This is a genomic window from Mucilaginibacter puniceus (assembly GCF_054783175.1).
Genome location: NZ_BAAGRB010000002.1, coordinates 230,558 through 288,228, shown reverse-complemented (window position 1 = coordinate 288,228; position 57,671 = coordinate 230,558). Strand labels below are relative to the sequence as shown.

General features: G+C 39.8%; 52 protein-coding genes, 1 tRNA gene, 1 other RNA gene and 1 riboswitch (2 of these 55 running past the window's edge). Of the genes, 33 read left to right on the top strand and 21 right to left on the bottom strand.

Annotated elements, in window-relative coordinates:
• The 3 genes from ACYVJ6_RS08145 to mqnE form a co-directional block, all read right to left on the bottom strand.
• Positions 1-424: the 5' portion of a menaquinone biosynthetic enzyme MqnA/MqnD family protein gene (locus tag ACYVJ6_RS08145; protein ID WP_460693556.1), read on the bottom strand. Its footprint begins 320 nt before the window's first position; the window shows 424 of its 744 coding nt (coding positions 1-424); the start codon lies at positions 422-424; the stop codon falls past the left edge of the window.
• Positions 421-1,065, bottom strand: a complete 645-nt coding sequence (locus tag ACYVJ6_RS08140) for a histidine phosphatase family protein (RefSeq protein WP_460693555.1) — start codon at positions 1,063-1,065, stop codon at positions 421-423. Before ACYVJ6_RS08140 ends, ACYVJ6_RS08145 begins: the two co-directional genes overlap by 4 nt.
• Before the next feature lie 64 nt (positions 1,066-1,129).
• On the bottom strand, positions 1,130-2,323 hold the full coding sequence (gene mqnE / locus ACYVJ6_RS08135) for an aminofutalosine synthase MqnE (protein ID WP_460693554.1): 1,194 nt from the start codon (positions 2,321-2,323) through the stop codon (positions 1,130-1,132).
• Between the two features lie 133 nt (positions 2,324-2,456).
• Here mqnE and ACYVJ6_RS08130 point away from each other — a divergent pair, with 133 nt between their 5' ends.
• A complete protein-coding gene (locus ACYVJ6_RS08130) occupies positions 2,457-3,572 on the top strand; it encodes a trans-sulfuration enzyme family protein (RefSeq protein ID WP_460693553.1) in 1,116 nt (371 codons plus the stop codon).
• Between the two features lie 189 nt (positions 3,573-3,761).
• The gene (locus ACYVJ6_RS08125) at positions 3,762-4,433 is read left to right on the top strand and encodes a MarC family protein (RefSeq protein WP_460693552.1); all 672 of its coding nucleotides are present in this window, start codon (positions 3,762-3,764) and stop codon (positions 4,431-4,433) included.
• Between the two features lie 127 nt (positions 4,434-4,560).
• Here the strand turns inward: ACYVJ6_RS08125 and ACYVJ6_RS08120 are convergent, their stop codons facing one another.
• Both ACYVJ6_RS08120 and ACYVJ6_RS08115 read right to left on the bottom strand, forming a co-directional pair.
• A complete protein-coding gene (locus ACYVJ6_RS08120) occupies positions 4,561-5,247 on the bottom strand; it encodes an SIR2 family NAD-dependent protein deacylase (protein WP_460693551.1) in 687 nt (228 codons plus the stop codon).
• Positions 5,248-5,729: 482 nt separating this feature from the next.
• On the bottom strand, positions 5,730-6,635 hold the full coding sequence (locus tag ACYVJ6_RS08115) for a S1 family peptidase (RefSeq protein WP_460693550.1): 906 nt from the start codon (positions 6,633-6,635) through the stop codon (positions 5,730-5,732).
• Positions 6,636-6,820: 185 nt separating this feature from the next.
• Positions 6,821-6,932: riboswitch (SAM riboswitch) on the top strand.
• Positions 6,933-7,095: 163 nt separating this feature from the next.
• Between ACYVJ6_RS08115 and ACYVJ6_RS08110 the strand changes: the two genes are divergently transcribed.
• The 5 genes from ACYVJ6_RS08110 (at position 7,096) to ACYVJ6_RS08090 (ending at position 12,340) form a co-directional block, all read left to right on the top strand.
• Positions 7,096-8,151 carry a homoserine O-acetyltransferase family protein gene (locus tag ACYVJ6_RS08110; protein ID WP_460693549.1) on the top strand — a complete coding sequence of 352 codons (1,056 nt, stop codon included), beginning with the start codon at positions 7,096-7,098 and terminating at the stop codon, positions 8,149-8,151.
• Positions 8,151-9,356 (top strand): homoserine dehydrogenase, encoded by a 1,206-nt coding sequence (locus ACYVJ6_RS08105; RefSeq protein WP_460693548.1) that lies wholly within the window; start codon positions 8,151-8,153, stop codon positions 9,354-9,356. Before ACYVJ6_RS08110 ends, ACYVJ6_RS08105 begins: the two co-directional genes overlap by 1 nt.
• Before the next feature lie 68 nt (positions 9,357-9,424).
• Positions 9,425-10,621 (top strand): glycosyltransferase family 87 protein, encoded by a 1,197-nt coding sequence (locus ACYVJ6_RS08100; protein WP_460693547.1) that lies wholly within the window; start codon positions 9,425-9,427, stop codon positions 10,619-10,621.
• Complete coding sequence (locus ACYVJ6_RS08095; protein ID WP_460693546.1) at positions 10,618-11,577, top strand: glycosyltransferase family 2 protein; 960 nt, start codon at positions 10,618-10,620, stop codon at positions 11,575-11,577. Before ACYVJ6_RS08100 ends, ACYVJ6_RS08095 begins: the two co-directional genes overlap by 4 nt.
• Positions 11,558-12,340, top strand: a complete 783-nt coding sequence (locus ACYVJ6_RS08090) for a polysaccharide deacetylase family protein (RefSeq protein ID WP_460693545.1) — start codon at positions 11,558-11,560, stop codon at positions 12,338-12,340. The genes ACYVJ6_RS08095 and ACYVJ6_RS08090 overlap by 20 nt, the downstream gene beginning before the upstream one ends.
• 49 nt (positions 12,341-12,389) lie before the next feature.
• Here the strand turns inward: ACYVJ6_RS08090 and clpB are convergent, their stop codons facing one another.
• From clpB to ACYVJ6_RS08075, 3 genes are all read right to left on the bottom strand, one after another.
• Positions 12,390-15,002: an ATP-dependent chaperone ClpB gene (clpB, locus tag ACYVJ6_RS08085; protein ID WP_460693544.1), complete on the bottom strand. Its 2,613-nt coding sequence runs from the start codon at positions 15,000-15,002 to the stop codon at positions 12,390-12,392.
• A 97-nt stretch (positions 15,003-15,099) separates the two neighbouring features.
• Positions 15,100-15,597 carry a DUF4304 domain-containing protein gene (locus ACYVJ6_RS08080; protein WP_460693543.1) on the bottom strand — a complete coding sequence of 166 codons (498 nt, stop codon included), beginning with the start codon at positions 15,595-15,597 and terminating at the stop codon, positions 15,100-15,102.
• A gap of 21 nt (positions 15,598-15,618) precedes the next feature.
• Positions 15,619-17,046: an ATP-dependent DNA helicase gene (locus ACYVJ6_RS08075; protein WP_460694620.1), complete on the bottom strand. Its 1,428-nt coding sequence runs from the start codon at positions 17,044-17,046 to the stop codon at positions 15,619-15,621.
• A 62-nt stretch (positions 17,047-17,108) separates the two neighbouring features.
• On the opposite strand from ACYVJ6_RS08075, the gene ACYVJ6_RS08070 reads away from it, so the two are divergent.
• From ACYVJ6_RS08070 to coaD, 3 genes are all read left to right on the top strand, one after another.
• Complete coding sequence (locus ACYVJ6_RS08070; RefSeq protein ID WP_460693542.1) at positions 17,109-17,909, top strand: DUF3822 family protein; 801 nt, start codon at positions 17,109-17,111, stop codon at positions 17,907-17,909.
• Positions 17,897-18,433 (top strand): 16S rRNA (guanine(966)-N(2))-methyltransferase RsmD, encoded by a 537-nt coding sequence (gene rsmD / locus ACYVJ6_RS08065; RefSeq protein WP_460693541.1) that lies wholly within the window; start codon positions 17,897-17,899, stop codon positions 18,431-18,433. The genes ACYVJ6_RS08070 and rsmD overlap by 13 nt, the downstream gene beginning before the upstream one ends.
• Positions 18,434-18,589: 156 nt before the next feature.
• Positions 18,590-19,051: a pantetheine-phosphate adenylyltransferase gene (coaD, locus tag ACYVJ6_RS08060; RefSeq protein ID WP_460693540.1), complete on the top strand. Its 462-nt coding sequence runs from the start codon at positions 18,590-18,592 to the stop codon at positions 19,049-19,051.
• Here the strand turns inward: coaD and ACYVJ6_RS08055 are convergent.
• A complete protein-coding gene (locus ACYVJ6_RS08055) occupies positions 19,020-19,658 on the bottom strand; it encodes an NUDIX hydrolase (RefSeq protein ID WP_460693539.1) in 639 nt (212 codons plus the stop codon). The genes coaD and ACYVJ6_RS08055 overlap by 32 nt on opposite strands.
• Between ACYVJ6_RS08055 and pyrE the strand changes: the two genes are divergently transcribed.
• The 4 genes from pyrE (at position 19,657) to ACYVJ6_RS08035 (ending at position 22,782) form a co-directional block, all read left to right on the top strand.
• Positions 19,657-20,298 (top strand): orotate phosphoribosyltransferase, encoded by a 642-nt coding sequence (gene pyrE, locus ACYVJ6_RS08050; protein WP_460693538.1) that lies wholly within the window; start codon positions 19,657-19,659, stop codon positions 20,296-20,298. The two genes, ACYVJ6_RS08055 and pyrE, sit on opposite strands and share 2 nt — an antisense overlap.
• Positions 20,299-20,396: 98 nt before the next feature.
• On the top strand, positions 20,397-20,792 hold the full coding sequence (locus ACYVJ6_RS08045) for an SRPBCC family protein (RefSeq protein WP_460693537.1): 396 nt from the start codon (positions 20,397-20,399) through the stop codon (positions 20,790-20,792).
• A 116-nt stretch (positions 20,793-20,908) separates the two neighbouring features.
• A complete protein-coding gene (locus tag ACYVJ6_RS08040; RefSeq protein WP_460693536.1) occupies positions 20,909-22,531 on the top strand; it encodes an ABC-F family ATP-binding cassette domain-containing protein in 1,623 nt (540 codons plus the stop codon).
• A 178-nt stretch (positions 22,532-22,709) separates the two neighbouring features.
• Positions 22,710-22,782: transfer RNA gene (locus tag ACYVJ6_RS08035), tRNA-Lys, on the top strand.
• A gap of 159 nt (positions 22,783-22,941) precedes the next feature.
• Here ACYVJ6_RS08035 and ACYVJ6_RS08030 read toward each other — a convergent pair.
• Positions 22,942-23,280: a hypothetical protein gene (locus tag ACYVJ6_RS08030; RefSeq protein ID WP_460693535.1), complete on the bottom strand. Its 339-nt coding sequence runs from the start codon at positions 23,278-23,280 to the stop codon at positions 22,942-22,944.
• 178 nt (positions 23,281-23,458) lie between these two features.
• Complete coding sequence (locus tag ACYVJ6_RS08025) at positions 23,459-24,310, bottom strand: hypothetical protein (protein ID WP_460693534.1); 852 nt, start codon at positions 24,308-24,310, stop codon at positions 23,459-23,461.
• Positions 24,311-24,369: 59 nt separating this feature from the next.
• Between ACYVJ6_RS08025 and ACYVJ6_RS08020 the strand changes: the two genes are divergently transcribed.
• On the top strand, positions 24,370-24,717 hold the full coding sequence (locus ACYVJ6_RS08020) for a DUF2200 domain-containing protein (protein ID WP_460693533.1): 348 nt from the start codon (positions 24,370-24,372) through the stop codon (positions 24,715-24,717).
• Between the two features lie 56 nt (positions 24,718-24,773).
• Positions 24,774-25,370: a hypothetical protein gene (locus ACYVJ6_RS08015; protein ID WP_460693532.1), complete on the top strand. Its 597-nt coding sequence runs from the start codon at positions 24,774-24,776 to the stop codon at positions 25,368-25,370.
• 33 nt (positions 25,371-25,403) lie between these two features.
• On the opposite strand, the gene ACYVJ6_RS08010 is transcribed toward ACYVJ6_RS08015, so the two are convergent.
• A complete protein-coding gene (locus ACYVJ6_RS08010) occupies positions 25,404-26,300 on the bottom strand; it encodes a metallophosphoesterase family protein (protein WP_460693531.1) in 897 nt (298 codons plus the stop codon).
• A gap of 105 nt (positions 26,301-26,405) precedes the next feature.
• A complete protein-coding gene (locus ACYVJ6_RS08005; RefSeq protein WP_460693530.1) occupies positions 26,406-27,824 on the bottom strand; it encodes a sialate O-acetylesterase in 1,419 nt (472 codons plus the stop codon).
• A 145-nt stretch (positions 27,825-27,969) separates the two neighbouring features.
• Between ACYVJ6_RS08005 and ACYVJ6_RS08000 the strand changes: the two genes are divergently transcribed.
• Both ACYVJ6_RS08000 and ACYVJ6_RS07995 read left to right on the top strand, forming a co-directional pair.
• Entirely contained in the window at positions 27,970-28,668 is a 699-nt protein-coding gene (locus ACYVJ6_RS08000; RefSeq protein ID WP_460693529.1) for a DUF4397 domain-containing protein, read from the top strand.
• Positions 28,669-28,869: 201 nt separating this feature from the next.
• Positions 28,870-30,357 (top strand): TonB-dependent receptor, encoded by a 1,488-nt coding sequence (locus tag ACYVJ6_RS07995; protein ID WP_460693528.1) that lies wholly within the window; start codon positions 28,870-28,872, stop codon positions 30,355-30,357.
• Here the strand turns inward: ACYVJ6_RS07995 and ACYVJ6_RS07990 are convergent.
• Together ACYVJ6_RS07990 and ACYVJ6_RS07985 are read right to left on the bottom strand one after the other, a co-directional pair.
• Entirely contained in the window at positions 30,343-31,272 is a 930-nt protein-coding gene (locus ACYVJ6_RS07990) for a 2-hydroxyacid dehydrogenase (protein WP_460693527.1), read from the bottom strand. The two genes, ACYVJ6_RS07995 and ACYVJ6_RS07990, sit on opposite strands and share 15 nt — an antisense overlap.
• Positions 31,273-31,278: 6 nt before the next feature.
• Positions 31,279-32,217, bottom strand: coding sequence for a beta-1,6-N-acetylglucosaminyltransferase (locus ACYVJ6_RS07985; RefSeq protein WP_460693526.1), 939 nt, complete (start codon positions 32,215-32,217; stop codon positions 31,279-31,281).
• An 87-nt stretch (positions 32,218-32,304) separates the two neighbouring features.
• On the opposite strand from ACYVJ6_RS07985, the gene ACYVJ6_RS07980 reads away from it, so the two are divergent.
• A complete protein-coding gene (locus ACYVJ6_RS07980; RefSeq protein ID WP_460693525.1) occupies positions 32,305-33,555 on the top strand; it encodes an alpha/beta hydrolase in 1,251 nt (416 codons plus the stop codon).
• A 112-nt stretch (positions 33,556-33,667) separates the two neighbouring features.
• On the opposite strand, the gene ACYVJ6_RS07975 is transcribed toward ACYVJ6_RS07980, so the two are convergent.
• The 5 genes from ACYVJ6_RS07975 to ACYVJ6_RS07955 all read right to left on the bottom strand — a co-directional run bounded on the left by ACYVJ6_RS07975 (position 33,668) and on the right by ACYVJ6_RS07955 (position 41,482).
• Complete coding sequence (locus ACYVJ6_RS07975; RefSeq protein WP_460693524.1) at positions 33,668-35,116, bottom strand: TolC family protein; 1,449 nt, start codon at positions 35,114-35,116, stop codon at positions 33,668-33,670.
• A 7-nt stretch (positions 35,117-35,123) separates the two neighbouring features.
• Positions 35,124-38,282, bottom strand: coding sequence for an efflux RND transporter permease subunit (locus ACYVJ6_RS07970; protein WP_460693523.1), 3,159 nt, complete (start codon positions 38,280-38,282; stop codon positions 35,124-35,126).
• Positions 38,283-38,352: 70 nt separating this feature from the next.
• Positions 38,353-39,495, bottom strand: coding sequence for an efflux RND transporter periplasmic adaptor subunit (locus tag ACYVJ6_RS07965; protein WP_460693522.1), 1,143 nt, complete (start codon positions 39,493-39,495; stop codon positions 38,353-38,355).
• A 100-nt stretch (positions 39,496-39,595) separates the two neighbouring features.
• Positions 39,596-39,994 carry a hypothetical protein gene (locus tag ACYVJ6_RS07960; protein ID WP_460693521.1) on the bottom strand — a complete coding sequence of 133 codons (399 nt, stop codon included), beginning with the start codon at positions 39,992-39,994 and terminating at the stop codon, positions 39,596-39,598.
• 195 nt (positions 39,995-40,189) lie between these two features.
• Positions 40,190-41,482 carry a voltage-gated chloride channel family protein gene (locus tag ACYVJ6_RS07955; protein ID WP_460693520.1) on the bottom strand — a complete coding sequence of 431 codons (1,293 nt, stop codon included), beginning with the start codon at positions 41,480-41,482 and terminating at the stop codon, positions 40,190-40,192.
• Positions 41,483-41,567: 85 nt separating this feature from the next.
• Between ACYVJ6_RS07955 and ACYVJ6_RS07950 the strand changes: the two genes are divergently transcribed.
• The 8 genes from ACYVJ6_RS07950 to ACYVJ6_RS07915 all read left to right on the top strand — a co-directional run bounded on the left by ACYVJ6_RS07950 (position 41,568) and on the right by ACYVJ6_RS07915 (position 49,940).
• Positions 41,568-42,395, top strand: coding sequence for an MOSC domain-containing protein (locus ACYVJ6_RS07950; RefSeq protein WP_460693519.1), 828 nt, complete (start codon positions 41,568-41,570; stop codon positions 42,393-42,395).
• Between the two features lie 10 nt (positions 42,396-42,405).
• Complete coding sequence (locus ACYVJ6_RS07945; protein WP_460693518.1) at positions 42,406-42,684, top strand: Rdx family protein; 279 nt, start codon at positions 42,406-42,408, stop codon at positions 42,682-42,684.
• Positions 42,685-42,749: 65 nt separating this feature from the next.
• A complete protein-coding gene (locus ACYVJ6_RS07940; RefSeq protein WP_460693517.1) occupies positions 42,750-43,190 on the top strand; it encodes an RrF2 family transcriptional regulator in 441 nt (146 codons plus the stop codon).
• Between the two features lie 195 nt (positions 43,191-43,385).
• Complete coding sequence (locus ACYVJ6_RS07935) at positions 43,386-45,479, top strand: HEPN domain-containing protein (RefSeq protein WP_460693516.1); 2,094 nt, start codon at positions 43,386-43,388, stop codon at positions 45,477-45,479.
• A 6-nt stretch (positions 45,480-45,485) separates the two neighbouring features.
• On the top strand, positions 45,486-46,994 hold the full coding sequence (locus tag ACYVJ6_RS07930) for a TSUP family transporter (RefSeq protein WP_460693515.1): 1,509 nt from the start codon (positions 45,486-45,488) through the stop codon (positions 46,992-46,994).
• Positions 46,995-46,996: 2 nt separating this feature from the next.
• On the top strand, positions 46,997-47,710 hold the full coding sequence (locus ACYVJ6_RS07925) for a phosphoadenylyl-sulfate reductase (protein ID WP_460693514.1): 714 nt from the start codon (positions 46,997-46,999) through the stop codon (positions 47,708-47,710).
• A gap of 68 nt (positions 47,711-47,778) precedes the next feature.
• On the top strand, positions 47,779-48,687 hold the full coding sequence (gene cysD / locus ACYVJ6_RS07920; protein WP_460693513.1) for a sulfate adenylyltransferase subunit CysD: 909 nt from the start codon (positions 47,779-47,781) through the stop codon (positions 48,685-48,687).
• On the top strand, positions 48,687-49,940 hold the full coding sequence (locus ACYVJ6_RS07915) for a sulfate adenylyltransferase subunit 1 (RefSeq protein ID WP_460693512.1): 1,254 nt from the start codon (positions 48,687-48,689) through the stop codon (positions 49,938-49,940). Before cysD ends, ACYVJ6_RS07915 begins: the two co-directional genes overlap by 1 nt.
• 235 nt (positions 49,941-50,175) lie before the next feature.
• On the opposite strand, the gene ACYVJ6_RS07910 is transcribed toward ACYVJ6_RS07915, so the two are convergent.
• Positions 50,176-52,737: a TonB-dependent receptor gene (locus tag ACYVJ6_RS07910; RefSeq protein ID WP_460693511.1), complete on the bottom strand. Its 2,562-nt coding sequence runs from the start codon at positions 52,735-52,737 to the stop codon at positions 50,176-50,178.
• A gap of 343 nt (positions 52,738-53,080) precedes the next feature.
• Between ACYVJ6_RS07910 and ffs the strand changes: the two genes are divergently transcribed.
• The 6 genes from ffs to argC form a co-directional block, all read left to right on the top strand.
• Positions 53,081-53,179, top strand: an RNA gene (gene ffs, locus ACYVJ6_RS07905) — signal recognition particle sRNA small type.
• Between the two features lie 121 nt (positions 53,180-53,300).
• Entirely contained in the window at positions 53,301-54,260 is a 960-nt protein-coding gene (locus ACYVJ6_RS07900) for a YpdA family putative bacillithiol disulfide reductase (protein ID WP_460693510.1), read from the top strand.
• 392 nt (positions 54,261-54,652) lie between these two features.
• A complete protein-coding gene (locus tag ACYVJ6_RS07895) occupies positions 54,653-55,318 on the top strand; it encodes a GNAT family N-acetyltransferase (protein ID WP_460693509.1) in 666 nt (221 codons plus the stop codon).
• Between the two features lie 76 nt (positions 55,319-55,394).
• On the top strand, positions 55,395-56,591 hold the full coding sequence (argG, locus tag ACYVJ6_RS07890) for an argininosuccinate synthase (RefSeq protein ID WP_460693508.1): 1,197 nt from the start codon (positions 55,395-55,397) through the stop codon (positions 56,589-56,591).
• Positions 56,592-56,593: 2 nt separating this feature from the next.
• Positions 56,594-56,944, top strand: coding sequence for a cupin domain-containing protein (locus tag ACYVJ6_RS07885; protein WP_460693507.1), 351 nt, complete (start codon positions 56,594-56,596; stop codon positions 56,942-56,944).
• On the top strand, positions 56,922-57,671 hold the 5' portion of the coding sequence (gene argC / locus ACYVJ6_RS07880; RefSeq protein WP_460693506.1) for an N-acetyl-gamma-glutamyl-phosphate reductase. 249 nt of this gene lie beyond the right edge of the window; only the first 750 of its 999 coding nucleotides appear in the window; it begins with the start codon at positions 56,922-56,924; the stop codon falls past the right edge of the window. The genes ACYVJ6_RS07885 and argC overlap by 23 nt, the downstream gene beginning before the upstream one ends.

The following is a 57,671-nucleotide window of genomic DNA, read 5'->3' as shown; positions in this document are numbered from 1 at the left end:
GTACAAAGGCGGTGTATTTATCTGCAGATGTGGAATAATCGGCAGCGTTGGTGACTGATTTAGGTGACACCTGCCAATGGTTTTTTAATAACACCCTCGCCAAGTTATTCGATGATCGTGATTCAGGATCCAACTGCAGATACTTAATATCATGAATTTCGCAATTACTAAATATAAATACGGAGTTTACTGCGCCGCTGGCACCTATACAATAATCAGATACGATTTGCCATTCGGGTATATTTAACGTCGCTGCTACAGGTATTAAACCAATATCTACTTTGTTATCTATCAGCTTTTGCGCGCAATCGGCAGGTATATCCAAACTTAAATCAATTTTATTGATGATATCCGTGTGCCGCAGGCCGTATAAAAAGGGTTTGGTATTAGTATAGCTAACCGCTGATATCTTTATTTTGCTCACAGACCTGTTTCTAATGATTTTAAATGCAAAGCGTTATTAAAATCTGCTATCTCAAATTTTTCGCCATCAAAGGTTACCTTGTATAATACCAGATTTTGGTGCGGATAGTTATCCATTTCAGTGAGTGGTTTTCCTAACAATATACACAGAAACAAGCGCATAGCCCGTCCATGCATACATATCAGTACGTTTTTTTCTTCCGGATGCGACATGATAACATCCAGAGCCGCTTGTTGACGCACAGCAACCTCGTTAGGACTTTCGCCATTTTCAAACTTGCTATCCAGCTTACCTTCCATCCAATCGCGCAACAATTGTAAAAACGCGGCTTTGGTGGCAGGTGTACTGGGTTGGCCCTCATATATACCCCATGCCAATTCATCTAAACCCGATAATTTTTCATAGGGAATATCAAGGTCAATAAAAGGCTGTATGCTTTGTTGTGTGCGCCTTAATGCAGATATGTATATTTTATCAAAAGGCACATTTTTATAATCGTTATAAAAAAGATAAGCTTGTTGTTTTCCTTCGTCGTTCAGGTCGGTATCCCTTCCCCTGCCCTGTACAATCCCCAAACGGTTAAGTTCTGTTTGTCCGTGGCGGACAATGTATAGTGTTTTTAATATCATTCTTTTAGTCATTCATTGAGTCATTGAGTCATTTGGTCATTGATAGTAATGACTAAATGAAATAATGACCTAATGATCAATTAATAACCGGCAATTTATAAAACTGCGGCTTTACTTCTTCCGGAAACTGGTGATCGTTATAATCCGTTACTATATTATATAGAGTGTCGCGCTCTATTGGGTAACGGCCTACCTGTTTAATTAACTCTACCAGTTCCTTGGTGCTCATAGCCGGTGTTTGCTCCTCTGCCCCAGCCATTGAATATATTTTAGTAGTATCATCCAGGGTACCGTCAATATCATCTACGCCAAAATTTAAAGATAGCTGCGCTGTGGTACGACTTATCATGGCCCAGTAGGCTTTAATGTGATCGAAATTATCCAGATATATACGTGAAATAGCGTAATTACGCAGATCCTCTATCACCGATACTTCCGGCACGTTTGACATTTGATTATCCTGGTTACGGAACTTTAACGGTATAAACGTTTGGAAACCAACTGTTTTATCCTGCAACTGTCGCAATTGCTCCATGTGGTCAACACGGTGCCAGTATTGTTCAATATGGCCATATAACATGGTAGCGTTTGATCTTCCGCCCAGTTTATGCCATTCTTCGTGTATGGCCAGCCATTGCTCGCCGGTACATTTATCTTTGGCTATCTGTTCGCGTATTTCGGGATGGAAAATTTCAGCTCCACCGCCCGGAATAGAACCTAAACCGGCATCCATCATCAGACGCATTCCTGTAGCATAATCAATCTTAGCTTTTTTAAATATATAATGGTATTCAACCGGGGTTAACGCTTTAACATGCAACTCAGGGCGGTGTTCTCTGATCTTGCTGAACAATTCCGAATAAAAGGCTACATCATATTGCGGTAATACGCCACCTACAATGTGCACCTCGGTAACCGGTTCGTTATCGTATTTTTTTACCATGTCCAGCATTTCATCCATGGTGTATTCCCAGCCTTCTGATTTTTGCTTGATCAAACGCGAATACGAGCAAAATTTACAATCGTACACACAAAGATTGGTAGGCTCGATATGAAAATTGCGGTTAAAATAAGTTTTGTCGCCGTGCTTTTGCTCGCGAATGTAATTGGCCAAAATACCCAGGTAACTTAATTCTGCCTGCTCATATAATAATACCCCTTCATCAAAACTGATACGCTCATTATTCAGCACTTTCTGAGCAATGTTCTTTAAATCAGCTGTTAAGTGCTGATCCTGTAATAATACCTGTAAATTATTTTCAGCCTGCATTAAAATTCTTTCGACAAAAATAAGAAATGTTAATGTAATGGTGGTGTAACATTTATTAAAGAACCCTTATCATTAAATAATGTTCAATTTTATAGTAAGACATTATTTTTAAGTTTGTATAAATTCAACACCTATGAAAACTGAAACCATTGCCATACACGCCGGTAACCATACAGATACTGCTACCAATGCTGTAGTGCAGCCATTGGTTATGTCTACTACGTTTGAGCGCAGCGAGGATGGTAGTTACCCTAAAGGACATATTTATAGCCGCGCATCAAACCCTAACCGGGTAGCTTTAGAGAATGTTTTAGCCAAACTGGAGCAAGGTGTGGCGGCTGCCGCTTTCTCGTCAGGTAATGCAGCTGGGATGGCCGTATTTCAATCGCTGGAGCCGGGTACGCATATTATTGCACCTGATGATATGTATCATGGTCTACGTAACCAGTTAAAAACATTATTTGCCGGGATATTAGAGTTTGATTTTATCGACCTGAATAATGAGTCCCTTTTAAATAGTTTAATAAAACCCAACACAGGTTTAATATGGATAGAAACGCCGTCAAACCCATTGTTGAAAATTACGGACATAAAAAAGGTAATTGCTACTGCCCGTCAGCACCGTATTAAGGTAGTGTGTGATAATACCTTTGCCACCCCAATTTGCCAGTTGCCGTTAACTTTAGGTGCTGACGTAGTAATGCACTCCTCCACCAAATATTTTGGCGGACATAGTGATTTAATGGGTGGCGTACTAATTACTAATGATGACAATGACTGGTGGAAACGCATTCGCCAGGTACAGGAAATGGGCGGTGCCATCCCCTCGCCTTTTGATTGCTATATGCTGGTGCGCAGTATAAAAACCCTGCCTTACCGTATGCGCGGCCATGTGCAAAACGCTCAGTTGCTAACCGAATATTTATCCGTTCACCCCAAGGTAGAGTCGGTGATGTACCCGGGACTACCATCACATCCGCTGCATGAAGTAGCTAAAGGTCAAATGCTGGCTTTTGGTGGTATGTTCTCCTTTTGTGTAAATGGCGGCGAAGCCGAAGCCAAACGGGTGGTAAACGCGGTTAAATTATTTACCCAGGCAACCAGTTTAGGTGGTGTGGAAAGCTTAATAGAGCACCGAGCATCTGTTGAAGGACCCGATACCAAAACACCTTTTAACTTATTAAGGGTATCTGCCGGGTTAGAGCATATTGATGATTTAATAGCCGATTTAAAGCAGGCATTGGGTTAGTGTAAACATGGTTTACACAAGTTAACACATTTTGATTATTTTTAAATTTATATATTTGTAAATCAATAGCTTACGTTTTTTATGGTCGAAAATATGTTAACCTTAACAGTAAGTAGAAATAAAATTCGTAATTATTTTATATTCAATTAGATATGATAAATTATCTGAATTGAACTTATATAACATACCATGCCCCAACTATACGAAACCTTCATTCACCTCACCTTTATAGGCATTATCGCCTTATTCCCGGTGGTAAACCCTATCGGGTCGGCGTTTATGGTGAGCCCTTATTTTGAAAACCTAACCAATGGCGAAAAGCGCATGGCGGTAGGACAAATTACTTTTTATGCGTTTTTGGTTTGTATTGTTGCGTTATTTGCCGGGCAGTGGATATTACAGCTTTTTGGTATATCCATACCCATTGTGCAACTGGCAGGTGGTATTATGATCTGTAAAATGGGCTGGGAGTTTTTGTCGTCTGATCAAAAAAAGCCCTCGTCAGAGGACCTGGACAATGAACCCAATATATCAGGCTATAAACATATTGCCAGTAAACTTTTTTATCCTATTACCTTCCCTGCCACAACGGGCGCGGGCACTATATCGGTTATATTTACACTAAGCGCGCATGGCGCAACATTTGGTACCGGCGAGTACTATATCAATACAGGGGCTATATTAGTGGCTATTTTGGCATTATGTATAATGATCTATTTCTTTTACCTCAATACTAAAACCATTATTCAGTACTTAGGCGCCAATGGCGAAAATATTGTAAACCGTATATCTGCTTTTTTAATATTTTGTGTGGGATTGCAAATTGGGATAAGCGGGTTGAAGGCGATATTTAAGTTTTAACCAAACCCTATTGTCATTTCCAACGAGGTACGAGGAGAACAATCTCTTGAGCGTAGCGAAAAAATCTTATACGCTTGATATGTCGCACGTATAAGATTTCTTACTGCGTTTCGAAATGACAGGGTGATTAATCATTCAATAACTCATCCACCAACTCCGGCACTCCAACCGTCGCCTTTGCTTCTATCTTAATAAACTGGTTGCTACCTCTTAATTCAGGAATATTAGGATCCACAATATATTTGGGGGCATTTGCCGGAACATAATGAACTAATCCCGCTGCCGGGTATACGGCTAATGATGAGCCAATCAATATAAACAACTCTGCCTGACTGCAGATTTCGATTGCGGTAGCTATCATAGGCACATCCTCACCAAACCAAACTACATGTGCGCGTAGTTGTGAACCTAATTCGCATAGATCGCCCATTTTAAGCTCCCAACCATCTATGGGGTAAGTTAATGTGGGGTCAATACTGGATTGTGAACGGGTGATGATGCCATGCAGGTGTACTACTTTAGCCGATCCTGCGCGTTCATGCAGGTCGTCAATATTTTGGGTGATAATGGTAACATCGTATTTATCTTCCAATCGTGCCAAAGCATAATGCGCCTCGTTGGGTTGGGCGGCAAGGATATCTTTACGGCGCATATTATAAAAATCCTGAACCAGTTTGGGATTCCAGTCCCAGGCTTGCGGGGTGGCTACTTCCTGTACATTATAACCTTCCCATAAACCGTCGCTATCCCTAAAGGTGCGCAAACCACTTTCGGCACTAATGCCCGCGCCGGTTAGGATGACGAGTTTTTTCATGGATACTTTATCAATTTTGAAAGTATTCCGCCTTGATCAGTTTCGGATTGTGATAAAGACCCTTATATACAATTAAATAACCTCCAGCCCCTATCAATGTGGTCTCTATAGCTTCATACTCTGTACCTTTATTCTTAATTATATGAAGATTAGAACTTAATAATAAATCTGGTCGTAATAGTACAGGAATGAGTCTGCTTATGCCAACCTTGATATATCTATTGCTGTTTTTAATAAGAGGAACTAACTTCGATATTCCCGCGTAACTACTTACCAATATAGAGGTTGTATCATTTTGATTTTGTAGTATTATATAAGTTCCCTCGTCCGATTTTATTGTTTTTAGATAGTTATCTATCTCTACATTTACAATTTCAGGTATTATATATGAAATACTGTTTTTTTGTTGCGCAAAGCTTTTTCCAAGAGAGAAAACACAAAGCAAACAACAAAATAATATCAGTTTTCGTCCCCGATACATCTTATTTACCCTCTTTCGCCTGCAAGTCTCTCAATATCGATAAAATAACAGCCGATTTAATAACCTTTGCAGATGATGCTTTAGCATAAGGTTTTTTGCTTACATCAACGTTTGAGGTTACGCCATCAGGGTAGCTTACTATGCCCACCAATTTATTGCCTTTAAATACTGGCGCACCGCTGTAGCCTGGTGTAACCGAGGCGTTAAGCGTATAAGTTGTAGCGGTTTGATTATTGGTACGTGCCCTGCCGGTGCTGGTGGCTACGCTTCTATCTGTAAATGACGGAGCAGGGTAACCAACTGTTAGCAGGTCCTCGCCGTTATTAACAAAATCAGTTCCCACAATGTCTTGTACAGGGATAGTCACGCAGCCAATACCTTTTAAGTAATCAGCATAGTTCACATAATCCTTTTGAGCGAAAGATATTACCGCCACATCATCAGCGTCAGACGAGAAAGCAAATGGCGGCAATGCAGCCACATAGGCTGTTAATCCCATAAAGTTAATATCGTTTGATATACGGCCGTTTACATTAACCTTGCCCACTATCAGCTCATTTAAATTTTCTTTACCGTGTACCTTGTCTTTAGCTATAACCAAATGCTTGGCAGTAACCATGTACATTTTATTGCCATCGGCAATTAATACCGCCGTGCCATGTATGGTGTCTTTAGCAGACGCGTATTCTTCTCGTATATCCGCGGTTTCTCGCTGGGTAATATTGGCTATGCCTTCAATGCGTCTTAATAAATTGGATGATATTTCATCAAACGAGTAACGCATTTGAATGCCTTCCAGCTTCACTATCGATTTTTTGAATTCTTCAGTTTGTGCCGGGGTTTGCGCAAAGCAGGTGCCGGTTATCAATATAAATGCTGTAAGCAAGCTGTAAAAGTATAATTTCATTGTAGGTATATTAATAGGTTAATTGGTTATTGCAAATGTATAAGTTGTTTTATGTTATTAACCATAAACAGGTGCAATATAACCACCAAAAAATTATTTTTTGTGTTTTTAATTATTACGGCCTATATTTGCTGCATAAATGGTAGCAATACCATGGTCAAAACTTCCGCACTACAGCGTATTTTGATTTATAAAGAAGCGGCGAGAGATCAGGCTCAAATACCCGCTGGCAACCCTTCAGTTAAATGAAGAAGGTGCCAATTCCTGGCCCGGTAAATATCCCGGGAAATATAGATTTATAAAATATGGAAAATTTAAAAAACACCAGTCTGCAAAACTATGCTTTCGCCTCAAAAGGCTTAACTAACCTATTCAACAATTTTAATATTTGTTGCTGTTTTTGATGTGTATTTGGTTCGTTCCACTACACTTACAAGCATAGTTATCCAACTTTAACACCATGAGTACACAACTATATAAATATTCACAACCTTTTGAACTGGAATCGGGCGCTATTCTTCCTGAACTGGAAATTGGTTATCATACCTACGGCACTTTAAACAAAAACCGCGACAATGTAGTTTGGGTATGCCATGCGCTTACAGCCAACTCGGATGTATTGGATTGGTGGAAAGGTTTATTTGGTACCGGCGAATATTTTAATCCCGAAGAGCATTTTATTGTATGTGCCAATGTATTAGGTTCGGCTTATGGCACAACCAGTCCCCTAAGCATTAACCCAACTACCGGGCAGCCCTATTATTTAACTTTTCCTAATATATCTATCAGGGATATGGTCAAAGCTCATCAGTTATTGGCTAAGCACCTGCAAATTGATAGTATAGAAGTAATGATAGGTGGATCATTAGGTGGTGCGCAGGCTGTTGAATGGAGTATTATGGATGCCGATTTGATTAAAAATGTTATCCTGATAGCTACTAACGCTTATAACTCGCCCTGGGGAATTGCCTTTAATGAATCGCAGCGTTTGGCCATAAGTGCCGATGAAACTTATTATAATGGCACACCTGAAGGTGGCTCCAAAGGCTTAAAAGCGGCACGCAGCATGGCACTTCTATCCTATCGCGGTTATAAAACTTATGGTATCAGTCAGAAAGAAGACGATATTAATACGGTTGATAACTTCCGTGCTTCCAGCTATCAAAGTTACCAGGGCGATAAGTTAGTTAACCGCTTTAACGCTTACAGTTATTGGCATTTGACTAAAAGTATGGATTCGCACAACGTGGGGCGCAACCGTGGCAGTGTAGAGGAAGCTTTAGGACAGATAAAAGCAAATACTTTGATTATAGGTATTAAGTCAGATCTGTTGTTCCCGGTTGAAGAGCAGCAATACCTGCACCAACATATTCCAAACTCAAGTTATGCCGAATTTGATTCCTATTACGGGCATGATGGTTTTTTAATTGAAACCAGTGCATTAACCCAAATTATAACTTCATTTTTTAATTCGGATGTTAAAGGAAAAACCATCCGGTTACAGGAAATAGCCTAATGAGTAAGAAACTAAATATTGGCCTGTTCGGCTTTGGTGTGGTTGGACAAGGTTTATATGATATTATTAAAACCAAACACCTTAACCTCGAGATAGTAAAGATCGCCATAAAAGATAATACTAAAGAGCGCACTCTCCCCGCGCAATTGTTTACTACAGATCGTGACGAGTTATTAAACAACCCCGAAATAAATACCATTGTTGAGTTGATCAATGATACAGAAGCCGCGTTTGATATTGTATCACGTGCTTTAAAGTCGGGCAAAAATGTGGTATCGGCCAGTAAAAAAATGATTGCCCTGCATTTGGAAGAGTTAATTCAAATTCAGCACGAATACGGTACATCTTTGTTGTATGAAGGCGCGGTTTGCGGTAGTATCCCTATCATCCGTAACCTGGAGGAGTATTATGATAACGAATTACTGCACTCCATAAGCGGGATATTCAATGGGTCATCCAATTACATCCTATCTAAAGGATATATAGAGAATATGACCTATGATGACGCCCTTAAACTGGCTCAGGACCTGGGTTTTGCCGAAACAGACCCAATTAGTGATGTTGGCGGCTTTGATTCAAAATATAAACTGATCATAGCCTGTGCACATGCTTACGGGGTGATTGTTAATCCGGATGAAGTATTAAACATAGGTATACAAAATCTTGGGGCTTTTGACCTTCAATACACCAAAGAGAAAAATCTAAAGGTAAAACTGGTACCGGTAGCTAAAGAACTGGATGCCGGACACGTTGCCTTGTTTGTATTGCCGAAATTTGTTAACGAAACCGAGTTTTTATATAACGTAGAGTACGAATATAACGGCGTAATTGTGCAAGCCGCCTTTGCCGATCAGCAATTCTTTTTTGGTAAGGGAGCCGGTGGGCATCCTACCGGTTCGGCGGTATTGTCTGATATTGCTGCATTGCGTTATGATTACCAGTACGAATACAAAAAAGCTAAAGAAAGTAAAGGGTTGAACTTTACTAACAATATTGAGCTGAATGTTTATTTGCGTTATGATGACGAAAGCCTGGTAGAAGCTTTGAACTTCATTCAAATACACGAGCGCTATTATTCAGGCACCTCAAAATTTGTTATTGGCCGCATTAACCTGCAAAGTTTAATTGATAACCAGCAACAGATAAATGATCAGAAGGCATTTATTGCTTTTTCGGATCAATTATCTACAATTAACTTAGCTTAATTTGCTATTGACGGCTTGCGCAAACTTTTAGTAGTTTTATAACAACAAAAAGTACATACTCCTGATTAATGTATAAACTTGCCAATCTGATAAAGTACAAGTACTTAATTACTGCTATTTGGTTTGGTTTAAGCCTGTTTGCAGTAGTTAAAAGCGTTGTGTTGGGCCATAGCCATATACATAATAACTACTTTGTATATAAGTTCAATTTTCTGCATGTAATTAATCAGCAAAATTTATATATCCATTACCCTGATAATTATTATGACCTTAACCATTATGGTCCCATATTCGCATTAATTATTGCTCCTTTTGCTTTATTACCTGATGAGGCCGGTGTTATTTTATGGGTGGCATTTAATTGCTGGATATTGATGAAGGCTATCCAATTACTCCCTGTTAAACAAGAGCAATACTTATTAATATTACTGCTTTGCGCGCACGAGTTAATGACCTCTGCCGCCAATGTACAAAGCAACCCGCTGGTAGCCGCGTTAATTATATTAAGTTATGTTTTTATAAAAGACGAAAAAGATTTTTGGGCAGCTTTAATGATTGCCCTTGGTGTGTTTATTAAGCTGTATGGTGTGGTTGGGTTGGCTTTCTTTTTCTTTTCAAACCATAAACTTAAACTGATAGCCGGTCTGATATTTTGGTCGGCGGTGTTGTTTGTTTTACCAATGCTGTTATCCTCGCCGGCATTTATCATACAAACCTATAAAGATTGGTATGCCGATCTGGTGCATAAAAATGGCGACAATATTGTAACCACGCGTGAGGATGTATCTGTTATGGGTATGATACGCCGTATATGGCTGCCACAATTAAGCAACCTGGTGGTTTTATTACCAGGCGTAATTTTGTTTGGTTTAACCTACATCCGCTTTAAATGCTTTAAAAATTTAAATTACCAGTTGTTGATCGTAGCTTCCACCTTAATATTCCCGGTTATATTTAGTACCGGTTCCGAGTCGCCTACCTATATAATTGCTTTTACAGGTGTGGCTATTTGGTATATCAATACCATAAAACCGGTGAGTTATTTAGACATTGGCTTATTGGTTTTCGCGATGATATTAACCAGCTTATCACCATCTGATCTTTTCCCGCGGTATTTAAAAGTAAATTATGTTGACCCCTATTCGTTAAAAGCATTACCGTGTTTATTAATATGGATCAAAATAATTTATGAGACATGGTTTAGGAAATTTTCAAAAAATGAATTAACTATGTTTCCTGAAAAGGAAACACCATCAGCGGCATGAAAAAGAAACTGTCCATTATAATTCCTGCGCTTAACGAAGAAAATAATATCGATTTTCTGATTGCCGAGGTTTTTAAATCTATGCAATCAACCGGTTATGATTTTGAGTTGATCTTCGTGGATGATGGCAGCAGGGATAAAACGCTTGACCAAATAAAAATGCAGGCGGGCATTCATGCTAATATCTTTTTCATTGAACTATCTAAAAATTTCGGTAAGGATTACGCGCTAAAGGCTGGTATTGACCGCGCCCATGGCGATGCCATCATCACCATGGATGCCGACTTACAGCACCCCCCTCACCTGCTGCCGCAAATGCTGCAGTATTGGGAAGAAGGCTATGATATTATTTATACCTATCGTGCCGAAGCTAATCCACATGTAAAGGGTTTCCAAAAAAGAGCCTCTAAAACTTTCTATAGATTAATTAATGCACTATCAGATATTACTTTAGAGAACGGTATATCTGATTTTCGCCTGTTGGACCGCAAGGTTGTAGATGAACTGAAGCAAATTGACGAATACGAGATATTCTTCAGGGGAATGGTTAAATGGGTAGGCTTTACACAAATGGGTATCCCCTACACTCCTGCTCAACGCTATACCGGCGAGGCCAGCTATTCGTTTTTTAAATTGGCTAAGCTGGCTGTTGGCAGTATTATGGCATTTAGTGTGCGGCCATTATATATTGCTACCGGTTTAGGGCTGTTTTTTTCGGTATCGTCATTACTATATATCCCCTACGTAGTTATAAGTTATTTTGCCGGGTATGATATGGTTTCGGGCTGGGCATCATTAATTGCTACCGTAGCTTTTTTTGGCGGATTGCAGTTATTGGTATTAGGTATTATAGGTATGTACCTGGGTAAAATATTTATGCAAACCAAACATCGCCCTAATTATATTGTTAGATCAACAAATCTGTTAAAAGCTAAAAATGATTCTGTTAGGGTTTGATGTAGAAGAGTTTGACCTGCCATTTGAATATAATAGCAGTATTGATTTTCCTGAACAGTTATTAGTATCAACCAAAGGCACATTGGCCATACTTAAGCTACTTAAAATTAACAGGATAAAAGCTACTTTCTTTTGTACCGCCCACTATGCGGTTAATAAGCCGGATGTTATCCAACTCATTGTTGATGATGGCCACGAGATTGCTTCACACGGCTATTATCATTCAGATTTTGAGACGGAACATTTACTATCATCCCGTTTAAAGCTGGAACAGATATCAGGCACTAAAGTAACCGGGTTCCGCATGGCCCGTATGATGCCTGTGGATGAACTGGAAATACAAAAGGCCGGATATAAGTACAACACCTCCATGAACCCTACCTGGATACCGGGACGGTATAATAACTTAAAAAAGCCACGCAAATGGTTTTTTAAGCATGATGTTTTACAAATACCCGCCTCCGTATCGCCGTTGGTGCGTTTTCCGTTGTTTTGGCTAAGCTTTCACAATTTGCCCTTGAGTATGGTAAAATGGATGAGTGCAGCAGCGCACCGTAAGGATGGATATTTAAACCTTTATTTTCATCCCTGGGAGTTTACGGATATCAAAAATCCCATATACCGTTTGCCGGGCCACATCACTAAAAACTCAGGCGAAACTTTTATTAAGCGAATTGATGATTACATCAAGTGGGCCAAAGCCAAAGGCTTCGAGTTTGCAAGGACTGGCGATTTTGCAGAGGATATAATTACCAATAAATAAAAAGAGCCACCCATTCGGGCGGCTCTTTTTGTTAATATGATAGCGTTAATTATTTTCTATTTGCATCCTCACCGGTATTCAAAAACACAAAGTTATTATCAAACATATCCAGTTTGATCTTGCTGTCTTTATCTACTTTTCCGGCCAATATCTGTTTAGATAGCTCGTTTAGTATACGTTTTTGAATAACCCTTTTCAAAGGCCTTGCACCAAATTGTGGGTCATAACCTAATTGTGCCAGCCAATCTAATGCCTCGTCAGATGCTTCAATGGTCACACCCATTTCGGCTAATGTTTGCTGTACATGCCTGAATTGCAGTTTCACAATGTCGGCTAACTCGTTACGGCTAAGCGGGGTAAACATAATGATCTCGTCTATCCTGTTCAAAAACTCCGGACGAATGGTTTGGCGCAATAAGTTAAACAGCTCGTTTTTGGTTTTTGCCATCACCTCATCTCTGTTATCTTCGTTCAGCGACTCAAAATTCTCCTGTATAACGTTCGATCCGATGTTGGAGGTCATGATGATGATGGTGTTCTTAAAGTTCACTACACGGCCCTTATTATCGGTTAAATGGCCATCATCCAATACCTGTAGCAATATGTTAAATACATCAGGATGCGCTTTCTCGATCTCATCCAATAAAACCACGCTATATTGTTTACGACGCACGGCCTCGGTTAACTGCCCGCCTTCATCATAACCCACATATCCCGGAGGCGCACCAATCAATCTCGATACCGAATGGCGTTCCTGGTATTCAGACATATCAATACGTACTAACGCGCCTTCATCGTTAAACAGGTACTCGGCTAAGGCTTTGGCTAATTCGGTTTTACCAACGCCGGTAGTTCCTAAAAATATGAATGAGCCTATTGGTTTACGTTTATCATGCAAACCTGCCCTGCTGCGGCGTATAGCATCGCTAATAGCCTCGATAGCCTCTTCCTGCCCTGCTACCCGTTTATGCAACTCATCTTCCAAATTAAGCAGCTTTTCGCGCTCGCTTTGTATCATCTTGGTAACCGGTATGCCTGTCCAGCGCGAAACCACGCCTGCAATATCATCAGCAGTAACCTCCTCTTTCAGCATACGGCTGTCTGATTGGTTCTCCAACAATGCGGCTTTTAATTTTTCTACTTCTTCCTGTGCTTCGCGGATGGTTCCATAACGCAATTCAGCTACTTTACCATAGTCGCCTGCCCGTTCGGCTTGTTCGGCTTCCAGTTTAAGGTTCTCTATTTGCTCAACTTTTAGGTTGATGCCATCAACCACATCCTTTTCGCCCTGCCATTTGGCACGCAACGAATCACGCTCGGCAGAAAGATTGGCTATTTCTTCACTTAATTGTTTTACTTTTTTATCGTCTTTTTCACGTTTGATGGCCTCACGCTCAATTTCCAGTTGCATAATGCGGCGCTCCATTTCATCCACGGCTTCAGGTACCGAATCCATTTCGATACGCAATTTAGAAGCAGCTTCGTCCATCAGATCAATAGCCTTATCCGGTAAAAAACGGTCGGATATATAGCGCTGCGACATCTCAACCGCGGCTATAATAGCTTCGTCTTTAATACGTACCTTATGGTGCGATTCGTAGCGCTCTTTTAATCCACGTAAAATAGAAATCGCGTCGGCAGTATCCGGCTCATCTACCAATACCATCTGGAAACGGCGCTCTAAAGCTTTATCCTTTTCTACATATTTCTGGTATTCGTTTAAGGTAGTTGCACCAATAGCCCTTAGTTCGCCACGGGCTAATGCTGGTTTTAATATGTTGGCCGCGTCCATAGCGCCTTCGCCGCCGCCTGCACCAACTAAAGTGTGTATCTCGTCAATAAATAATATGATCTCGCCATCGGCCTGGGTAACTTCTTTAATAACTGCTTTCAGGCGTTCCTCAAACTCGCCTTTATACTTGGCACCGGCTATCAGCGCACCCATATCCAACGAGTAAACCGTTTTAGTTTTTAAACTCTCCGGCACATCACCTTTGATAATACGGAACGCAATACCTTCGGCAATAGCTGTTTTACCCACGCCGGGTTCACCAACTAATATCGGGTTGTTTTTGGTACGGCGGGATAGTATTTGTATAACCCGACGTATCTCTTCATCACGCCCTATAACCGGGTCCAGTTTGCCCGATTCGGCATACTCGTTCAGGTTACGGGCATATTTGTTTAAAGCGTTATAAGTAGCCTCGGCATTTTGGTCGGTAACCTTACTATCGCCGCGTAGGCTTACAATGGCTTTTTTAAGGTCCTTTTCGTTTACGCCAAAGTCTTTTAAAGCAGAACTGGTTTTATCATTAACTGATAGGATGCCCAGTAGTATATGCTCAACAGAGACAAACTCGTCTTTAAATTCTTTTAAATAAGCAGTAGCCTTTTGCAAAACAGAATTAGAAGATGATGACAAATAAACATCGCTGCCGCTAACTTTAGGAAAGCTGCTTATCTGGCTGTCTAACTGTTCGTTAAGGCGGTTAAGATTAACGTTTAATTTTTTTAGTAAATAGGATATAACATTCTCATCCACCAGCAATAAGCCTTTCAGTATATGTGCCGGCTCAATAGCCTGCTGCTGATTACCGGTGGTAATTTCTGAAGCCTTTTGGATGGCTTCCTGTGCTTTTATGGTAAAATTGTTAAAGTTCATAAGTAATAATGTTTATATCACTATGTACTCAAATTACTTGCCACCGTTAATTAGCTGAAAAAATGGCGGTTAATATTAAAATGGAGTGACTTTTTGTCTATAAGATGATGTTATTTTTACTAATCGCTTTCTTTAAATTATCTCCCCAAAAAGTAACATTACCGTATTTATCTAAACAATCTTTAATGGTTTGTAGACTTTCAAGATATGGAAGGATATATTGCTCGAAATCGATTTTTAATTCGTGAATAAAATTATTTTCATCTATATCATCCACTAAAATATATCCGGTACTATTTCGATAAAGATTCTCTTCTCTCTCATTTGGCAGATAGAACCCTTCTCGTAAATAAACATCTAAATTATAAGCTGTTGGGCTTTTAACAATAGAGGCTGCTTTTACACCAACTCCTATATTGAAACAAAAGTCAACACTATTCTTACTGTTCCAAGAAAAGTTTTGTAGTTTGATAATAATATAAAACTCTCCTTTATCTTTCCACCAGGTTTGTCCCGTTGTTTTATATCCCCAAAGTTTTAAGGTAGGTTTTAGGTAGTTTTTAATAAAATGTAATTGTATTTCTTTGGCTAACATGGTAATCTAAGATAGTGATTATTAAATTTCCTCCCTCGCCTCTTTATAAAACTTATCACTAAAATTCACCAAAAACAATTCGTCAGTAGCGCGGGTACAGGCGGTATAAAACCAGCGGAGGAAGTCGAGGTTTACCATATCATCTGTTAAATATCCCTGGTCAACAAACACGGCACCCCATTGCCCTCCTTGTGCCTTATGGCAGGTAATGGCGTAGGCAAATTTTATCTGTAAGGCATTATAATAAGGGTTCAGTTTCAGTTCCTGGTGCTTGGCGCGTTTGTTGGGTATGTGGTCGTAATCCTTCATTACTTCCAGGTAAAACCGCTTTTGGTCTGTTGGGCTTAAGGCGGGCGATTCGGAGTATAATGTATCCAGCAATATCTTACAATCCAACACCGGGTCCTCGGCATAATCAATAAACTCTATCTGCACATCCGCGAAGCGGAAACCATAAATTTCCTCGATCTTCCGCACCTTGCGTATTTTAGCAATATCGCCGTTGGCAATAAAAGAGGTACTGCTCTCCTCCTGCTGTTGCAACCAAAAATAGTTGTTCTTCACGATCATGATCTGGTCGCCGCCGGTTAGTTCTTCCTCGCGCCATAAAAGGCGGGCACGTATTTGTTTGTTATATAGGTTGGCGTTCTTGTTTGACCGGCATATAATTAGTGTATTCTCATTGCCGTATTTATTGTAGGCATACTCCAACCCTTCCTCCAACCGCTCGCCCGTCATCCTAAAAACGTCCTTATAGCCTTTGGTGATGATCTGCGGCATGGTTTCCTTGCCCCTGCGTATCATATCGCGTATGCGGGTAACATTAAACAATATGCCCGAATCCTTTTGCTGGCGCAATACATCCGTCATTTCATAGGTGAACACATCTAAAAGGAATTCCGACTTCATCAACTGTGCGTCCAAGGCGGGGCTTTCGTCTGATCCAACCGGAGGCAACTGAGCGGTATCGCCCACTAACAGTAATTTGCAATTCTTTTTGTTGTAAACGTATTTAACCAGGTCGGCCAGTAAGGTATCGCGGTTATTAGCAGTTAGCTGGTCGGACACCATGGAAGCTTCATCTACAATAAACAGGGTATTACTCGCCAAATTATCGGCTATGCTAAAAGACTCATCCACATTTAAAGCCGATTTTTTACGGTAGATGCGCTTATGAATGGTAAATGCTTTACGTCCTGAATAATTGGTAATAACCTTGGCAGCCCGGCCGGTTGGTGCCAGCAGTACCGATTTATAGTTATAATGTTTTAAAGCTTTTACCAGCGCACCCACTATTGTGGTTTTACCTGTACCGGCATAGCCTTTTAGTATAAAACACTCGTCGCCGTTGTCTTTTTGCAGGAAAATATGCAGCAGGTTAAACAGCTCTGTTTGCTGTGGTGTGGGTTCGTGCGGAAAGGCTTGTTGTATATGATCTGCTGACACGATGCAAAAATGCTGATAAGTAACCTAATTTAGTAATTCAAAAAATATTACTTTTGTTGTTTAGCATGAACGAGCAAACTCATACCTATCGCGATAGCACATTAAACATGGCCGAGGCTGATAACTACACCTTATTGGTGCAGGTAAACCCGGAATCGTTTGCTTATGCTATTGTGGAAGATAAACATTTACTGGCTTGCGAAACCAACTGCAGTTTAAACGAACTTACCCATCCCGAACAATTATATGAACGCCTAACGGCGGAATATAAAAGCACGGTAATTACCCTGCCTGCCAAAGCATTTGTACTGATACCCGTTAGTTTATTTAATGCAGATAACATAGCCGAATATGCTCGTTTACTGGATGTTAAGGATGATGAAAAAGTAATAGCCCAAGCCCTTGACGCACAAAACTTCGTGGTTTATAAAGTTGATGAACAGTTATTAAGCAGGGTAACCCATTACGATATTAAAAACGTGGTATTTGCGCCCAAAGGCTGGATGTACGCTATTGACCGCAGTGAACCAGCTGCTACCGACCTGTTTTTAAACATCAACGGTAACCAGGTAGAGTTTGCCTATTATAAAAAGAACAGGCTGCGCTTTTACAATAAATTTGAGTTTACCAGTATGGAGGACCTTATTTACTACGCTGTTTTTGTGTCGGATGAATTGGAACTAAAGCAAAATACCACGGCCTTGATCGTTAGTGGAAATGTGAAAGAAGAGTATGAGTTATATAAACGCCTGTCGGAATATTTCCAGGTGGTAATGATCAATGATATTCGCGTATTGGATCTGCCGGCTAACATCCCTTCCAGCCAAATACTGTCACTCTCTGCCCTGTCTTTATGCGCATCATAGGTGGTGTTTTAAAGGGCCTTCGCCTTAATCCTCCAAAAAATTTACCTGTTAGGCCAACAACCGACCTGGCTAAAGAAGCCCTATTTAACATCCTGCTTAACCAAATTGAGTTTGAAGATATTAAGGTGCTCGACCTTTTTAGCGGTACAGGTAATATTTCCCTAGAGTTTGCTTCGCGTGGAGCAAGCCTGGTCATGTCAATTGACCGTAGTATACAATGCATCCATTACTTAAAAGATACTGCCCGCCAGCATAAACTGGAGCAGATAAAAACCTTTAAGGCAGATGTATTTAAATACCTGCAATTGGAAACCGATCAATATGACCTGATATTCGCTGATCCACCCTATGATCTGAATCAAATACCTGAAATTCCTAAGATCATTTTTGATAAAAACCTGTTAACACCGGGAGGTTTATTGATAGTGGAGCATCAATCGTTACAAAATTTAAGTAACCACCCTGCTTTTGTGGAGCAGCGCAAGTATGGGCATTCGTCGTTTTCATTTTTTAAATCATCTTAACAATTGTCATTTCGACCAAAGGGAGAAATCTATACATATGCCCGTATGATTTGCGTGTGTATAGATCTCTCCTCGTACCTCGTTCGAGATGACAAATAATTTTTGTTATTACATTCAATCTAAACATATACCTTTACATAAACGCTTATTAAAATTATGAAAATAGCTCTTTTCCCGGGCTCGTTTGATCCGGTTACCAAGGCCCATGTGGATATTGTTAAAAGATCAGTAAGTTTATTTGATAAGGTTTATATTGGTATTGGCGCCAATAGCAGTAAGCAGGGCCTTTTGAGTGTTGCTAAACGTGAAGCAATGCTTAGGGCCGTTTTTGAAACGGAACCTAAAATACATATTATAGCTTACGAAGGGCTTACGGTAGACTTTTGCAGAAGTATTGATGCTAATTATATGATACGTGGTATACGTACCGTATCGGATTTTGAGTATGAAAAAGCTATCGCGCAAATGAATCACACCATGGCCCCCGAGATTGAGAGTATATTTATTGTAAGTAAGCCGGGTTATTCATCCATCAGCTCAACCATAGTACGCGAAATTATGCGCCATAACGGTGATGTAAGCCAGTTTATTCCGAAAGAGGCATTGGCACTACTGTAATCAGTTCTAACTTGGCCAATACGTCCATAATAGAAGAGAACGTATTGGCAACAATAGCGTCAGTATCCTTCTTTTTAAACCAACGCACATCGGTAATACCTTCTTCCTTTTGGGGTTTTAGTTTTTCGTTACCGCGATATTTCATTTTATACCAATGCGTTTTCTTTAAAACTACCTCTTCGCGGCTGATGTAAGCATGGTAAGTTTTGCAAATTTTATCGCCGAGGCCGCTTACGGTTATACCACACTCCTCTTCTACCTCGCGAACGGCTGCTACTTTGGTTTTTTCGCCTTTTTCTATTTTACCTTTGGGTAGGTCCCACTTATCATTTCTATAGATAAATAAATATTTTCCGTCGCGGTTTTTAACTACTCCCCCCGCGGCTTCTATCAGTGTAAGGCTCTTGGTAATAGCCTTCATGTACGCCCTGGCATCATCGCAAAGCAGATAAAAATAATCGTTTTTGTGGGCCAGTATCCAGGTGTAAATTATTTTCAGATCAAAGGTCTGTGCATCAAGTTGTTGATAATTTTCCTTCAATTTTGGTGATAATTCAGTAACCAGGATAACCTTTTCGTTAATATAAATTCTGTATTTTTGAGCCATGTTAAATGATACTGATACCCAACAACAGGTTGCTGAATTCCTGCTGCAAATTAAAGCAATTAAATTACAACCTACTAATCCTTTTACATGGGCCTCGGGATGGAAATCGCCTATCTATTGCGATAACCGCGTTACTTTATCACATCCTACCATACGTACCTATATCAGGCAGCAATTATCAGCCGCCATAACCGAAAAATTTGGCGCTGTTGGCTGTATTGCAGGCGTAGCAACTGCGGGCATACCACAAGGCGCATTGGTAGCGCAGGAACTTGGCCTGCCATTTATTTATGTACGTGCAAAACCAAAAGAACACGGTACCGGCAGTTTAATTGAAGGCGACGTAGTTACCGGCAAGCGTGTAGTTGTTATTGAGGACCTGATATCAACAGGAAAAAGTAGTTTACAAGCGGTAACCGCCTTACGTGATGCAGGTTATGATGTAGCCGGATTAGCCGCTATATTTAGCTACGGGTTTGATGTAGCCGACGAGAACTTTAAAAAAGCCAATTGTCCGTATATCACTTTATCTAACTATAACGCGTTAATTAAATATGCCGAAGAGTTTCAATACATCCTGCCTAAAGATGTGGAAGTATTGAAGCAATGGCGAGAGAATCCGGCTGAGTGGGGAAAATAGATAGTGATTGGAGATTGGTTAATTAGTGATTGGTTGACTAATTTTATTCTATCATATATTTACTAATCTCTAATCACCAATTAACTAATCACTAACCCATGACCACCTTTCAAAGCACAGCCACTATAAACCGACCTGTAAATGAGGTTTATACTTTTTTGGCGGATATGAATAACCATCAGCAATTAATGCCGGATAGCATTACCGAGTGGTCTTCAACGGTTGATGAGGCAAGCTTTAATATTCAAAACATGGCTAAGCTATCTTTAAAGGTTGATAGCCGTACACCTGATAAATCGATTAGTATCATCCCGGCTGCAAAACCACCGTTTGATATGAATTTAAGCTGGGCCTTAAGTGGCGATGATAATGAAACTACAGTTATCTATACTATCTCGGCTGATCTGAATATGATGATGAAAATGATGGCATCGGGCCCGTTGCAAAAATTAGCCGATCACGAAACGAGCAGCCTGGCGGCTGCAGTTAAATAGTGATTAGTGATTTGAGATTAGTTAAAATTACTCCATATCAATATTCAACTAATCTCTGATTAACCAACCTCTAATCACTCAAAAACACTACCTTTGCGGCTTATTAAAAGTTTAGCATGATTACAGTATCCAATCTCTCCCTACGTTACGGAAAACGTACCTTATTTGAAGACGTTAACCTAAAATTTACCCAGGGAAACTGTTACGGTATAATTGGCGCCAATGGTGCCGGAAAATCTACCTTCCTTAAAATACTTTCGGGCGAAATTGACCCTACCAGTGGGTCGGTGAGCTTTACCCCCGGCGAGCGTATGGCGGTTTTAAGCCAAAATCACTACGCTTATGACGAGTTTACAGTTATACAAACCGTAATGATGGGGCATAAAGAAATGTATGCCGTAATGGAAGAAAAAGATGCCATTTACCTGAAAGAAGATTTTAGCGATGCAGATGGCGAACGTGCCGGCGAGTTGGAAAACCTTTTTGCCGAAATGGATGGCTGGAACGCTGAAAGTAATGCCGCTACCCTATTAAGTAACTTAGGCATCAAAGAAGAATTTCATTATAGCTTAGTAAAGGACCTGGACAATACACAAAAAGTACGTGTATTATTGGCACAAGCACTTTTTGGCAAGCCCGATATATTATTACTGGATGAGCCTACCAATGATTTGGATATACATACTGTTAGCTGGCTGGAAGATTTTTTGGCAGGTTACGAAGCTATTGTACTGGTAGTATCGCACGACAGGCACTTTTTAGATACCGTTTGTACGCACGTGGTGGATATTGATTTTGCTAAAATGACTATCTACACGGGTAACTATACCTTCTGGTACGAGTCGAGCCAATTGGCGTTGAAACAGCGTGCCGATCAGAATAAAAAGGCTGAAGACAGGGTTAAAGAGTTACAGGAGTTTATCCGCAGGTTTAGTGCCAACGCGTCAAAATCTAAGCAGGCTACCAGTCGTAAAAAGGCTTTGGATAAGATCAACCTGGACGAGATACAGCCATCAAACCGTAAATACCCGGGAATTATATTTAATAACCTGGGCCGTGAAGCGGGCGACCAAATATTACAGATTGAGAACCTAAGTAAAAAGCTAAATGGCGAAACCTTATTTGATAAGGTAAACCTGATGGTAAATAAAGGCGATAAAATTGCAGTACTATCCAACAACAGTTTAGCTACTACCGCATTTTACAATATACTAACCGGGCGCGACACCGATTTTAAAGGCGAATTTAAATGGGGTGTAACCATTAATTATGCCGATATCCCGATGGATAATGCGGATTACTTTAAAGGCAAGGACGATAACCTGATCGATTGGTTGCGCGAATATTCGCCGGGCGAAAAGGATGACCAGTTTATACGTGGCTTTTTGGGCCGGATGTTATTTAGCGGCGAGGAAGTGTTGAAGAAAAGCAGTGTACTATCGGGAGGCGAAAAAATGCGTTGTATGTTTAGCCGTATGATGCTGCAGTCGGCTAATTTGCTAATGTTTGATGAGCCAACCAATCACCTTGACCTGGAATCTATCACCGCGCTAAACAACGGTATGAAGGATTTTAGGGGCACTATCCTATTCACCTCACGAGATCATGAGTTGGTAGAAACGGTAGCTAACCGCATTATTGAATTAACACCTAACGGACTTATAGATAAACTCATGACCTACGACGAATACATTACCAGCGATGCCATTGAAAAGCTGCGCGAGGAAATGTATGCTTAGTTAATCCCAATTGTCATTTCGAACAAAGTGAGAACTATCTCTTGAGCGTAGCGAAAAAATCTATACATATGCTCGTATGATTAGCGTATGTATAGATCTCTCCTCGTACCTCGTTCGAGATGACATTTTTGTTATAAACTATTTCAAAAAAAATCCGTTCCTTTAATAAAATAATCACGACTTGGTAGCTCAGCCGGTAGAGCAACTGACTCTTAATCAGTGGGTCGAGAGTTCGATCCTCTCCCAGGTCACGAAAAGATGAAAGCCTAAAGCGAAAAGCTGAAGGCTTTTGTTGTAAGTGGGTTAACACAACTTAACACATTTGGCTTAAAAAATAAGGTAAATAACTGATTATCAGATTTTTAATAAAAATAGATGTTAACCATAAAATACCTGATAGAAAACCGAGTTTACCCCTTTTTTAAAACAATCAGCAGCACCAATACGATCAATGAAAAAATTGTCCCTGCAGGTAAATACCAAAGGGTAAGTACAGACATTGCAATACCCAATGAGAAGGCCCAACTCATATTATACAGGTAGGCGATCACAAAACATAGCCACCCTACGCCATAAGTGATAAATAGCGGACCTATTTTAAATACATCAATATTTAACGAGGAGAAAATATTAGCCCAGGGGCCAGGCTTTTCGGGGCCGATGTATTTGTTATTCAGCAATACATAAACGCCGTCTGCAAGCATGTATAAGCCATTGAGCAAGCTCAAAACAATTACTATTATTTTCATAATCTAAAATAAAAAATTTATTTATAAAAGGATAGTGGCTTCAAAAACAGCTATTTAGAATAGCGTTGTCCGAATATCTCTGACTTCGGACAGATATGTCTGTAGTCTGAAGACTACAGACATAAAGTTAGTAGCTGGAAATTACGAACAGCGAGGATCTGACAAATTCTAATATTAATTAATCATAATCTTTTTCAAAGGATCTTCCAGGAATAGATTTGCCCGATAAAAATATCTTACAATTTTTTAATTTTTGAACTTCGCTGATATCAACCAATCTATTACATTCAAAAGCAAATATTTTTTCAAGATTGTTTAAATGGTCACATTTAGGGAATCTAATAAGTTTAGACACATACAATAATTCAATAATTTTCAGTTCTGGCAATTCACTGATAAAATCAAATTCTTTTAGTGTAGCATTGGTTTTAATCCAAAGATGTTTTATTGTTTTTAATTGACTTACAAAACTAAAGTCACCTACTCTGCCTCCATAATTTGCCAATGTTTCTATTGGTAATCCTGAAAGAAAGTCAAAGTTTTTTAGCTTCATTGACATTAACCATATTGAGGAAAGATTGCTTAGCTTGGGAACAGTTGTTACAAAATCTTTATAATCACCATCCATATAAATGCTTTTTAATGTATCCTTAAAATCTGATAAAAAGGTAACACTTGTTTTCTTATGAAGATTACCATAACCAATTCCGAAATGAACGAGCTTATTTAACGTATATAATGGTTCCATAGACGTAAATTCATCGCTATGCCAATCAAATTTCTCCAGTTCCGGCAAATCTCTAAGAAAGTTAATATTCTTCCAAGTTCCCCTAGCCCCATATACCCTTAAAGTAATATCCTTCCGTTGTTTAAAAACTAAATCATTTAAATTTTGCAGTGTTTTTTTACTTGGTTTAATATCATGAAATTGGATAACTTCCAACGTATCAATTTTAGCAAGTTGGTTGGCTAAGTTTTCGGATATTTCTTCGCGACAGTGATAACGGTTTGGTGAAATAAGAGCTTCCATGAAAGTAAATATAACAATCAGTTTTGCATTATATTTGTAATCAATATAAAAAAGGATTGATGGACACCCAACGCGTATACAAAATGTCTTTTGCCAGTGTTTACCCGCATTTGGTGAACAAAGCCGAGCGAAAGGGCCGTACCAAAGCCGAGGTAGATGAAATTATATGTTGGCTTACCGGGTATGATGACAAAGCCCTGCAAAAGATATTAGATGAAAAAACCAATTATGAAACCTTTTTTGCAGAGGCGAAACTTCACCCCAATGCATCCCAAATTACCGGTATGATTTGCGGTTACCGGATAGAAAATATTGAGGACCCAGTAATGCAAAAAGTGCGCTACCTGGATAAGCTGATAGACGAATTGGCTAAAGGGAGACCAATGGAAAAGATATTGCGAAAATAATTAGAATAACTTATATTTAAAATCTTGAGTAGAGTTACCTAAAGATTATTATCACGATGAAAAAATGCTTTGTCTTTATCACAATACTGGGAATGGCCTTTTATTCTTGTAAATCCTTTAAAGGACCGGAAGAAAAAGAAGAAGACTTAAAATCGGAACTTAGCGGCAAAGTAATGCATTACCTAAAATCTGTCAATACAGATTCCACAATCATAATTGATAGTGTAAAGATATATGATCTTGATACTTTAACGCAAAAAGCTGATTCGTTGGATATGATTTTATCGTTATATACGAAATTTGATGAATTAAAGCTCGAAATAGAACCAATTGGCGAGCAAATTAAAAGCGATACTCAGTTAATGAGACTTGCAAATGGATTGTCGTCGGAGTTATACTCGAATTATAAAGATGAATTTGATAAGCACATGAGTCAATATAAATCTATCAACGAAAAGATGAAATCTGTTATTTCAAGGATTGAAAAATTGGAATCACTAACTCAGGGAAAAACCCTCGACAGTTTAAAGGCAACTGGCTTTGCTGCTAAATTTAATATTAAAGCTCATAATTTATCAGGAGTAAGTGAAGATAGAGATTCACTTCAAATTGAATTTGATCTTGATAAACGTATAAGAAAAAACAAAATGTAATTTACTGGACGTATTGATGTGCTGAAATAACTACTAATTAATCTTAAAACCTATCCCATCATCAAACCCTGAAAAATCTGTTTTTAATTGGCGTGATAATATTTTTAAGCTGCCACCTTCGCGCACCACCTCTAAGTAATGAAAAGCGGGTTTATATTGGGGCTCCATATCAGGCGTAATAAAAGGGCTTCTTAATGGCTGGTGCAGTCCGCCGCCACCTCCTATCACTAAAAAATCTTTATCCTGCACCTTAAACCGTTCAAAGTTGTGCGAATGCCCGGTAAGGAACAACTTTGCCTTTTTTGAAGCTATAAACGCCGGTACAAATTTTTGCTGCACCATAATGGATGGTTGTACTATAGTGCTGTTGGTATAGGGCGAATGATGGCAGCTCACAATAACAGTTCGAATGGCAGGGTCGGCATCCAGGTTTTGGATCGTTTCAGTGTACCATTCATCCTGTGCTTTGATTTCATCACTTTTCATTTTTTCAAAGTTGGAGTTAAGCAGCACCACAGCAACTGAGTCAATCACCTCTGTATATCCTTCAGGTTTAAACATCGGGAACCTTGCCTGGAATTGCTTAATACCTTTAGACGCGATGAACATTACCTCGTGGTTGCCCAGCGTGGCATAAACCGGTATGGAGTCCTTTTTTAATTCGGCTATGTATTTATCAACGGCTTTCCATTTCCTGTTTTTATATCCTACAGACACCACATCGCCCAAAATAAAAAAAGCGGCGGGGCGCAGCGAATCCACATCCTTAAATATCATTTCGGTAGCCTTCTCGTTATAGTTTGATTTGAGAAATATCTTCTCAAACGTCATGGGCTGCTGGGTATCGCTGGTAAAAGCAAGTATGGGTTGCTTTTGGGCAAAAGCAACATTTATCGTCAGGCAAAAAATAAGCAAATAAATAAACCTCATACTGATTAAACGTATATAAACCTAAAACGTTTAACCAATTCATTTATTCTATAAACAAACAAGGCTCCCCAAAATGAGAAGCCCTGTGTTATTCAGTGTTAAACCTTACTGTATCTTCTCTCCCTTTATCTCCCAGTTATCGGTACGGAAAGGATTTACCGGCAAGCCTTCTTTATTGAAAATATTAGCCATTGCATCATTGGCAAATGAGAACCTTACCGCCACCGGGTTAGCTATTTGCGGGTTTGATACTACTATCTTATCCTTTTCCACCTTTACATCCGCAGGTAAAAATTTTTGGTCGGCACCGGCAATTAGAAACTCGGTTGGTTTATCGCCTTTAACCATAAAGCCGTTTGGCGCGTTATCAAAGTACAGGTTAATTTTACCTTTGCTTACCTCCATCCTTTTATACATCGGGCTGTTGTAAACCGCTATAGGCTTTTTGTAATGATCTGCCAGCGCTAAATTTGCTAACCGCAGTGCGGGGGTTAATTTATCAATAGGATGCTGGCTTGCAATATTATCTACCAGGTCGGTTATGACCACCATACCCGTTTTAGGGTACGCTAATGATTGGGTTTGTGCCTCCATTAATAAAGCGGCATCGTAGGTGTAATCATATTTACTATATGGGGCTATCTGCACAAAATAGAACGGAAAATCCTGGTTAAACTGCTTGCGCCATTCGCCTATCATGCCGGTAAACATTTTACGGTAAGTATTGGCCCTGTAGGTATTACCCTCACCCTGGTACCAGATAGTACCTGCAATAGTGTAATTGGATATCGGGTATATCATGGCATTGTATATCAAGCCTGGTTTATTAGGGCGATAGGTAACATCCTTTACTTTAGTTGCCGCTAACTTAGTATCAGGTTCACGGTCCAAAACCTCCTGTGGTTCCCATAGTTCAACAGGTGTACCGCTCCATGCCGATTGTATTAAGCCTATGGGTACATTACCGCCTAACTCCTGCTGTATTTTCGCGGCAAAATGATAAGCTATGGCGCTAAACCTTCTTACGGTCTCTTCGCTACATTCCACCCATTTGCCGTCGGCGTAATCCTGCGGGTACTCTGAAGTTACCTTGGCCACGGTGAATAAGCGTATTTTTGGATTATTGGCTTTGGCACCTTCATCCCTGATTTGCTTGGTATTGCTCATTTCCATGTTTGACTGGCCCGAGCACAACCATACCTCGCCTATTAAAATATTTTCAAGCACAATACTATTACCGCGTCCCTTTATAGTTATAGTATAAGGTCCGCCAAATGATGGCGTGCTTATGGCGGCTTTCCATTTACCGCTATTCATAGCGGTTACGGTATCGGGTTTATCCTTCCATGAGGATATAATGGTAAAACGCTCAGACGGATCCGCCCAGCCCCATAATGTGGCTTTTGAGTTTTGCTGCAGCACCATATTGCTGCTCATTATAGGCGGAACACGTATAATTGCAAATACACTTGCAGGGCATGATAATATGGCCACAAAGGCGAATAATAGGTGAAATTTTTTCATAATGGGTTAATTGGTAGTCAAACTTACATATAAGCAAGTATAAAGTCAACTTAAATTCAGTTGTTAATCATCAAAAATTTTTATTTTTATGTAGCAAAAACGGTAGTTTAAACGTTATGTGAAAAGTAGATAAAAGCATATAATTATGAAAAAGTTAAATTTACTTAAAAGTGTGGCCCTTGGGGCATTATTGATTGTACTTGCTGCGGGTTGCAGGCAAGATTATATAAGGCCGCATGGCTATTATGGTAATTATTATGATATATCAGCGTTGCAGTTTGTTAATGCGTCGCCTGATGCGCCGGGTGTAAATTTATATTTAAATGAAAACCGGGTAAATGGTTTATACGGTTATACGGATAACTCTAATTATTTTAATGCCTATTCGGGCACACGCGCAGCACATATTTATGAGGGCGGAACAAAAAAGTTTAGTGGAGATATAGAGCTGAAAAAGAACAGGTACTACTCGTTGTTTTTAGCGGGGAGATTTGCTACCCCGGAATTTGTTTTATTAGAGGATAGCTTAAAAAGGCCGGCATCGGGTAAAACAAACATCAGGTTTGTTAACATGAGTTTGGGTGCACCCTCACTTGATTTAGGATTAGCTAACGGTACAACACTGGTTAGTGGCCGTACCTATAAACAAAACAGCGCTTATATTCCTGTTGATGGAGATACCAAATACACTTTTGTTATCAGGGAAAATGGAGCTACCGCGGTTAAAGTAACTTTACCTGAAACTACGCTTGCCGCAGGGCGCAGCTACACCATTTGGGTTAAAGGCGCTTATGCTGATGCAGGGCTTACCGGTGTTGGTGGGGAGATAATGCGGAACTATTAGTATTTCTTATATAATATAATAAGGCCTTTCAGTAAAACTATTGAAAGGTTTTTTTTGTTTTTTTAATTGATATTTAGATGTTAAAGAAGTAACTATTTTGTTGCCTTTTTTATAAAATCTACACATCTTATTTATAAAATCCGTATTTTTAAATCGTATTATTAGTATAGTAATAGCAAATAACCACGAATAACGAAGCGTATGAATCCAGTTCATAATAAAGAGATCGGAACCAAACAAAAAGCATTAGCCATTAACCTCGACCCTACCATCTACGGCTCATTTGCCGAAATTGGTGCAGGCCAGGATGTTGCGGCTAACTTTTTTAAGGCCGGCGCTTCATCGGGCACTATTGCCAAAACCATGTCGGCTTATGACATGATATTTTCTGACGCTATTTATGGCGCTCAAAAAGGAAAGCGTTATGTTACCGAATCGCGTTTAATATCCATGCTTGACCGTGAGTATGGTTTGTTAATTGAGCGGTTGGCCGAACAGCGTGGCAATACCACTACATTTTTTGCTTTTTCAGATACCGTATCTGCCCTAAACTATCATAAAACCAATGATGGGCACGGGTGGATGGGCGTACGGTTCCAATTAGAGCCAAACGGGCAGTTTAATGATGTAGTATTGCACTTTAAACTGTTGGATAACGACAATAACCTGCAACAACAAGCCGTGGGCATTTTAGGTGTAAACCTGATATATGCCTGCTTTTATTACCATACCATCCCTCCTGTTTTTTTGCTATCGCTAATGGATGACCTGTCAACCGATAGGATACAGATAGATATGATAAGGTTTGAGGGCCCCAACTTTGATAAAGTTGACAACCGGTTAATGAGTTTGCATTTGGTAAAATACGGTTTCTCAAACGCGGCTGTATTTGGCCCGGATGGTAACAATCTGCAACCTACTGAAGTACTATATAAAAAGCATATTGTGGTGATCAGGGGCCGTTTTCGCCCCATTATTAATGTGCATTTAGATATGCTGAATACCGGTGTTAAGCAATTTATGCAAGAGGCCGATGTGGATAAAAACAACATCATAGTTGTAACCGAACTCACGCTGCAATCACTAAAAGAACGCGATGCCGACCCAACTGCCGAAATTGATGAAAAAGATTTTCTTGACCGCGTGGATATATTATGTTCATTAGGGCAAACGGTAATGATATCCAATTTTCATGAGTATTATAAACTGGTGGCGTACCTTTCAAAGATCACCAAACTTAAAATGGGTGTGGTGTTAGGTTACCCTAACCTGGAGTATATCTTCTCTGAAGAGCATTACAAGGACCTTGAAGGGGGTATATTAGAGTCGTTTGCTACGTTGTTTAGCCGTAAGGTGAAACTTTTTATATATCCAACGTTCCGCAACGGAGTTATATGGAACTGCTTAAGGTTTTCACCACCGCCTCATTTGGTTGATCTTTATCGCTATTTAATAGCCAATAATAAAATTGAAGATATAAGGCATTATAATGAGAATAACCTGCATGTAGAAACCGATAAGGTGCTAAACATGATCAAACAGGGCGAAAATGGTTGGGAAGAATATGTCCCTGCCGATGTTGCTACTATGATCAAAGACCGCTGCCTGTTTGGTTATCCATGCGAGATCATACCGCAGGAAAATGCTATTACCGAAAGTAATAACGCCGATACCTCAAATCCCGCTTAATACCGATATTAAATTACGTATCGAAGCTTCTGTCATTTGCTTACGGGTATAAGCCGCGGCAGTACCTATATGAGGCGTTATCAGCAAGTTTGGAATATTAGCAATATCTACATCATTTAAAGGCTCAGGGTCAGTCACATCTAATGCTGCTGATGCTATTGAGCCATTGATTAAATATTCATATAGTTTGGCATTATTGATCACCTTACCCCTGGCCACGTTAACCAAAATGGCATTTTTCTTCATCAGTTTTAACTCCGGCTCATCAATATAATTAACGGTATCTTCTTTTAAGGGCAAGTGCAGGGATATAATATCGCTTCGTCTTAATAATTCTTCTTTGGTACAATATTCCCACTCGTTTTTATGGTCGCTATTGGCAGTATAAATTACCTTACAGCCAAAAGCCTGTAGCATTTGAGCCAGCTTTACCCCTATTTTACCCATACCCATTATCCCCCAGGTTTTGCCATACAAATTATCGCCCATGTAAAGCGTAAGGCCCGTATTGTTCCAGTCGCCATGTTTAACGTAATTGTTGGAGGTAGTAATATTACGAATGCAGTTTAACCCCAATCCTAAGGCTAACTCGGCGGTTGAGTAAACATGTTCATCATATATGGCAATAGTTTTAATACCTTTTGATGCCAGGAAAGGTTTATCTAAATAATCCTGCCCGGTGCCATAACTGGAAATAGCTTTTACTTTAAAATCATCACCAAACAAGCGGCTGTCAATTTTTACGGTGTGGGTGGTTATAACGCCATCGTAATTATTAAACGCCTGCCTAAAGGCATCGTCTGTAATGGTGGTAGGTTCGGGCCAGTAATCAATTTCAACATTTTTAAATTGATCTATAACATCATCCAAAAACGGAAGCTTATCGGCACAAAAAATTTTATAAGGCTTATTCATTGTATATTATTTTACGGAATTGCTTAATAAATTATGATCAATCAGGTTTAAAATCTCGCTATTCTCATCAAACTTACGAGCAAAAAACGCGTCGGTATTTGCCAATTTTTCCAGGTCAGTTTCGTCCAAAGTGCGCGGGTGCCCGCTTTGGCTGTTCCAGTCAACATAGCGCAGGTTATTATTGATAATATTCTCGGGCTGATTAATATTATTATTCATCACCATCGTCTGAAAAAACATTTCATCTGCCACGTGGGTGTATTTGAAGTAGTTATAAAAACGATTGTCTGTATCTAAAAAACGAATAATGTTCTTTACGGTATTAATAGATAAGGTCCACCATTGCGAGCCTTCGTAGGGCGTAGTGTTTTCCAGGAATTTACGTGGGAAAGGCTTGCCTTTTGGCATATAGGGGATTATCTTTTTCAAAATATCCCATATACCGTATTGCTTGTATTTAAGTTTAATATCTAAGTAGGAAAACAGCGGATAGGTCAACCTGAATTTTGGAAAATGGATATGATAATATAATATCCGGTCCAAACCGCCGTTTTGCCAGTTGGGGCGTGGCATCATGGAAGTCTCTATATAGTCCTTGCCATAATTCTTCGTTAAAAAAGTATGGAATTCAGATGTTGGCTTAATTGGGTAATCCTGCCCGCTTAATAAGGTTACGTGCGACAATGGCTCTTTTGATCTCAATATCTCGCGCAATCCATCCAAACTCACCCTGATCATATTAAAACCGGCCCATACAATACCTTTACGCTTTAACCAGGTTATTTTCTCAGGATCAATAACCCCTTCAACTTTTTTGTAAGGGGTTAAATCAACCTTTTTATCAACGTGTATATAAAAAACAGAGTCGGGTGTATCTATAGTTTTTATCAGCCTGATAAACTGATCGGGATTTTTATGTGCGAAAACCAGGTAGGCAAACTTCATTTAGTTCAAATATCCCTAAAAGTAATTTTATTCATCAATAAATAAAAATGATGTAACTTTATCTTAACCAATTCAATCAAATTAATAATGAAACTTTTCCGATTATTATTAGGTGTTGCTTTTGCAATCCTATCATTTTCGGCCAATGCACAAAAACTGGCCGACCCTATCCTATTATGGCCCAATGGCGCACCCGGTGCTACCGGCGTAAGCGACGAAGATAAACCGGCGGTAATCCCTTTTATTCCCGAAGCATCTAAACGCAATGGTGCTGCTGTATTGGTAGTGCCGGGAGGCGGATTTACCATTCGTGCAGTGGATCACGAAGGTGTGCTCGTTGCTCAATGGCTAAAAGATCATGGCATTACCGCATTTTTACTGCGCTATAGGTTAAAGCCGCTGTACAGTCGTAACGATTGGGTGTTGGATGGACAACGGGGCATGCAATATATACGTGCGCACGCCGCAGAGTATCATATATCTGCTGATCGTGTGGGCGCGGTAGGTTTTTCTGCCGGTGCTACTATGATTGCAGATATGACCTTAAACCCTGTTCCTATACAGGCCAATGCTAAAGACCCATTGACTAGCTTATCATCAAAACCAGACTTTATAATTCTAGCCTACGGTTCTACACGTATTCCTGACAACATAGCTAATGCTACTTTAGCCGCTATGCCACCAACATTTATGTATGGCACAGTGGAAGACAGAGGCAGCCAAAGCGGTATGTTGGATATGTATACCCGCTTATATCGTGCAAACGCCCCTGTAGAAGCTCACTTTTTTAGAAATGGTATACACGGAACTGGTTTTGCGATTGGTGACCCGGTATTGGGCCAGTACACAACGCTATTGCATAACTGGCTCACTGAAGGCGGATTTCTTACCGAAAAGCCGCAGGTTTCTTTAGCGGGAGTAGTTAAATTAAATGGTACTCCCCTTTTAGACGGGATGGTAATATTAACACCGATAGATGATAAAAATGCCCCTCCGGTAATTGTGTATATCCGGAATACAGGCACGGATGAATTAGGAAGGTTTTTGGTACCTAAAAGCCAGGGGCCTGTTGAAGGCCGATATAAAGTTGAAGTAAGGCAAGACGCAACCCGCTGGACTAGTAATTCGCGTGAGCCATTTATGATCAAGATGATGGCTAAACGTACCCTTACGGATGCTGAAAACAAAGAGTGGGGTGAATATATACGTAAGCGCGACCTATCGCCAAGTATTTATAACCAGGGTGTTTATTCACGTAAACACCCAACAGATAAGGCAGACTACATTGTAGATATTAAAAGCGGTAAGGAAGTAATGATAGAAGTATTTGGTAAATAACAGATATGATACACACTTCTCTGTGTTACTTTGTGCATTTTCTTAGTGTTCTCTGTGTTAATTTAACCGCAAAGAACACTAAGAAGTCACAAAGGTCACTAAGCCCTGATTTTTATTGCCATCCCCCGCCTACTGACCTATAAAGGTTAATAGCGTTCAGGAAAATAAATTTACGGGTATTAGCCAGTTCCAGCTCTGCATCTAATACATTACGCTGTGCAGTTATCACTTCCAGGTACGTGGCGCGTCCAACCAAAAACAAGTCGTTTGATACACTTACCGCGTTTTTAAGCGCGGCTACTTCCTGTAATTTTAGCTGGTAATAGTTGTTATAATTATCAATACCTTTTAAGCTGTTTGTTACTTCCTGGTAACCGTTAAGTATGGTCTTTTGGTAGTTAAATACGGCTTGCCTGCCCTCAGCTACGGTACGCTCATAATTGGCTTTAATGCGTCCACGGTTAAATATGGGCGCGGTTACTCCGCCTATCAACCCAAAAACTGCCGATGCCGGGTTAAACAAAACAGCCGCGTTAAAAGCATTATAACCGCCATAAGCAGTTATGTTTAATGATGGCATAAAAGCCGCACGTGCGGCCTTAATATCCGCATTCATGGCTGCCAGTTCCAGTTCGGCCTGTTTAATGTCCGGACGATTTAATAACAATTGCGATGGTACCCCCGCCTTTAATATACCCGGTAGTTTAAGCGTATTTATGGAAGTATCACGGTCTATTTTTTTTGAGTAGCCGCCGGTTAAAAAATTCAACTGGTTTTCGGCTTCTGTAATTTGCTGGTCAAGTGCATATTTTAAACCTTGTGTGCGCTTCAGTTGTGCCACAAATTGTTGTACTGCCAGTTCTGTAGCCCTACCCCCCATTTTTTGTATCTCAATTAATTCCACCGCGTTTTGCTGTAGGATGATATTTCTTTCAATAACATCCTGCTCATAATCCAATGCTAAAAGTTCATAATATAGCATGGCTATCTCTGCGGTCATGGCGGTAACTACCAGTTTATATCCGCTCCTGCTGGCTAAAAACCGGTTATATGCCCCTTTTTTTTGATTAGAAAGTTTGCCCCAAAGATCTACCTCCCACGAGCTTCTTAAACCCACAAAATAATCGGGTGTGGGATTAGTGGGTATACGTTGATTGCCGCCGATATTTGATGATAGGTTGGTATCAAAGTTACCCACTCCATTCATCGTATAGTCACCATACTTTTCTAATCCGGCTGTAGCATTAAATTCAAGCGATGGTAATAACCATGAACGGTTGTATTTTAAATTGGCCGCGGCTATCTCTACCCTTTGCATCGCCATCTGGATATCCGGATTGGCGGTAAGGGCAGTATCAATTAGGTTTACCAAATATGCATCTGAAAAAAACTGCTGGATAGGTAAAGTTACAATGCCGGTAGTATCACTATCTCCCGTATAAGTTTTGGGGATATTGGTATTGGCTTTAAGTGTAATTGCTTTATAATTTTTACATCCGGCAATAGTAAATAGCAGGACAATTATAAAAATATAAGGATGAACTATTTTTGACGTTCGCATATTCTTTTTAGTCTTTTTGATGATGGTCTACTATTATATCTACATCCAGTATGTTATGATCTTTCTTTTTCATTTTATGGCCCAAGTTGGCAAATATCACATAAAGTCCCGGTATCAATAGCAACCCGAATATGGTGCCAAATACCATTCCCCCTAATGCGGCAGTACCAATGGATCGGTTACCCATAGCACCTGCACCGGTAGCAATACATAATGGTATCAAACCTGCTATAAATGCTAATGAGGTCATTAATATCGGGCGAAGCCTTGAAGCAGCACCATCAACCGCCGCCTTTAATATGGTTGCGCCCGCTTTTTGTCGTTGTATGGCAAATTCAATGATCAGGATGGCATTTTTACCTAACAATCCAATAAGCATTACCAGGGCTACCTGTGCATAAATATTATTCTCTAAACCCAGTATTTTCAGGAAGAAAAACGCACCAAAAATACCTGTAGGTAAGGATAAGATTACCGGTAAGGGAAGTAAGAAACTTTCATATTGGGCAGATAATAATAAGTACACAAACACCAAACAAATAGCAAATATGTATACAGCCTGATTACCCGATAATATCTCTTCGCGTGACATACCCGACCACTCAAACGTATAGCCTTTGGGTAATTTTTCAGCAGCAATACGGGTTATGGCTTTCACCGCGTCACCGCTACTATAGCCTGGTTCAGCATTGCCTGTTACCATGGCTGCTGTATACATATTATAACGGGTTATCTGCTCAGGCCCAAATACGCTTTTCAGCGTAACAAAGGTGGAAAATGGAACCATCTCATCATTGTCGTTTTTTACCTGCAATTTTAGCACATCCTCTGGTTTTGCTCTAAACTCGGGTGAAGCTTGTACCATTACCTTATACATCTGTCCGAAACGAACAAAGTTAGAAGCGTAAAAACTACCCATTAAAGTTTGCAGCGTTGACATGGCTTTATCAATGGTTACCCCCTTTTGGGCAGCCATTTGCTGATCAACCACTATTTCATATTGCGGAAAATTGGCATTAAAATTGGTTGAAGTACCCGATATCTCCGGCGATTCGTTCAATACGGTTATCAAGCTATGGGTAACATCGGCTGTTTTTTGCAAGTCGCCGTTTCCGGTACGGTCAAGTACCCTAAACTCAAACCCGCTGGTGTTACCAAAGCCCTGTACTGTAGGTGGTGGGAAATATTCAATAGACGCGTCAGCCACATTCCTGGTTTTTTCCTGCATGATATCAATAATATCCTGCACATCTTCATCGCGCTCATCCCATGGTTTTAAGCTGATCATCACCATTCCATAAGAGGCTCCGGCAATATCACTCACCAGGTTATAGCCCGATAAGGTAGAAACAGATTCAACCGCCCCGATAGATTTGGTGGCCTCATAAATTTGCTTACATACCTGTTCGGTCCGTTCAACCGTTGAACCCGGAGGAGTAGCTATACTGGCGTATATCATTCCCTGGTCTTCATTAGGTATAAAGCCACTTGGTAATACGGCATTTATACCCCAGGTAGCGACAAAGAAAAATGCCAGCATCCCCAAAGTAATTACTTTTCGTCCTGCTATGCGGGTTATTAAACCGGAATATTTGTTTTGTAACCCCTCATATTTAACATTAAAACCTTTAAAAAACCGATCAGTTAAACCTGTTTTTTTTCTATGCGGATCATGTTTTAACAGGATAGCACAAAGTGCAGGTGTAAGCGTTACAGCATTTATACCCGAAATAACAATAGATATAGCCAGCGTTAACGAAAACTGGCGGTAAAATATCCCTACAGGCCCACTCAGAAATGCCACCGGAATAAACACCGCCGACATCACTAAGGTAATAGCCATAATAGCACCGCTAATTTCGTTCATGGCGCTTATCGTTGCTTGCATCGGCGGCATATGATGCTCGGTCATTTTTACGTGTACCGCCTCTACCACCACAATAGCGTTATCCACAACAATACCTATGGCGAGGACAAGCGCGAACAGCGTAAGCAGGTTAATGGAGAAACCAAGCATCTGCATAAAGGCTAATGAACCAACTAAACAAACGGGCACGGCTAAGGCTGGAATTAAGGTAGACCTGAAATCCTGAAGGAATACATAAACTACAATAAATACCAATATAAAAGCCTCAATTAAAGTACGGAACACCTCATGAATTGAAGCATCTAAAAAGCGCGATACATCATAGTTTAAGTTGTATGTCATACCAGCCGGGAACGAAGTTTTTTGCAGCTCGTCCATTTTGGCTTTAATATTATTAATTATATCTCGCGCGTTTGAACCAGGACGTTGCTTGATCTCTATAGAGGCAGATGGGCGTCCGTCTGTGCGGGATATCATGCTATAGGTTAATGAACCAAATTCAATATCTGCAATGTCTTCCAATTTTAGTACAGATCCGTTGTTATCGGCACGGATCACCAGCTTTTTATACTGCTCAGGCTCAATAAATTTACCCGAATATCGCAATACATACTGTAATACCTGGGCCGATTTATCAGAGCTTTGCCCGGTTTTTCCCGGCGCGGCTTCAATATTTTGGTCGCGTATTGCTTGTACAACTTCATCGGTAGAAATATTGTATGACACCATTCTATCAGGTTTAAGCCAAACCCTCATGGAGTACTCTTTAGCACCCATAATTTCGGCACGGCCCACACCTTCAATACGTTTAAGCTCTTGTAAAATATTGATGTCGGTAAAATTGTAGATGAATTTTTCATCAAGGCTGGTATCTGTACTCAATAAATTAAGGTACATCAACATGCTATTCACCTCTTTTTCGGTGGATACACCGGCGCGAATAACTTCTTCAGGCAACTCATCAATAACGGTTGATACCCTGTTTTGAACACTCACAGCAGCCAGGTCGGGATCGGTACCAACGTTAAAGTTAACCTCAATATAAGTAAGCCCGTCATTAGTACAAACAGAGGACATATAGGTCATGCCCGGTACACCATTTATACCACGCTCCAATGTAGTGGCGACGGCCTTGGCGCAAACTTCGGCGTTGGCACCGGTATACTTAGCGGTTACAATTACGGTAGGCGGGGCAATATCCGGAAACTGGGTAACCGGTAGCGTAATTAATGCCAGCACCCCTAATAAGGTTATAATTAATGATATAACCAACGACAGCACAGGCCGTCTGATAAACATATTAAACATAGAAACAGGATAAGGATAAATACTGCAGGTAAATTTTATAACCCGCTGTTAATTAGTGTAATTATTGTTGCATAGCAAGCATAGCTTTCTCAGCAAACACCTGTTTTGGTTTAATAATCATTCCTTCACGTGCATTTTGCGCTCCCTCAAATAGTATCCTGTCGCCGGCCTTTAACCCTTCTTTAACTACATAAAAATGCGATAATCTGGAGCTTGGTGTAAACTCTTTCATGCGCAGCTTATTGGTGGCATCCACTATATACACATAGTTTTTATCCTGTATGTTAAATACCGATTGCTGAGGCACCAATATTACATCTTCAGCTTTGTGCTCAATAAATATCCTGCCGGTAGCTCCGTGTTTTAATAATTTTTTAGGATTTGGGAAACGTGCACGGAAATCAATAGAACCTGTTGTTTGTTCTATCTCACCATCTACTGTTTCAATGGTACCCGGATGGGAGTATTCGCTACCATCAGACAAAGCCAATTTAACCTGGTTATTCCCTCTGTCGGGCGAAGTATTTTTGGTACGCTCATACTGCAGGTATTCATTTTCAGGAAAACTGAAATAGGCAAACATTGAGCTTATATCTGATAAGTTGGTCAATAAAGTACCTTCATCAATTAAACTACCGGCTTTAAGCGGAATACGGTTAATTACCCCATCAAACGGTGCGTGTATAAGCGTATAGGCAATATGGTTTTTAGCACTTTGAACTTCCGCTTTTGCTTCCTCAATATTGGCTTTGTCGCCATTTAATTTAGCTTTAGCTACCTCCAATTCTGATTTAGATATAACCTTTTTATCAACCAGTAATTTAACACGCTCTACCTCCAGTTCGGTAGCTTTAGCAGCAGCTTGTGCATTACTTAACGCAGCCTCTGCACGAGCAAGCATGATCTTAAATTCCTGGTCGTTCAATTTAAAAAGTGGTTGCCCCGCTGATACGGCTTTACCTTCATCCACATAAATTTTTTCTAAAAATCCTTTAACACGAGATCGTATTTCAATGTTTTTTACCGCTTGTATATCAGCCACATAGGTTGATCTTAAAATGGTATCTCTGGTATTTAGGGTTATAACGGGAAACTGGCTTACCTCGTCCGCGGTATCTTTAGTTTGTCCGTTTGATATACAGCCGGCCATAAATGTCCCTGCTGTTAAGGCTATCAAAAGGTATATTGATGTTAAATTTCTCATTTTGTTTTTTCCTGAAACATATGTTGTGCGCAATCCTGGTTAATTGCATTAGTAAAAAACCAAACAATAATATTATTGAATGGTATAGATCAGGAAAAAATTAAAATGGTTTATACCGGAACAGGAAATTATAATATCCGGGAAGAAAAGCTTTATTGAACCATCGGGTTCCAAAGGTTTGTGCTATATCAATACCTACATTACCTTTTAAAAAATCAAGTATAAAAGGTAATTGCGCGTTTAATTCGGCAATACGCCTTGGTAATATTTTACGTGGTGCCCTTTTAATTGGGTGGCTATTTTTATCAGAATTGCTATGGTCATCTGTATCAAATATTTGCGTTGCATAACCTAAAACGGTATCGCCTTCATCGCATGACTCACCCGGGTATTGAACATGGTCAGGTAAAGGAGCCGAAGCGGTGTCTGCATGAAAGCATACTACGGCGTTCACCAACCATACAGAAAGGATTAAATAAATGCACTTTTTTAGCACCATTATTACAAAACTAATTAAAAAAGTAATAAAAAGTTTTAATTAATACTAATTTATGGTATTTTTTTTGATAAATATCTATCAATTACTGTTTTGTGATATAAATTTTACAATTTAAGCTTGTTTTTGAAAGCATTTTTTCACAAGGACTAAACCTATCTCAAATAAGATGCTTAATTAGTATAAAGAGTTACAGAACTATTTTCTTTTTTTAAAATTAAACCTGTATTTGTATATTTTTTGGTAGATATAGTTGCGCCCGGAAGAAAAATTCTTTAGCTGGGAAGAATATATGCCGTTGTGGCCGCTAAATAAGTAGGCGGTAAAGCAGGCAATTGCAAATAACAGTAAATGCTCACTGCCAAAAAGTTCGGCGCCCATAATAGTACAAGCCAAAGGTGTATTGGTGGCCCCCGCAAATACAGCTATAAACCCTAATGCCGCAAAAAGGCTAACAGGCGAATTAAGTAATACCGCTAATGAATTACCTAATGTTGCACCAATATAAAATAGCGGTGTTACCTCTCCCCCTTTAAAACCGGTAGCCAGGGTAATAATTGTATAAATTGATTTCCATAACCAACTCCATGTATCGGCACCCCCTATAGCAAATGCCGATGGTACGGTTACTGCACCAGGATATTCGGCATCAACGCCTAAGCTTAGGTAATCGGGTTTTCCTAATAGATAAGTAAGTCCTATAATGATCAGCCCTCCTAAAACCGGGATCAACCATTGTACTTTGATAAATTTTAAGAATAGATTTTTTGTTTGATGTACACCTGCTGCAAATACATAACTAACTAAGCCAAAAACAGCCGAGGCGATTATTACTTTACCAATTAATATGATGTTATCTGATACAGGTAATGCCGCTATGATATCGATATGATAAACAGTATGGTGAACATGCCAGGCATCCACCGTCCAATCACCAATCAAACCCGCTATTAAGGCAGGTAATATGGCCTTGTATTCCAATTTACCCAATGTAAGCACCTCAATAGCAAATATTGCCCCGGTTAATGGTGTGCCAAACACTGCCCCAAAGCCGGCAGCTATACCTGTAATTAACAAAATTCGTGTACCTGTTTCGTTTACTTTGAACCATTTGCAAAAAAAGGCGGCAATACTGCCACCCATTTGTACCGCCGTACCCTCGCGCCCGGCCGAGCCGCCAAACAGGTGGGTTATAATAGTAGTTGCCAATATAATGGGTGCCATTCGCCAGGGTACGCCCCCGCCTGGTTGGTGTATCTCATCAATGATCAGGTTGTTTCCTTTTTCGGATGATTTGCCAACGCTTTTATATATCCAATGAATTAATATCCCCGCCAGTGGTAATAAATATAACAGCCAGGTATACTTAAAGCGCAGGTGTATAGCAGCGGTAAGCAGCCATAAAAATAAAGCTACTGCACTGCCTATTATTAAGGACGTAACAATAATTAATAACGTTAATTTGAATATATCTGTTAATCTTTTACTCATTTGATACCCATGTCATAGTTTTTCCATATCCGCCGTTTCAAATATATAAGGTAAATCCTAATTAATATCTTTACATCAACATCATATGCTTAAAATTAGCCAAATCTATATCTATCCCATCAAATCATTAGGTGGTATCAGCCTGCAGCAAGCTGAAATAACTGACCGTGGTTTTAAGTATGATCGCCGCTGGATGTTGATAGATGATAATAACCGTTTTTTATCGCAACGCGAAGTAGCGGTTATGGCTTTATTAAAAGTTGCTCTGAGCGATAGTGGATTATTAGTAACTAATACAGTGGATAATACCAGTCTGCATATTCCTTTTCTACCACAAAAAAACGAGTTTATTGATGTTACTATTTGGGACGATAACTGTACGGGTCAATTAGTAAGTGACAAAGCAGACAAATGGTTCACGCAAGCCTTAGGGTTGAACTGCAGGTTAGTTTATATGCCTGATGATTCACATCGACCAACGGACCCCAGATATGCGCCTGATCATATTACTTCCTTATCTGACGGTTATCCATTTATGATGATCGGACAGGCATCGCTGGATGAATTAAATAGCCATTTAGATGAAGTCTTGCCCATGAACAGGTTTAGGCCGAACCTGGTTTTTACAGGTGGTATGCCTTACCAGGAAGATACGATGAATGAGTTTACAATTAATGGTATTCGTTTTAACGGAGTAAAGCTTTGTGCACGTTGCAATATCACCACCATTAACCAGGATGATGCATCTAAAGGAAAAGAGCCTTTAAGAACATTGGCGGGATATCGCTCAAAAAATAAAAAAATATACTTTGGTCAAAATGTAGTGCATAAGGGTGTAGGTGTTGTAAATGTTGGAGATGAGTTGACTATATTAAGCACCAATACCGAAGAGCGATTTATAATAACATCTTGATTCTAAAAAAATGAAACCCACCATAACCATTGAATATTGCCCGAAATGTAAATGGCTGTTACGTGCGGCTTATATGGCGCAGGAATTATTGACCACATTTGAAGATGACCTGTATGGCGTTACTTTGCACCCCAGCGAAATATCTGGCAGATATTCGGTAAGTATAGACGGCAAGAAAATATTTGACCGTAAAGAACAGGGCCGTTTCCCGGATATCAAAGAATTAAAGCAGTTGGTTCGTGATAAGGTTAACCCGGGCAAGGACCTCGGCCATTCTGATAAAGTATAGCAAATCTATAGCATTAGTTGGTGTGAATTAGTTTTTTTATATTTGTTAATATTAATTGGTAACAAATGCTATCGAAAAAAACCAAGTATGCTATTAAAGCATTAGTAATATTGGGTAAAAATGTTGATCAGCCACCTATGCAGATCTCTAAGATCGCCGAACAGGAACGCATACCCAAAAAGTTTTTAGAACAAATTTTACTTGACCTGCGTAATGCCGGCTTTTTATACAGTAAAAAAGGTGCAGGCGGTGGTTATTCGTTAAATAAGGACCCTAAAGATATTTACCTGGTTAATATACTCCGCATAACAGACGGGCCTGTTGCTATGCTGCCCTGTGCCAGTTTAAACTTTTACCATAAATGCGATGAGTGCCACCTGGAAACTACCTGTGGCATACGCGATGTATTTGTTGAAGTGCGGGACGCTACTTTAAATATCCTGTCAAAAACCAGCATTGCGGATGTTATTGCCCGCGAAACCACCCTTACCACGTTGAATGTATAAATTCTCATTTTATTGTTAAAATATGGTTTTTTTATAAAAAAATCTACCAATTCCATATAGTATATATATCTTTGGATAATTAATTGTAAAATATTATTTTTGCGCCGGGTATTAACCCACGTTTACAGCTAAATAACATTAAAACTATACCTCAATTATTTTAATGGAGGTTATTAAAAATAAACAATACACACTATGCAAAGCTTCAGAACAGAACTGGAGAACCCTATTGTTGAAAAAGACATTATTGATCTTGAAAAAAAGATAAGGGCTTTTCGTGAAGGTACAATACATGATGAAAAATTCAGAAGCCTGCGTTTAGCCAGGGGGATTTATGGGCAAAGGCAGCCCGGCGTACAAATGATACGTATTAAGTTACCTTTCGGCAAAGTGTCTTTTAAACAAATACTACGCATAGCTGATATATCTGACGAGTATGCAAGTAGCAACCTGCATTTAACTACCCGCCAGGATATTCAAATACACTATGTTAGCTTAGATAAAACGCCTGAACTTTGGGCTAAACTGGAGCAAGACGATATTACCTTACGTGAAGCCTGTGGTAATACGGTAAGAAACATCACCGCCTCGCCTACCGCGGGTATTGACCCAAAAGAACCTTTTGATGTATCGCCGTATGCTTACGGCACCTTTGAATATTTATTGCGCAATCCTGTTAACCAGGATATGCCGCGTAAATTTAAAATATCATTCTCATCAAGCGATGATGATACCGCGTTTTCATTTGCGCATGATGTGGGTTTGATACCAAAAATTAACGCCAATGGCGAGCGTGGCTTCAAAGTGATGTTAGGCGGTGGTTTGGGCGCACAACCTATGCTGGCCAATATGGTAGAAGAATTTTTACCCGAAGATCAGCTGGTGCCTTACATTGAATCAATGCTGCGGGTATTTGACCGCTATGGCGAACGTAATAATCGTAATAAGGCCCGTTTAAAATACCTTATCCAAAAATTAGGTTTAGAGGAAGTTTTGCGTTTAGCACAAGTTGAAAGAACGGCTAATAAAGTAAAAACCTACAAAATAAATCGCGACGCGGTAACGCTACCAACTATACCTAAACCAACCGGGTTAGAAGGTATTGTACCTGTTGATGAATTGAAATACCAGCAATGGTTAGATACTAACGTGTTTGAACAAAAACAAGCAGGTTATTATGGGGTGTACATTAAAGTATTAAAAGGTGATATTCCTACCGCGCAGGCTCGTCAATTAATCGAGGTTTTAAAGCCATTGGTTGCAGACGAGATACGCATTACTGCCAACCAGGGCTTAATGTTAAAATATGTTACCAAAGAAGCCCTACCTGCCCTGTTTAACGGTTTAACTGAAATAGGGTTGGCAGCCGCCGGTTTTGATAGCGTAGCCGATGTTACTACCTGCCCGGGAACGGATACTTGTAACTTAGGTATATCAAACAGTATGACCTTTGCTGCTGTAGTTGAGGATCTGATCTATAAAGAATATGCTGATTTAATATACAACCGCGACATTAAAATTAAAATAAGCGGTTGTATGAACTCATGCGGGCAACATAGTATGGCGCAAATTGGCTTTCATGGTAGTTCTTTAAAAGCGGGTGCAAGGGTTTTACCATCAATGCAGGTAATGCTTGGTGGTGGTATAGTTGGCGATGGTGTTGGCCGTGCCGGCGACAGGGTTATTAAAATACCTTCAAAACGTGCAACCGATGTATTAAGGACTTTATTGAATGACTATAAAGCCAACGCAACTGATACAGAGAATTATCATAATTATTACGACAGGCAAGGTAAGGACTATTTTTACCAGATGCTAAAACCATTGGCCGACCTTACCACCCTTACAGATGAAGAATTTATTGACTGGGGCCATGTAGAAACTTATGCATCAGCAATTGGTGTTGGTGAGTGTGCAGGTGTGGTTATTGATTTGGTAGCTACGCTTATTTACGAAGCCGATGAGAAAATGGAATGGGCCAATGCTTCGTACGAGGCTGGTTCATGGGCTGATGCTATTTATCATGCTTACAGTGTGTTGATCAGTGCAGCTAAAGCATTATTGTTAGATAAAGGTATCAATAGCAGTACACACGGTGGAATCATTCGTGAGTTTGATACACAATATGTAGATACCAACGAGATAACCTTAAATGGAAGTTTTAATGACCTGATCTTACAGATCAATCAAAATGAACCATCAGAAGTGTTTGCCACCAAATATTTAGCAGCTGCCGCAGATTTCCTTGCATCGGTTAAAGCTAAAAGAGAATTATTAGTACAGTCATAAGCACCAATGACCCAGCTAACTGAAAATAACGAAATAATAGCCGCTCAGGACGATAAAAAAGCCGGGAATCAATTGTTTCCTGTTTTTTTAAAACTTAACCAATTACACACAGTGCTTATTGGCGCAGGTAATGTAGGGTTAGAAAAGTTGAGTGTTATTTTACATAACAGCCCGGAAGCGCGGGTTACAGTTATTGCTGAAAATATAATTCCGGAAATTTATAGCTTAACTAATAACTATCCAAAAGTTACGATCAAACAAAAATCCTTTACAGATGATGACCTGGATAGCGCGGATATTGTAGTTGCTGCTACAGATAACAGTCAGTTAAACGCTTATATCCGCGAATCGGCACATCAGCGTAAATTACTGATCAATGTGGCTGATAAACCTGATCTTTGCGATTTCTACCTGGGGTCTATCGTGCAAAAAGGCGATCTGAAGATTGGTATATCTACCAATGGTAAATCTCCTACTATAGCTAAAAGATTAAAAGAGGTTTTAAACGAAAGCCTACCCGCTGAGCTGGATATTACCTTACAGCAGATGAACGACCTGCGTAATACTTTGACCGGCGATTTTGCCTATAAAGTTAAAACACTTAATGAGGCTACGGCGGTATTGGTTGAGCCTATGCCTGCTCCAAAAAGAAATCTACGTTGGATAATTTGGGGAACGATAGTTTTCTCACTAATTGTTACTGTGGTAGCATTATGGTATAATGAGCCGGAGTTTAGAGCTTATGCTCAAGAAATTAATCCTGCCTTTTACTATTTTTTTGGTGCCGGTTTTGTATTCGCATTAATTGATGGCGCTATTGGCATGTCATACGGTGTTACGTCAACCAGCTTTTCATTAGCAATGGGTTTACCACCGGCGATAGCCAGTATGGGTGTCCATTTATCAGAAGTTACCAGTAATGGTATAGCCGGATGGATGCATTACCGTTTACGCAACGTAAACTGGAAGCTATATAAAATGCTGGTTATCCCGGGTATTATTGGCGCAGTTTCGGGTGCGTATATTTTATCTTCTTTAGAAGAATACAGCACCTACACTAAACCGTTTATATCATTGTATACCTTGATATTAGGTGGAGTTATTTTATCAAAAGCTTTTAAAGTAAAACGCAAAAAATCGGCTGATAAATTTAAAAACGTACGCCCTTTAGGTTTTATTGGTGGTTTTATTGATGCGGTTTTTGGCGGTGGCTGGGGGTCTATTGTGTTATCAACATTAATAGCAGGTGGAAGGCATCCACGCTTTTCATTAGGTGCAGTAAAATTATCCAGATTTTTTATTGCTATAACCAGCTCCCTTACTTTTATAACCATGACCAATGGCGTGCATTGGGAAGCGGTATCAGGTTTGGTTATAGGCAGTGCATTGGCATCACCTATAGCAGCTAAAATTTCCAGCAAATTATCTGTAAAGGCTATAATGGTTGCCGTTGGGATAATTGTCATGATCACCAGCTTACGAACTATAGTAATAACTTTAATGAAGATCCTTTAAAGATGAGTACCGAGATAGTAGAAAATATAAAATGGCAAACTGCAGGCTTGGAACCTGTTATAGCTTTACAAAAACTGGCAGACCTATACTCCGGCGAAATTGTTTTCTCCAGTAGTTTTGGGTGGGAGGACCAGGTAATTACACACATGATATTTGCCAATAATATCCCCATTAAAATTTTTACGCTGGAGACAGGACGTATATTTCCGGAAACTTACTATGTATGGAACCGTACCATGGAAATCTACGGTCAGCCCATTTACGCTTACTATCCGCAAAACGAATTGGTGGAGAAAATGGTAAATGCTAAGGGCCCTAATAGTTTTTATGAGTCGGTAGATAACCGTAAAGAATGCTGCGGGATACGTAAGGTTGAACCACTGGGCCGCGCATTAAAAGGTAATCGTGCCTGGATAACCGGTATACGCGCTGAGCAATCTGCCAACCGCCAGTTTATGGAGAATACCGAATGGGATGAAGGGCATGAATTGGTGAAGTTCCACCCTATTTTTGACTGGACTTTGGAGCAGGTAAAAGAATACATCAAATTACATAACATACCTTACAATACACTACATGACAGGGGTTTTCCCAGCATTGGATGTATGCCATGTACACGTGCCGTACGCGAAGGTGAAGATTTTCGGGCGGGCCGCTGGTGGTGGGAAGACGCGTCGAAAAAAGAATGCGGGTTACACGAGCATGAAGCAAAATAATTTTATTTAACGATTTGTGGATTAATGATTTTAAATTCGCACCTCAATAATTCTACTAATTAACAATAATGAGTAAACACAATCAACTGGATTATTTAGACAAACTTGAAGCAGAAGCTATACATATTCTGCGCGAAGTTGCCGGCCAGTTTGAGCGCCCCGCGCTTTTATTTTCAGGAGGTAAAGACTCTATCACCCTGGTACGTTTGGCCGAAAAGGCTTTCCGTCCGGGTAAGTTTCCTTTTCCGCTGGTACATATTGATACCGGCCATAACTTTATTGAAACTATTGAGTACCGTGATGCAATGGTTGAACGCTTAGGCGAAAAACTAATTGTGGGTTTGGTTCAAGATTCTATAGACGAAGGAAAAGTGGTGGAGCAAACCGGTAAAAACGCCAGCCGTAACCCTTTGCAAACCGTTACCCTGCTGGATACTATTGCCAAACATAAGTTTGATGCTTGTATAGGTGGTGCCCGTCGTGATGAAGAAAAAGCCCGTGCTAAAGAGCGCATATTTTCTGTACGCGATGAGTTTGGCCAATGGGATCCAAAACGCCAACGCCCTGAGCTATGGGACATCTATAATGGTAAAATACATAAAGGCGAAAATGTTAGGGTATTCCCAATCAGTAACTGGACAGAGTTAGACGTTTGGAATTACATCCGCCGCGAAAATATTCCGTTACCAAGCATTTATTTTGCCCATGAGCGCGATACCATTGTACGTAACGGACAATTAATGGCAGCCTCCCCTGTTTTAAATATGGACGAAGATGATGTGATAGAGCGCCGCACAGTACGTTTCCGTACGGTTGGTGATATGACCTGTACTGCCGCGGTAGCGTCTGAGGCATTTGAAATTGACGATATTATTAACGAAATAAGCGCTTCAAAAATAAGCGAGCGCGGTGCACGTATGGATGATAAAGTATCTGAAGCTGCGATGGAAGACCGTAAAAAAGGAGGATACTTTTAATGGACATACTAAAATTTATTACTGCAGGTAGTGTTGACGATGGTAAAAGTACCTTGATAGGTCGATTACTATATGACAGTGATTCGATACTGGCCGACCAATTGGAGGCCCTGCATTCATCCAACCGTAAAAACGACGATGGAAGTATTGACCTGGCTATATTAACTGACGGTCTTAAAGCCGAACGTGAGCAGGGAATTACTATTGATGTAGCTTATAAATACTTCCAAACTGATAAACGTAAGTTTATCATAGCCGATGCTCCGGGGCATATTCAATATACCCGTAACATGGTTACCGGTGCTTCAAACGCCAACTTGGCTATTATATTAATTGACGCCCGTAAGGGTGTTATTGAGCAAACTATTCGCCACTCATTCCTGGTATCATTACTTGGGCTACAGCAGGTTGTGGTTTGCGTTAATAAAATGGATATGATAGGTTACAGCGAAGAAGTGTACAACAGCATTGTTAATGATTACCAGGCATTGGCCCAAAAGGTAAACTTAAAAAAGAATGTACACTTTATACCTGTAAGCGCGCTTAAAGGCGATAATATTGTGAACGCTACCGAAAACATGGCGTGGTACAAAGGCAAAAGTTTGTTAGATTATTTAGAAACTATTGAACTGGAAGCCGATAACAGCACTGAGCATGCCCGTTTCCCGGTACAATGGGTAATACGCCCGCAAACCGAAGAGTTACACGATTACCGTGGTTACGCCGGCCGTGTGTCCAGCGGATCTTTTAAGGTAAATGATAAAATTACCGTATTGCCATCAGGCTTTACCTCCACCATCTCCAAAATTGAATTTTTTGACCAGGAATTAGAAGAAGCATTATCAGGTACGTCAGTTACGGTTCATTTAAATGATGAGATAGATATCAGTCGTGGCGATATATTAGTAAACAGCAGCTATCAACCCAAAGTTTCTCAATTAATAGAGGCCGATCTTTGCTGGATGGATACCCGTGCATTAGACGACACCCACACTTACTTTATACAACATAACAGTAAAGTAACCCGCTGTAAAATACAGGAAATACTTTATAAGGTAAATATCAACACTTTAGAGAAAGAGCAAAGCGAAGAATTTAAGTTGAATGATATTGGCCGCATCATCATCAAAACTGCTGACCCGTTGGCATTTGATAGTTATGAAGAGAATAAAGCTAATGGCGGCGCTATTTTAGTAGATAGCCGTACCAACCTAACTGTTGGCGCTTTAATGCTGCGCTCAATAGCTGATTAATAATTTTTATTGTGATTTTATACCAAAAGGTTCGGATTTATCCGGGCCTTTTTTGTTTTACCCTCATTTTTATGTCATCTCGAGCTCAGCGAGAGATCCATACACAAGCTAATCATCCGAGTATATGAATGGATTTCTCACTACGTTCGAAATGACACAGGGTATTAAACAAACAAAGGGGCCAGGAAATAAACCCTGAGCCCCTCTTTTTTATAAACCTAATCAACGTTGCTTTTTAAAAGGCATATCTTAACGTTACGCCCAGTGTTCTTTGGTCGCCTAATACACCTGCGTATTGGCCCGCGTTGCCGCTGGCAGGTAATAATTGCTCAAAATAGTTTTGGTTAAATATGTTACGTCCCCATACATAGGCTGAGAAACCTTTTGCTGCTCTGAAACCTAAACGGGCATTAACTATAGTATAACCGGCAATTTGTAAATAAGCCGATGGCGTCGGGCTTGATGAAAAACGTGAACGGTAGTAATCATCAACACCTATAAAGAATTTGCTGCCTGTTTGATTGAAGAATTTAGCATCAACAGCATATTCGCCACCTGTCGATATAGTCCATTTAGATATACCCGGTAGCTGTGCACCTGAGATGTCTTTAGAGAATACTGTAGAAGAAATACCTGTTTCTTCTAATGGAAGTGGCGCGTTAGTAAACTTCACATATTTAGCGTCAGTATAAGCACCTGATGCAAAGAATGACCAATTTTTACCGGCTTGTATATTTGCATCAAACTCAAATCCTTTAACATTAACTTTTTCGGCAGTCGCTATATAACCACGGTTCACACCCGGATCAGGCGACTGGACATTGGTTTGGTAATCTGTAATATCCGAGTTATGGAAAGTAACATTGAAGGTAATACTTTGTGTTGGATTGGTTTTGGCACCTATTTCAATATGCTGAGTTTTTTCGGGTTTAATTACGGCTAAATCAAGTGCAGGTGCACCGGCAATGTTGGGTAAACCGGCAACGTTAACTCCCGAAGGTTTGTAACTGTTTGAATAAGTGGCAAAAGCGTTAAGTGCTTTACCCGGACGATAAGAAGCGGTAAGGTTATAGGTAAAGTTTTTTTCATCAAACTTAGTGGTGTAATACTGGCTGGAATACAACCCGGTCCTGAAACCAAGCAAAGTAGGGTCGGTAATAGTTATACCTCCATTTGCCTGCCTGTCAAATACTACATCTTTTTTATCGTAGTTAAAACGAATGCCCGGATTAATATGGAAGGCGTCTCCTATTTTAAAATCTAAGTTAGCAAATGCCGCAGCGGTTTGCGATTTTATTGATGCATTGGTAGATATGCCATAACCTTCAAATAAACCCGGTGTTTGCCATAGCGCGGTATTGGTAGTGTTTTGCGTAAAACGCCATTGGTCTTTACCGGCTTCTTCCCTACCGTTTGTCTTTACTTGTTGGTCTAGAAAGAACACTCCAAAAACACCACTTAATTTGTCTGTAAATTCGCCTGCATAACGTATTTCTTCAGATATCTGGTGATGTTTTGATGGGTTTTGTGATTTTGCTAACGATGTTAAACCTGTAAAGTCGCGGTCGTTTGACGGATCCCAGTTCCAGTATCGCCATGCAGTTGTTGAAGTTAAAGTACCCGATCCTAATTTGGTATCAACATTTAAAGAAAGACCACCTAACTGGTTTCCTGATTTCCATGGTGTATCATGATCAATAACACGGTCAAAAGGATTTAATGACGGCAAGGAATATCCTAAACTACCAATGATATTATTAAACTGGCGATAAGCTGCACGTTTAGTAGGTGCCACGCCTGCTACAACCTGGGCATAACCAATCGGTTTTTGATCAGATGCATCACCATTCAAAGTAATTTCTGTATTGTCTGATGGTTTATAAAGTAATTGGAAACGACCGCCCAAATTATTAATATTATTAACAGCCTCTTGTCTCGCTATGTTGTAGATGGTACCATTACGCTGTGTTCCTGAAAAAGATATGCGTAAAGCTAATTTATCAGCAATTGGGCCGGTTACCGAAGCTTTAGCCTGGATGTAACCTAAACTGCCAAAGCTGGTCTCAAACGTTGCACCCGGAGTAAAGCTGGCTTTACGTGTAGTTATATTGATAGCACCTGCAGCGGTATTTTTACCAAATAGGGTTCCTTGCGGGCCGCGTAATACCTCAATATTATCAATATCAATAAAATCAAGCGTAGCTGCTGCAGGGCGTGCATAATAAACGCCATCTACATAAAAACCTACTCCCGGGTCCAAACCATCATTTGTTAAACCAAACGGCGAACCAATACCACGTATGTTAATACCGGTATTACGCGGATTTGACGTATATAACTGTAAAGTAGGTATAAGTTCTTTTATACGGTTTACGTTAAACGCACCGGTTTTATCTACCTGGGTACCGCCTATTACCGAAATAGGAATGGGCACATCCTGTAAAAGCTCCCTTCGGCGCCTGGACACCACCACAATTTCGCCCAATTGGTCATCATTTACCAATTCAAATTCGGTTGGGGTGTCGTCTAATTTTAATATTTGGAAATCCTGTGCTTTAAATCCGACAGAACTGATCCTGATAAAAAATGGCGGCTGAATTGTTGGTGTTAGCGAAAAGCGGCCTAATGAATCGGCAATGGTAGTAGTGTTTGTAGTTCTTACTGTTACAGTTGCTAATGGTACAGCTTCACCCTTTGAGTTTTTTACTAACCCTGTTACTTTGTTTTGGGCAAATACAGCCGGCGAAAGCAATAGAATGAACGTAGTTAGTCTGATAAATTTAGTAGAAAGTTTCATAAAGTTTGATTGTAAAAAATTAAATATTGGACAGTTGAATACTCTTGAATAAAGATCAACAGCAACAACAGGCAGCCTGGTACTGCATTTTTGTTTTGGGATAAGCTACTTTAAAAGTATACATAATATATATAGTCTATAGATTTGATAGACAAAAGTAAAACTAATTATTTTACCTCCAAATATTTTTTTAAATAATTATTTTTTGATTGGGATGATTACTTGGAGAAAGGTAATTGTAGTTAGGTAATTATTCAACTGCATATCAGCGCATTTACATGGCTGCACATCTAAATCAACAATTTATTAACCTAAAAACAAACCATTTGCTATATTTGCGCCGGGGTAAGTCTTTTACGGCCAGCTCCTCTTGAACTCCCCCAGGGTGGGAACGCAGCAAGGGTAGAGAGTTGAGCGGCGCGATAAAAGTAGCTTACCCTTTTTTGTGCCCTAAATTTTGAGCTTGATTCTAAATTGGTCATTTAAAACTCATTATTACTTTGCTGTCCCCGCTAATCTTTAATCTTCAAACTTTAATCTTTAAAAACTGATTATCTTCGTACATGCTGGATATTCTCATCATAGGCGGTGGCCCCATTGGTATAGCTTGCGGGCTAAATGCCCAAAAGGCAGGTTTAAATTTTGTGATTATTGAAAAAGGATGCCTGGTAAATTCATTATACAACTACCCATCTACCATGACTTTCTTTTCTACCTCAGAAAGGTTGGAGATTGGTGGTATTCCGTTTGTATCCACAAATAAGCAACCCAACCGTACGGAAGCATTAGAATATTACCGCAGGGTAGCCACATCCAATAATTTGCCTATTAACCTGTTTGAGGAAGTAACCACTATCCTACCCGAGAATGATGGATATACGGTTAAAACAAGTAAAGATTCCTATCAAGCCAAACACATTATCATATCCACAGGATTTTACGATATAGCGGTTAAATTGAATATTCCCGGCGAAGATCTGCCTAAAGTACAACACTATTATAAGGACCCGCATTATTATGCCATGCAAAAGGTGGTAGTGGTTGGTTCAAGCAACTCGGCTATTGACGTAGCATTAGAGACCTATCGCAAGGGGGCTGACGTGACTTTAGTTATCCGGGGTGAAGAAATAAGCCAGCGTGTAAAATACTGGGTTAGACCCGATATTATTAACCGAATAAAGGAAGGTAGTATTAAAGCTTATTTCAATTCGGAACTGACTGAAATACGCGAGCATGAGGTCGACATTAAAACACCCGAAGGCAATATTACCATAGCTAATGATTTTGTGATGGCAATGACGGGCTATAAACCAAATTTTGATTTGTTGAAACGATGGGGTTTAAATCTGTCTGACAATAAACTGATCCCCGAATACAATCCGGATACCATGGAAACCAACTTGCCGGGCGTATACTTAGCAGGTGTTGTTTGCGGCGGTATGGATACGCATTTATGGTTTATAGAAAACTCACGCGTACATGCGGATATGATTGTGGATGATATAGCAGCGAAACTCAGATAATTAAATATAGGGTTAAGAAATTATTTAGCATATATCAATTTATTGTAATCTTAAACCTATTCATCCACCCACCTAATAAACTAATTAACATTTCTCTTGTATAAGTAAAAAATAATGCAAACTTTTGCATCAAATTTTAAATAAAGCAAATACTTATAAAAATGAACTTACAAAGCATAAATAAGCCAACTGTCAGAGCAAACTTTGCTCCGGTTGCCGCTGCTTTGGTTTCAACTGTTTTATTTTCTCCATCACGACGAAGGCTGTTTATCCCACGGGTTTAATTGTCAGCTATCCTATTGCCCGTCAAATTGAAGTTTTTTAAAACTTCATCTATCCAAAAAATATTTAATTATTACGGCCCAAAAAGCCAATAATATTTTTCTACTTAAATGACCATACAAGATTTCGATATTCAGGTTGCCACTGCACAACATGCAGATTATGCCCCCGCTATTTGCGATGAGATGGCACAATCGGCCAAAGCGCGTGGTACAGGCATTGCACAACGCACGCCTGAATATGTGGCTAACAAAATGTTAGAGGGCAAAGCCGTTATTGCTTTGCATAAAGATGGTACCTGGGCAGGATTTTGCTATATTGAGACCTGGAGCCACGGAGATTTTGTGGCTAATTCTGGATTAATTGTAGCACCAGAGTATCGTAAGGTGGGTTTGGCCAAAGCCATCAAACATAAAATATTTGAACTTTCGCGCGAAAAATATCCGGAGGCTAAGCTATTTGGCTTAACTACAGGATTGGCGGTAATGAAGATAAATTCGGAATTAGGTTATGAACCGGTAACCTATTCGGAACTTACCCAGGACGAAGCATTTTGGAAAGGTTGTAAAAGTTGCGTTAATTATGATATATTGACCATGAAAGAACGCAAGAACTGCATGTGCACCGCCATGTTGTTTGACCCGGCCGAAAAGGCAAAGGATGCAGAAAAAACAACGCAAGAAGAAAAAATTAAAGAGATCACCCATAAAGCTAACCTGTTTAAACGTATTGAAAGCGCAATAAAAAGCTTTGGGCAGGATTTAAAATTGTTTTAACCGTAGAGACGCAGTACTTTGCGTCTTAGATATATATACAAGACGCAAAGTATTGCGTCTCTACAAAGAATAAAAAATGGCAAAGAAAAAAGTAGTATTAGCGTATAGTGGAGGTTTGGATACCTCATTTTGTTGTATCTATTTAACTCGCGATTTGGGTTACGAAGTACACTCGGTTATTGTTAACACCGGTGGTTTTAGCGACGAAGAGTTAAAAAACGTTGAAAAACGTGCTTTTGAAATGGGCGTTACATCGCACCACGTGGTTGATGAGACTGAGAACTTTTATAATAGCTGCGTACGCTTTTTGATATATGGGAACGTATTAAAAAACAACACCTATCCCCTGTCAGTAAGTGCCGAGCGGGTTAGCCAGGCTACTGCTATTGCCAACTACGCCAAAGAAATTGGTGCCGAATTTGTGGCCCACGGTAGCACCGGTGCAGGTAATGACCAGGTAAGGTTTGATATGATATTTAATATCCTGATCCCTGAAGTTGGTATCATCACCCCTATCCGTGATTTAAAATTAAGCCGCGAAGCTGAAATTGAATACCTTAAAAAACATGGAGTAGAAATGAATTTTGAGAAAGCCAAATACTCTATCAATAAAGGTATTTGGGGTACATCAGTTGGCGGTAAAGAAACCTTAACCTCAAACTTGGGGCTACCAGAAGAGGCATGGCCTACACAAGTAACCGAATCTGAAACCAAAAACCTTGAGCTTGTTTTTGAAAACGGCGAGTTTGTAGGTTTAAACGGCGTAAAATACGATCATCCAACCAAAGCTATACAGGCTTTACAGGCAATTGCACAACCCTATGGTGTTGGTCGTGATATCCATGTGGGTGATACTATCATAGGTATAAAGGGTCGTGTAGGTTTTGAAGCTGCTGCGCCAATGATCATTATCAAAGCTCACCATACACTGGAAAAACACACACTAACCAAATGGCAATTAACCTGGAAAGACCAACTTTCTATGTTCTATGGTAACTGGCTGCATGAAGGTCAGTTCCACGACCCTATTATGCGTAATATGGAAGCATTTTTAACCGATACGCAGAAAAATGTAAGCGGAAAAGTATTTGTAGAATTACAGCCTTATCGTTTCCAGGTTGTAGGTATTGAGTCGGATCATGACCTGATGTCGAACAAATTTGGTAGCTATGGCGAGATGAACAACTCATGGAGCGGCGAAGATGTTAAAGGCTTCTCAAAAATATTTGGTAACCAGGTAATGATATATCATAAAGTTAATAACCAGGAATAATGATGAATACGGTATTTTCAAAAGGCGAATGTTTAGAACATTACACGTGGGGTGATGATTGCCACGGGTGGACCTTTGTTGATACCGATGCCCTATCTGTTAAGCAAGAACTAATGCCGCCAGATACAGCCGAAAAAATGCATTATCACGAAAAGGCTACCCAATTCTTTTTTATACTAAAAGGCAGGGCCAAATTAAAAATTGATGGTGAGGATGTAGAACTGAGAGAGCAACAGGCTATCCAGATCAACCCCAAACAAAAGCATTATATTGCTAACCATCAAAATACCGACCTGGAATTTATTTTGTATACTTATCCATCAGCAAGCAATGACAGAATCGACATCAAATAAAATAAAAGCCGGGATAGTTGGTGGTGCAGGTTATACCGGCGGCGAAATGCTGCGTATTTTAATTAACCATCCTAATGTAGATATTGCCTTTATACATAGCAATAGTAACGCCGGCAATTATATCTACGAAGTACATACCGATTTGTTTGGTGATACAGAACTGAAATTTACAGGCGAACTATCAACAGATATCGATGTATTGTTTTTATGTGTTGGACATGGCGATGCTAAAAAGTTTTTAGAAGCTAACGCGATACCTGATGCGGTTAAGATCATAGACCTGAGCCAAGACTTCAGATTAAGTCAAAATTCAACATTAAAAAGTAAAAGCTTTGTATATGGGTTGCCCGAGTTAAACAGAGAATCTATAAAATCAGCACAAAACATAGCTAACCCGGGTTGTTTTGCTACTACAATACAATTAGCGCTTTTGCCATTAACTGCAAAAGGTTTATTAAACAACGAAGTACATATATCTGCTACCACAGGTTCAACCGGTGCGGGGCAAAGTCTATCACCTACTTCGCACTTTACGTGGCGTAATGATAACCTTTCGGTTTATAAGGCATTTAACCACCAGCACTTGAATGAGATCGGCCAGTCGTTAAAGCAACTGCAGCCGGGATTTGATCAGGTACTTAATTTTATACCTTACAGGGGAGATTTTACCCGCGGGATATTTGCATCGGTTTACACCGAAAGTAGCTTGACTGAAGAGGAAGCACTA

What these genes read in the sequence shown, in the direction of transcription:
- ACYVJ6_RS07995 (WP_460693528.1), top strand. Translation starts at nt 28,870, where the DNA reads ATGAATCCAGTTCATAATAAAGAGATCGGAACCAAACAAAAAGCATTA.
- ACYVJ6_RS07970 (WP_460693523.1), bottom strand. Translation starts at nt 38,282, where the DNA reads ATGTTTATCAGACGGCCTGTGCTGTCGTTGGTTATATCATTAATTATA.
- ACYVJ6_RS07980 (WP_460693525.1), top strand. Translation starts at nt 32,305, where the DNA reads ATGAAACTTTTCCGATTATTATTAGGTGTTGCTTTTGCAATCCTATCA.
- cysD (WP_460693513.1), top strand. Translation starts at nt 47,779, where the DNA reads ATGAGTAAACACAATCAACTGGATTATTTAGACAAACTTGAAGCAGAA.
- ACYVJ6_RS08120 (WP_460693551.1), bottom strand. Translation starts at nt 5,247, where the DNA reads ATGAAAAAACTCGTCATCCTAACCGGCGCGGGCATTAGTGCCGAAAGT.
- ACYVJ6_RS08025 (WP_460693534.1), bottom strand. Translation starts at nt 24,310, where the DNA reads ATGGAAGCTCTTATTTCACCAAACCGTTATCACTGTCGCGAAGAAATA.
- pyrE (WP_460693538.1), top strand. Translation starts at nt 19,657, where the DNA reads ATGTTAAATGATACTGATACCCAACAACAGGTTGCTGAATTCCTGCTG.
- ACYVJ6_RS07960 (WP_460693521.1), bottom strand. Translation starts at nt 39,994, where the DNA reads ATGGTGCTAAAAAAGTGCATTTATTTAATCCTTTCTGTATGGTTGGTG.
- ACYVJ6_RS08105 (WP_460693548.1), top strand. Translation starts at nt 8,151, where the DNA reads ATGAGTAAGAAACTAAATATTGGCCTGTTCGGCTTTGGTGTGGTTGGA.
- ACYVJ6_RS07975 (WP_460693524.1), bottom strand. Translation starts at nt 35,116, where the DNA reads ATGCGAACGTCAAAAATAGTTCATCCTTATATTTTTATAATTGTCCTG.
- ACYVJ6_RS08100 (WP_460693547.1), top strand. Translation starts at nt 9,425, where the DNA reads ATGTATAAACTTGCCAATCTGATAAAGTACAAGTACTTAATTACTGCT.
- ACYVJ6_RS07935 (WP_460693516.1), top strand. Translation starts at nt 43,386, where the DNA reads ATGCAAAGCTTCAGAACAGAACTGGAGAACCCTATTGTTGAAAAAGAC.
- argG (WP_460693508.1), top strand. Translation starts at nt 55,395, where the DNA reads ATGGCAAAGAAAAAAGTAGTATTAGCGTATAGTGGAGGTTTGGATACC.
- ACYVJ6_RS07985 (WP_460693526.1), bottom strand. Translation starts at nt 32,217, where the DNA reads ATGAAGTTTGCCTACCTGGTTTTCGCACATAAAAATCCCGATCAGTTT.
- ACYVJ6_RS08125 (WP_460693552.1), top strand. Translation starts at nt 3,762, where the DNA reads ATGCCCCAACTATACGAAACCTTCATTCACCTCACCTTTATAGGCATT.
- ACYVJ6_RS08070 (WP_460693542.1), top strand. Translation starts at nt 17,109, where the DNA reads ATGAACGAGCAAACTCATACCTATCGCGATAGCACATTAAACATGGCC.
- ACYVJ6_RS07885 (WP_460693507.1), top strand. Translation starts at nt 56,594, where the DNA reads ATGAATACGGTATTTTCAAAAGGCGAATGTTTAGAACATTACACGTGG.
- ACYVJ6_RS08010 (WP_460693531.1), bottom strand. Translation starts at nt 26,300, where the DNA reads ATGAGGTTTATTTATTTGCTTATTTTTTGCCTGACGATAAATGTTGCT.
- ACYVJ6_RS07930 (WP_460693515.1), top strand. Translation starts at nt 45,486, where the DNA reads ATGACCCAGCTAACTGAAAATAACGAAATAATAGCCGCTCAGGACGAT.
- ACYVJ6_RS08040 (WP_460693536.1), top strand. Translation starts at nt 20,909, where the DNA reads ATGATTACAGTATCCAATCTCTCCCTACGTTACGGAAAACGTACCTTA.
- ACYVJ6_RS07945 (WP_460693518.1), top strand. Translation starts at nt 42,406, where the DNA reads ATGAAACCCACCATAACCATTGAATATTGCCCGAAATGTAAATGGCTG.
- ACYVJ6_RS08115 (WP_460693550.1), bottom strand. Translation starts at nt 6,635, where the DNA reads ATGAAATTATACTTTTACAGCTTGCTTACAGCATTTATATTGATAACC.
- clpB (WP_460693544.1), bottom strand. Translation starts at nt 15,002, where the DNA reads ATGAACTTTAACAATTTTACCATAAAAGCACAGGAAGCCATCCAAAAG.
- ACYVJ6_RS08090 (WP_460693545.1), top strand. Translation starts at nt 11,558, where the DNA reads ATGATTCTGTTAGGGTTTGATGTAGAAGAGTTTGACCTGCCATTTGAA.
- ACYVJ6_RS08130 (WP_460693553.1), top strand. Translation starts at nt 2,457, where the DNA reads ATGAAAACTGAAACCATTGCCATACACGCCGGTAACCATACAGATACT.
- ACYVJ6_RS08080 (WP_460693543.1), bottom strand. Translation starts at nt 15,597, where the DNA reads ATGTTAGCCAAAGAAATACAATTACATTTTATTAAAAACTACCTAAAA.
- ACYVJ6_RS08030 (WP_460693535.1), bottom strand. Translation starts at nt 23,280, where the DNA reads ATGAAAATAATAGTAATTGTTTTGAGCTTGCTCAATGGCTTATACATG.
- ACYVJ6_RS07895 (WP_460693509.1), top strand. Translation starts at nt 54,653, where the DNA reads ATGACCATACAAGATTTCGATATTCAGGTTGCCACTGCACAACATGCA.
- ACYVJ6_RS07950 (WP_460693519.1), top strand. Translation starts at nt 41,568, where the DNA reads ATGCTTAAAATTAGCCAAATCTATATCTATCCCATCAAATCATTAGGT.
- ACYVJ6_RS08020 (WP_460693533.1), top strand. Translation starts at nt 24,370, where the DNA reads ATGGACACCCAACGCGTATACAAAATGTCTTTTGCCAGTGTTTACCCG.
- ACYVJ6_RS08045 (WP_460693537.1), top strand. Translation starts at nt 20,397, where the DNA reads ATGACCACCTTTCAAAGCACAGCCACTATAAACCGACCTGTAAATGAG.
- ACYVJ6_RS08015 (WP_460693532.1), top strand. Translation starts at nt 24,774, where the DNA reads ATGAAAAAATGCTTTGTCTTTATCACAATACTGGGAATGGCCTTTTAT.
- ACYVJ6_RS07990 (WP_460693527.1), bottom strand. Translation starts at nt 31,272, where the DNA reads ATGAATAAGCCTTATAAAATTTTTTGTGCCGATAAGCTTCCGTTTTTG.
- rsmD (WP_460693541.1), top strand. Translation starts at nt 17,897, where the DNA reads ATGCGCATCATAGGTGGTGTTTTAAAGGGCCTTCGCCTTAATCCTCCA.
- ACYVJ6_RS07900 (WP_460693510.1), top strand. Translation starts at nt 53,301, where the DNA reads ATGCTGGATATTCTCATCATAGGCGGTGGCCCCATTGGTATAGCTTGC.
- ACYVJ6_RS08140 (WP_460693555.1), bottom strand. Translation starts at nt 1,065, where the DNA reads ATGACTAAAAGAATGATATTAAAAACACTATACATTGTCCGCCACGGA.
- ACYVJ6_RS08055 (WP_460693539.1), bottom strand. Translation starts at nt 19,658, where the DNA reads ATGGCTCAAAAATACAGAATTTATATTAACGAAAAGGTTATCCTGGTT.
- ACYVJ6_RS08000 (WP_460693529.1), top strand. Translation starts at nt 27,970, where the DNA reads ATGAAAAAGTTAAATTTACTTAAAAGTGTGGCCCTTGGGGCATTATTG.
- ACYVJ6_RS08095 (WP_460693546.1), top strand. Translation starts at nt 10,618, where the DNA reads ATGAAAAAGAAACTGTCCATTATAATTCCTGCGCTTAACGAAGAAAAT.
- ACYVJ6_RS08005 (WP_460693530.1), bottom strand. Translation starts at nt 27,824, where the DNA reads ATGAAAAAATTTCACCTATTATTCGCCTTTGTGGCCATATTATCATGC.
- ACYVJ6_RS07925 (WP_460693514.1), top strand. Translation starts at nt 46,997, where the DNA reads ATGAGTACCGAGATAGTAGAAAATATAAAATGGCAAACTGCAGGCTTG.
- coaD (WP_460693540.1), top strand. Translation starts at nt 18,590, where the DNA reads ATGAAAATAGCTCTTTTCCCGGGCTCGTTTGATCCGGTTACCAAGGCC.
- ACYVJ6_RS07955 (WP_460693520.1), bottom strand. Translation starts at nt 41,482, where the DNA reads ATGAGTAAAAGATTAACAGATATATTCAAATTAACGTTATTAATTATT.
- ACYVJ6_RS07910 (WP_460693511.1), bottom strand. Translation starts at nt 52,737, where the DNA reads ATGAAACTTTCTACTAAATTTATCAGACTAACTACGTTCATTCTATTG.
- ACYVJ6_RS07915 (WP_460693512.1), top strand. Translation starts at nt 48,687, where the DNA reads ATGGACATACTAAAATTTATTACTGCAGGTAGTGTTGACGATGGTAAA.
- ACYVJ6_RS08110 (WP_460693549.1), top strand. Translation starts at nt 7,096, where the DNA reads ATGAGTACACAACTATATAAATATTCACAACCTTTTGAACTGGAATCG.
- ACYVJ6_RS07940 (WP_460693517.1), top strand. Translation starts at nt 42,750, where the DNA reads ATGCTATCGAAAAAAACCAAGTATGCTATTAAAGCATTAGTAATATTG.
- ACYVJ6_RS07965 (WP_460693522.1), bottom strand. Translation starts at nt 39,495, where the DNA reads ATGAGAAATTTAACATCAATATACCTTTTGATAGCCTTAACAGCAGGG.
- mqnE (WP_460693554.1), bottom strand. Translation starts at nt 2,323, where the DNA reads ATGCAGGCTGAAAATAATTTACAGGTATTATTACAGGATCAGCACTTA.